Raw genomic sequence first — 57,179 nt, 5'->3', positions numbered from 1 at the left:
TCCGAGCGTGACCGGCGGGTTCCATCGACGGTCGACGATCCGGTCGAGGTCGTCGTCGGTCACGGTGCGCAGGAACTCCGCGGTCCGCGCGTGTACGGCGTCGTAGTACCCGAGCAGCTGATCCGCGGAGAGCTTCACGAGCCCGACCTGGTCGGACGTGTGCGCATACCCGGTGTCGGCCGCGTCGAGCGGCAGCCCGAGCTGCTCGAACCACCCGTCGGCGGTGTAGACCTGCTCGTATCCACCCGCGTCCGCCAGGTGATCGTCCTGGACCCGGGTCAGGTGCCAGACGAGCCAAGCGATCGAGTTCGCCGTGTCGCCCGGGCGGGTCGCGAGCGTCTTGTCGTCGAGCCCGGTGACGATGTCGTGCAGCACCTCCTGGACCCGGCTGTGCGCATCGAGGAGCAGTTCACTTGTCTTCATACCCGCCACCGTAGTCTTCGCTTCAGACAGTTCGATGAGAGGGAGCCACCGTGGAATATCGCACTCTCGGCGCGAGTGGCGCCGTTGTTTCGACGTACGCGCTCGGCACGATGACGTTCGGCAACGAGACCGACGAGGCCGGGTCGCACGCGCAGCTCGACCGGTACGTCGAGGCGGGCGGCAACTTCGTCGACACCGCGGACGTCTACACGGCCGGGGTGTCCGAGGAGATCGTCGGCCGCTGGCTGGCGAAGAAGCGCGCCGACGTCGTGCTCGCGACGAAGGGCCGGTTTCCGACCGGTGACGGGCCGAACGACGTCGGTACGTCGCGCCGGCACCTCCGCAAGGCGCTGGAGGCGTCATTGCAGAGACTCGGCGTGGACCACATCGACCTCTACCAGTTGCACGCCTGGGACCCGGTCACGCCGCTCGAGGAGACGCTCAGCTTCCTCGAGGACGCCGTACGCGCCGGCAAGATCTCGTACGGCGGCCTGTCGAACTTCACCGGCTGGCAGCTGCAGAAGGCGTGTGACCTGATCGCGTACCGCGGGTGGTCGCGGCTCGTCACGCTGCAGCCGCAGTACAACCTGCTGGTGCGCGAGATCGAGTGGGAGATCGTCCCGGCCGCGCAGGAGAACGGGCTGGGCCTGCTGCCGTGGTCGCCGCTTGGTGGCGGCTGGCTGACCGGGAAGTACTCGTTCGACGAGGAGCCGGCCGGTGCGACACGGCTCGGTGAGAACCCGGACCGCGGCGTCGAGTCCTGGTACCGCCGCAGTCGCAACCAGCGGGTCCGCGACGTGGTCGACGCGGTCCGCGAGATTGCCGAGGCCCGCGGGATCTCGATGGCGCAGGTTGCGCTCGCGTGGCTGGTCGACCGGCCTGCGATCACGTCGGTGATCCTCGGCGCTCGCACCCTCGAACAGCTCGACGACAACCTCGCCGCGGCCGACCTGCACCTCACCCCGGAGGAGACCGCCAAGCTCGACGAGGCCAGCGACCCGGGTGCAGCGGACTACCCGTACGGCGGCCCCGGCGTCGCACAACGCGACCGCCCGATCAGCGGAGGACGTGCCTAGTTCTCAACAGCAGCCCGGAGAGCGGCGTACGACGCAACCAACGCACGCCGCTCCTCCGCAAGCAGCGGGTCGTCCCGATCACACCCCGCCCGAACCCACCGGTCCGAAAGGCCCATCGCCTCGACCCGCTTCCGCGCTGCCTGCCGTAAGGCGTCCCGCTCGGCGTCGTACACGTACGAGTAGAGGTCGACGAGCGCTGTCTCCAGCTGTTCCTCGGTCACGTCCTCCGAGTCCTGATGCGCTCGATGAACGTGCCACCACGAGACTTCCAGGTGGGCGGCGCGGGCCGGGTCGAAGGTCAGTTTTCTGGAGAGTGCGACGAGCTCGTAGAAGCGGCGCATGTAGGCGCGGGCCGCGTCGGGTTGGTTGTCGGGGTATGGCGCCCAGGCCTGGTTGGCGCGTAGTACATACCAGGCGCCTGCGAGCGTTCGACCTACGGACATCCCGAACCCGGCGGCGACCATGCCGACCGCGGCGACGAGGAACGCGCGCCACTCGTGGCGGTAGTACGCGGCCCAGGCGTCTGCTTCGCGGTTGCCGATGACGACTGGGTCGAAGGACAGTGGTCCTGTTCGAATGCGCATGATCCCTCCCCCTGAGGAGATCCGATGGCTGATGGTAGTCCGATCGAGGACGTTGTTGCGGGGATGCGGCTGCGGGTTGACGAGCTGCCGCCGGAGCTTACGCATCGGCGGTTCTTTCTGGAGACGTATCTGCGCACCACACAGGCCGTGGGGCGGGCGATCGGCCAGGGCCGGTTCGAGGATCCGGACTGGGTCGAGGTCTGGGACGTGCAGTTCGCGGAGCTCTACCTGCAGGCGCACGACGGGACGTCGGTGGCGCGTCCGTGGCGGCTGGCGTTCGAGGCACCGGCGAAGCTGCCGGCGTTGGCGCACGTACTGCTCGGCATCAACGCACACGTGAACTACGACCTGCCGCAGGCGCTGCTCGCGGTGATCAGCGACGACGAGTTCCTCGATCCGCGGCTGATGGATCGCCGCCGGCGCGATCACGAACGAATCGACGGTGTGCTGGCGGAACGGGTCGCGGCAGAGGACGGCGAGCTCGCCGCGACCGGTGCGCGCAGCCTGATCGATCGCGTCCTCACACCACTCAACCGGCTGGCGTCGCGACGCTTCCTGCGCGAGTCCCGGCAGAAGGTCTGGCACAACACGGTCGAGCTGCAGCAGGCGCGCGTACAAGGCGACTACGAGAAGCGGCTAGCTGAACTAGAGGTGCTGAGCGCGGCGAAGGTGGCTGATCTGCTCAGGCCAGGACAGGTGTTGCTGCGACTCGCACTGACCGGCTTCGGCGTCACGCTGCCGCCGCCCTAGCTCGGGAGTACGCCGGACCAGAGCACGCCGAGCGCAAGGCAAGCAAGCGTGACCAGCCCGAACACACCGACCCACATCAACGCCGGCACGCCGGTGAGGCGCCGGAGCTGATCCGCGTCGGAGCTGCGCCCCTGACCGTGCCGCCGCGAGCGCTGCAGCTCCAGCACGGCACGGGGCGCGGCCAGCAGCAGGAACCACGTGAGCAGGTGCGCGAAGGTGGACTGCACCGAGGGAGAACCCCACCAAGTCACGCTGAACACCAGGGCGCCGAACACCAGCACCGACCACAGCCCGAACAGGTTGCGGATCTGGAGCAGCAGAATCACCAGTGCCGCCAGCAGTCCCCACAGCAGCGCAACGGCGTACCCGCGGCTGAGGACGAACGCGGCAGCCAGGCCGAAGAGCGCGGGACCGGGGTAGCCGGCCAGCAGTACGGCGATCATTCCGCCGCCGGTCGGCTTGCCGCGCGACACCGTGACGCCGGACGTGTCCGAGTGCAGCCGGATCCCGGACAGCTTGCGGCCGACCAGCGCGGCGATCAGTCCGTGCGCTCCCTCGTGCGCGATCGTCACGACCTGCCGCGTGTGCTTCCAGATCGGTCGCCAGGCGATCAGCAGCAGCGCGGCCACGCCCGTACCGATGATCAATTGGAGCGACGGCTCCGGCTGAACCGACGTGATGTTGTCCCAGAACTCCTTCACCCGCCCATCCTTACAGGCGAGTGGTCAACTACGAGGGGAAGGGGATGTGGACGGTGACCCGTTCGCGGAGTTGCTCGCTGAGCAGCCACAGTTCACCGGTCGCGGGCCAGTACGACAGGTTCTCGGTGTTCTTCGGCGCCTTGGTCCAGACCGTTGTCGACTCGCCGCCGACGCCCCGATGCAGGCAACTCGGGTAGTCGATCCCGTCACCGATGTTCCCGGCGTACTCCGGACACACGCCGGTGATCACGAAGCTGTTGTTGTACGACGTCGCGCCCTGCATACCCCACACCGGCGAGTCGAACGCTTCCACCGCATGCACGACCCCGTCAGCCCCCGCACGGAGCAGACCGGTCGACTCGTCGAGAGGCCAGCGGACGATCCGCCCGCCGCCCCGCGTCGTGTGCTCTACCGCCACGAACGATCCCGTCCCGCCGTGGTCGATCCCGAGCGATGCGAAGCACGGCTTGGTCCCGGTCGTGTTCGCGCAGCCGCCACCGGCGTACCAGTAGGCACCGACCTGCGGCAGCGCGAAGGCGTGCCACAACGCGTGATACTTGCCATCGGCACCTAGTCCGACCTCGCCGGTGCTGGTGTCGGTGCGCCAGATGTGCCGCAGGTCGAACACCCGCAGGACCGATCCGCCGGTCGCGACCACCAGCATGTTCCCGGACCAGAACAACCCGTGCCCGTGCCCGGCGACGGCCTGGAAGTTCCCGTCCGCCGTTGGCTCGACGAGCAGCACGTGCCGGTACTTGTTCGTCGCCAGGTCCAGGAACGACACCCGGATCGCCGTGTCGTCGCTGTTGTGCCAGCTCGCCACCACGACCCGGCGCGCCCCGCCGGCCGGCTGCGCGTCTCCGGACCCGCTGACGCCTTGCGGGATCCAGACGTTCTCGTCGTCGTCCTCGCCGTCCTGCCAGCAGAACCCCTGCGGATTCAGTGAGGCGTTGAGGTACGTCTCATGGCACAGCGGCCGCCCGGTCCGGTTGGACGCGGCGAGCACCTCGGTGACGCCGACCGGCGCGAGCGGCGGCTTGGTCTCCAGCTGCGCGACGCGGGCGCCGTACGTCGCGAACGTGTCACCCGACACGAGCTGGAAGCCGCTCGCGTCGATGCGTGGGAAGGTTGCCGCCGCCTGCGCGGGCGTCGGGACGAGCACGCCGATCAGGAGGGCGGCCGTCAGGAACAAACGGCTGATCCGCATGCTTTCGATAATGATTGACGAGGCGCTGAGATGTCCTGGTGGAACGGCGTGGCGGGCCGTTGACATCGCCTGGTGAGCGGACCACGGTGGAGGGATCGCGGCCCGGGGAGGGGCCTCCGTATTGGGGGGACGATGTCTCAACCACGCACGACCAAACGCCCAGCCAGCAAGACCACAGCCAACAAGACCACAGCCAAGAAGACCGCAGCCAAGAAGACGGCAGCGAAGAGGACGGCGGCCAGCAAGACGACCGCGCGTCGGCCCGCAGTGCGGGAAACGATCGGCACGGACGCAGCGGCTGCCGTCCCGTTGTCGGACTTCCTCGACGCGGCCGGCACGCTGACGCTCGACCAGCGGAAACTCCTGGTGGATCAGGCGCTTCTGCTCCTCAATGAGAACTACGTGCACCTGCCGTTGAAGGTCGCGATGCACGCCGTCAACCCGTTGCAGCGGCTGCGGGTGATGCGCGCGCGGATGGAGCGTTTGACGCCGGAGACGATGGAGGAGGAGTGGCTGTTCCATCGCGCGATGTCGAACATCTTCCACTCGGTCCGCGACCTGCACACCAACTACCTGCTGCCGGTGCCGTTCGCCGGGAAGATCGCGTTCCTGCCGTTCATGATCGAGAAGTGCTACGACGCGGACGGTTCTGGGCACTACTTGATCACCCGCACCGTCACCGGCTACCAGGCTCCGCAGTTCGGCCCCGGCGCGGAGGTGACGCACTGGAACGGTACGCCGATCGCCCGCGCGGTCGCGCTCAACGGCGCCGTCTTCGCCGGGAGCAACGACGCCGCCAACCTGGCCCGCGGCCTGGAGTCGCTGACGCTGCGCCCGCTGGTCATCCAGGCCCCGCCCGACGAGGACTGGGTGAGGCTGACGTACGTCGGCCTCGACGGCTCGGACCAGGAACTGCGCGAGCAGTGGAAGGTCACCACGAACCTGCCGCCGATGACGGACCTCGACGCGATCAGCGAGGCCTCAGCGTTGATGGGGCTCGATCTCGACTCCGACGAGAAGTCGCGCGCCAAGAAGGCGTTGTACGTCCGCGACGTCGTCGAACTGGAACGCGGCCAGAGCTCGGCCGAGCTGGCTGCTCCGGCCGCGGTCGCCGGTGCGGATCTGCCGACCACGATGCCCGGGGTGTTCCGGGCCCGTGAGGTCGTGACGCCGTCCGGGACTTTCGGGCAGCTGCGGATCTTCACGTTCAGTGTGCAGGACCCGGTCGCGTTCCGGGACGAGTTCGTCCGGCTGGCCGCGATGCTGCCGCAGAACGGCCTGATCGTGGACGTCCGGGACAACGGCGGCGGGCACATCTACGCGAGCGAGTTCACCCTGCAGACGATGACGCCGCGGCGGGTCGCGCCGGAGCCGGTGCAGTTCATCAGTTCGCCGCTCAACCTGCGGATCTGCCGGCGGCACCAGGACAACCCGGCAGGGATCGATCTCGGTCCGTGGTTCGACTCGCTGGACCTGGCGATCGAGACCGGGGCGCAGTACTCGGCGGCGAAACCGATCACGCCCGAGGACGGTGCGAACGACATCGGCCAGACGTACCACGGACCCGTGGTCCTGATCACCGACGCCCGGGTCTACTCGGCGACGGACATCTTCGCGGCCGGGTTCGCCGACCACGAGATCGGCACCATCCTCGGCGTCGACGACAACACCGGCGCGGGCGGCGCGAACGTCTGGACGCACGGTCTGCTCGCGGCCCTGCTGAACGAACCGCCGCCACCCGACGAGACCTCGCCGTACGTCGCGCTGCCGAACGGCGCGAACCTGCGGGTCGCGATCCGGCGTACCCTGCGGGTCGGCAAGCTCGCCGGTACGCCGGTCGAGGACCTCGGCGTCAAACCGCAGGAGACCCACCGGATGACCAGAGCCGACCTGCTCGAGGGCAACGTCGACCTGCTGAACAAGGCCGGTGCGCTGCTCTCCGCGCTCCCGGTCCGCCGGCTCGACCTGAAGACCTCGTTGAGCGGTACCACGCTCACCGTCGCGATAGATGCCCAGGGCATCGATCGGGTCGACCTCTACGTCGACGGCCGCCCGATCAGCTCCGAGGACTACACCGCCCCGCTGAACATCGACATCCTGGACGTCACACCGAGCCAACTCCTCCGCGCGGACGGCTACGACGCGGGCGAGCTCGTCGCATCCAGGCGGCAGGTGGTTTAGGCGGGCGCCCACCACTGACCAACCTCGCACGAAGCGTGCCACGGCCGACTGGACGAGCGCGCCGCGCGCCGCGTCCGGCGGGTTGGTGAGTGGCACAGGTCCGCTAGGTTCAACGCATGCCGACTCTGGACCTGACCGCCGACGAAGAGGCGATGCTCGGCGGTCGGGACGGGGGCGGGGTGGCGCTCGCGATGCGGGTGATCGTCGGGCAGGCGCGGATCTCGGACGCGCCGCGGCTGGTCGAGATCACGTCGGCGCACGTCGACTCGTGCCTGTACCACGGTCAGGTCAGCCTCGACTTCGCGCATCGCCTGGTCGACCTGGGCGCCCAGGTGCGCGTCCCGACCACTCTGAACGTGGGCTCGACGGACCTCGTCCATCCAGGCCTCGTCCGGGACCACGAGCTCGCGGCGGCGGGGCGCGAGCTGATGGCGGCGTACGTCGAACTCGGTTGTACGCCGACGTTCACCTGCGCGCCGTACCAGCTCCCGAATCGCCCGGCGTTCGGTGAGCACGTCGCGTGGGCGGAGTCGAACGCGATCGTGTTCGCGAACTCGGTCCTCGGCGCGCGCACGGATCGGTACGGCGACTTCCTCGACGTCTGCGCGGCGATCACCGGACGAGCGCCGTACGCCGGATTGCAGACTCCCGAGGCCCGGCGGGGGACCGTGGTGTTCGACTGCCGCCCGCTGGGCGAGTTCTCCGACTTGACGTACCCGTTGCTCGGTCATCACATCGGATCGGTGGTCGGGGCCGAAATCCCTGTACTGCTAGGGATTCCGTCCGAGGCGAGCGAGGACGACCTGAAGGCCCTCGGTGCGGCGGCCGCGTCGGCCGGCGGTGTCGCGTTGTTCCATGCGGTGGGCATTACGCCAGAGGCGCCGACAGCGGTGGACGGCCTGCCGGTGCGAGTGGTTGACCTCGAGACCCTGCAGCGTGTCCGACGCGAGTTGTCGACGGTCGCCTCAGAGTTGGATGCGGTGAGCATCGGCACGCCGCACGCGTCGTACGCCGAATGCGTCCGGCTGTCCGAGCTGCTGGTGGGACCGCCCTTGCAGCTGCCGTTCTACCTGTCGACCGCTCGCGCGACACGGGAGCTCTTGGCCGCGAACGGCGTACTGCAGGTGTTGGAGGGCGCGGGCGTAACGGTCATCGTCGACACCTGCACATACGTCACGGCGATCCTGTCGCCCACCTGGAAGTACGTGATGACGAACTCGGGCAAGTGGGCGCACTACGCACCCGGCAACATCAACGTCTCCGCGGTCCTCGGCTCGCTCACCGAATGCGTCGCCTCGGCCCGCGCCGGCCACGTGGTGCTCGACGCATGATCATCCACGGCCGAACCCTCCATCCTGGCACCGCTTCGGGTACGCCGATCCGTCTGACCGCGCCGCTCTCCTTCTGGGGCGGCACCGACAACGAGGGCCGCATCGTCGACGCGCATCACCCGCAGTGCGGCGAGGTCCTCACCGGCCGCATCCTCCTGATGGAATCCGGCCGCGGCTCCAGCTCCGCGTCGAGCGTCCTCGCGGAACAGATCCGCGCCGGCACCGCCCCCGCCGCTATCATCCTGTCCCGCCCCGACCCGATCATCCCGCTCGGCGCCCTCATCGCCGCCGAGCTGTACGACCTCAACCTCCCGGTCGTCGTCGCGTCGTACGACGCAATCCCCGCCGACGCCCTAGTGCAGGTCACCGACGGCAGGATCACCTGGTGACCGGCGCATCAGTACGGCGGTTGCCGCGAACAGGACCGCACACGCCGTGAGCGCGAGCGGCAATGTGGTGAGTTGTGCGATCGCGGAGATGGTCACGCCGCAGACGATCTCGCCCAGGTACTCCAGTTGCGCGAGGAACGAGTGCGTCGTCGCGCGGATGTCGGCGGTAGTGCGGGCGTTGACCCAGATCGTGCTGATCACGCGAGTGAGGGGCGTGACGATGCCGTTCAGCAGGACGACGGCGATCGCGCCGATGATCGGGTCTGCGGCGAACGCGAGCAACAGCATGGCCAGCACTCCGACGAGAGCGGCCAACGCGTAGTCGGTCGCGGCGTGTGCGCCGTTGATGCGGTGCGTGACCAGCCGGAGTACGACGGCGCCGACGATCAGACCGGTGACGCCGAGGGCGGTGAACCAGACGATTGGATCCGGCGCGCTCGGCAGCCCCAGGTCGAGAAGTTGCTTCTGGGTAAGGCGTCCGGCGGCATCGGAGGCGCCGTTCACGAGGAAGGTCGCGGCGAAGATCAGCAGGATCGCGCGGCTGCGTCGTACCAGCGTGACGCCGCGACGGAACGTGCTCCAGGACGCGGACCACCGGGCGGTCCGGGTCGGGACGAAGTTGTGTTCGGTGAAGCGGAATGCGACGTACAGCGCGAGCGCCGCCATCGCGGCGCCGGCGATCACGATGGTGAGGTCGCGCCGGGTTGCCCAGGCGAGCAGCCCGAGGAGGACGAGACCGGTCGCCGCACCGGTCAGCTGCGCGCGGGCGGCCCGCGCGAGGACGAGGTTGATCTCCTCCGGCCGATCCAGTTCGTCGGTGATCAGGGCGACGTCGGATCCGCTCGCGAAGGTCCACGAGATACCCCACAGCACCTGCGTGGCGAGCAGTGCGGGGAACGACTCGAACAGCCCGGTCGCGAGCATCGCCGTACCCATCAGCACCTGGGAGATGACCAGCGACCACTTGCGGCTGATCGTGTCGGCGATGACGCCGGCCGGTACTTCGAAGACGAGCGCGAACGCACTCTGCACGGACCCGATCAGCACGAGCTCGGCGGGGGAGAGTCCGGCGTCGACGACCAGATAGACGCTGGTGACCAGCCACCACCCGTTGTGCAGCACCGCCCGCATCCACGTCCACCGGATGAAAACCGTCACCATGCGAGCACTCTCCCGAGGCCGGCACCCTGCGTCGACCGATTTAGCCGGGGCCTTCACCCTGCCCAAATGTGAGTTGGTTCATATTATTCGCAACTATCAGCATGTTGCGATAATTTGAAAGAGTGCCAGGAATCACAAGGGAAAACGAATGACCGTTCTTGATCTGGGAGCGGGCCTGGGCGCAGGGTGGGATTTCAGAGAACGAGCGTTCGGTTTGATGTGGGGGTCGGCATGGCGCAGGTGACTCTGGAGCGGGTAGGGCAGTCGAGTCTGCCGGAGCTGGGGCGGCATCGCGGCGGGAGCTGGCGGATCGTCAAGGAGATCGCGCTGCTCGCCGGGCTGTTCGGGGTCTACAACCTCGGCCGCTTCCTGTCCGCGGAGCATGCGGGGTCGGCGTTCAGGCACGCGGACGAACTGATCCGCTGGGAGGCCTGGCTCGGGCTGCCGAGCGAGTCGACGATCCAGCACCACGCGCTGAAGGTCGACGGACTCGCCCAGCTCGCCAACGTGTTCTACGCGGGCGTGCACTTCCCGCTGACCGCGGTGGTGCTGCTCTGGTTGCTGATCCGCCGCCCGGCCGAGTACGGGAAGGCCCGCTGGGCGCTCGCGTCACTGACCGGGCTGGCGTTGATCGGGCACATGTTCTTCCCGCTCGCCCCGCCGCGGATGATGCCGGGCTGGGTGGATACGGGCGTGCTGCTCGGTCAGTCGGTCTACGGACCGAGCACGCACTCCGGGGTCGCGAACCAGTTCGCCGCGATGCCGAGTCTGCACGTCGGCTGGGCGTTCATGGTCGCGGTCTTCCTGATCCGGGCGACCCGGTCGCGCTGGCGCTGGCTGTGGATCGCACATCCGTTGCTCACGTTCACGGTCGTCGTGGTCACCGCGAACCACTACTGGCTGGACGGGTTGGTCGCGATCGCGCTCGCCGTACCGCTGCTCCTGATCTTCGACAGCTCCTCGCCGGCGCGGACCAGGAACGGCGCGCGGTCCAGGACCGAGCGCGCCGTCGCCGCGCCGATGTCGAACCAGAGCCCGATCAGCTCGAGCCGGCCATGATCCTCGGCCGCGCGGACACAGGGGAAGCTCCGCAGATTCTCCAGCTGTACGGCGACATTCGCGACGGACAGCTTGTCGGCCGGCGACAACTGCACGCCGGTCGCGGGATCCACGATGTCCGGGAGCGCGACCGCCCGCCGTACCGACGGCTCCAGGTGCCGTAACCAGTTCTGCAGCCCCGATCCTTCGGGTACGTCGGCCGCGAGCGCGGCGGCCGCGGCGCCGCAGGAGGAATGACCGCAGACCACGATCGACTTCACCCCGAGTACATCGACCGCGTACTCGATCGCGGCGTCGACCGAGTTGCTGTTCGATCCCTTCGGCGGCACAAGATTCCCGATGTTCCGCACGCAGAACTGGTCACCCGGACCGCTCGTCGTGATCATCGTCGGCACGATCCGCGAGTCCGCGCACGTGATGAACAGGTGCGCCGGCTTTTGCCCATCGGCCGCGAGCTTCGCCAGCAACGCCCGGATCGGGACGTCGTCCAACTGCTCGGCGGACCCGGCGCGGTACACCTCGACCGAACCGCCGCGCGCGATGTGCCCGCGCCGCCAGTCCTCGATCGCCTCGGACGCCGCATGGTCGAGATGATCCACCGTGAGATCGATCCGAACCGTTGCGCCGGGAGGGATCGAGCGCAGCGTCCGCACCAGCGACGAGACTCCGAGGAACACCAGCGCACCACGGATCCGTACCGTCCACACGCCATCGGCCTCGGTCGCCGTCACGGTTGCCTGCGCGAGCCGGTACAGCACGCGCGCGAGCGCGAGCACCAGACCGAGCAGGACGCCTTCGGCCAGTCCCAGTACGCCGACGCCGACCGCGGTCACGACGTACACGAGCAACTCGTCGTGCCGACGCAGCGTTCGGATGTGGGCGAGCTGCACCAGGCGCAGTCCGGTGACGAGCAGTACGCCGGCCAGCGCGGCCATCGGGATCAGTTCGAGCATCGACCCCGCCGCGAGTACGAACGCCGCGATCCACAGACCGTGCAGAATCGCCGACGCGCGGGTCCGGGCGCCGGCCGCGACGTTCGTCGACGAGCGCACGATCACGCCGGTGACCGGCATCCCGCCGAGCGCACCGGACACCGCGTTGGCGGCGCCCTGGCCGATCAGTTCGCGATCGAGATTGCTCCGCCGGCCGCGATGAAGCTTGTCGACGGCAACGGCCGACAGCAACGACTCGACACTGGCGACGAGCGCGACAGTCAGTACGGCGGTGGCGATCTCGAGCGGCGTACCCTTCGGCATCACCGGGAGGATCAGACTCTGCAACGGGTTGTCCGGCAGGTCGACCCGGGTCACGTCGGGCATGGTGACCGCGGCCAATGCCGTGACCGCCACGACGGCGACGAGTGGTGCCGGAATCACCTTTACTTTAGGGATTCGCGGCCAGGTGAGCACGATCGCGACCGTGAGTATGCCGGCCACGACCGAGTGGCCGTGGTGCGCGATCAGCTGCGCGGGGAGCGCTGTCACGTTGGAGATCAATGAGCTCTGGGCTTTGCCGCCGAGCACCACGTGCAGCTGCTGGACGGCGATCGTGACGCCGATCCCGGCGAGCATGCCGTGCACGACGGCGGGAGAGAGGGACAGCGCCAGTCGCCCGATTCGGGTGACTCCTAGCACGATCTGCAACAGGCCGGCAGCGCAGGTGATTGCGGCGGTCGCGGCCCAGCCGAACTGGGTGATGAGTCCGGCGACGACAACGGTCAGGCCGGCGGCCGGGCCGCTGACCTGGAGTGGGGAGCCGCCGAGCGCGCCGGCGATGACACCGCCGACCACAGCGGCCACCAGGCCGGCGATCAGCGGGGCGCCGGACGCTGCGGCGATTCCTAGGGAAAGCGGTACTGCGATCAGGAAGACCACCAGCGAGGCCGGTAGGTCATGGTGGAGAACAGTCTTCCAGGACAGACGTTCGCTGGAAGTGGGGGGAGAGTGGGAAGGGGTCGGCACGGGTCCTCCGGCGTCGGTGCTCAGGATTGCTCGGGCATCAGGCGTCGAAACAAAGAGTGTCGATCTGGTTACCCATCGTACTGACCCGATCAAGCCCAGAACAGCGATCCGCCGAAATCGTTGCCTCCGGCGTCGAAGGTGACGATTGCTCAGGGCATCGACTCGAACAGTGTCCGGCGCACGTGATCGGTGTCGAGATATTCGCGCACCGCGACGATCGCCCCGTCCCGGACGGTGAACACTCCGCCACAGCTGTTCCGGTACGGAGCACCCGACCGTGACGTCGCCGCCGCGGTCCACTCGGCGAACACCAGGTCGCCGTCGGCGATCACGTTCGCGAGCGTGATGGTGACCCGAGCACCTGGCGCGAACACCCGGCCGGCGACCGCGCCGAGGAACTCGTCGACGACCGTGTCCCGGCCCTTCCACTCACCGGACAACGGCAGGTCGCCCGGAAACGTCCAGACCACGTCCGGTGCGAAACTCGCGCGCATCGTCGCCCGGTCTCCTGCCGCCACGGCCTCGACGTACCGGGTGACGACGGTCCTGGGATCCAGCGGTGGGCGCTCCTGTTCGATCACGGTGAGTACGGCGTTGCCGCGGATACGGCGCCGGCGGAGGTCGTCGAGGACCTCGGGCGTCCGGGACCAGTCCTCCTGGCGGCCGATCTCGGGGTGCAGCCGGCCGGTCGCGACCAGGCGGACGAGCGTCGCCAGGTCGGCCGCGTCGTCGCCGTCGGTGTAGTGGAAGTGCTCGATCGTTGCGTTCTCGGGTCCGTCGAACAGGGTGAAGAAGTCCAGTTCGATCGGCTTCCGGCTCGCCTCGCCGAACCAGATCAGCCGCCCGCGGGGGAGCAGTTTCGACAGCGCGATCGGCAGACTGTCGCCACCGACGGACTCCAGTACGACGTCGTACCGGCCGGGTGCGTCCGCGACGTCGTACACGATGGTCTCGGCGCCGAGCTCACGCAGTCGCTCGCCTCGGGGTGGCGACGAGACGACGGCGGTGACGCAAGCGCCCGCGGCGGCCGCGAGTTCGGTGACGTAGTGGCCGACTCCGCCGGACGCCCCGGTCAGGAGGATCCGTCGCCCGATCACCGCGCCCGCCGAACGGAGCAGCCGCACTGCGGTGAGACCTGCCAACGGCAGCGCGGCTGCTTGCTGGAACGAGATCTCGTCCGGGAGTACGGCGACCTGTGCGAGCGGTGCTGCGACGCGCTCGGCCCAGCCCGAGTGCGGCACGTGCGCCAGCACACGCGACCCGATCGCCGGTCCGCCGTCGATCGTCGCGACCACACGTCCCGCGACGTCCTTCCCGGGCCGCCAATCGGCCGGTGGGTTCTCGACCTGGAACGTCTCACCGCGGTTCACGGAGTAGGCCGCGACCTCGATCACGACCTCACCCGGACCTTGCCGCACCTCGTCGACCTCGGCCGGCGCAATCGCGTTCGGTCCGACTGGCAGAAATGCCCTCATCTGTGTTGTCCTCCGTGCGTAGACTCGCCAACGACGCTACGAACCCCTCGTCGCGGTGGGAAGACAGCACTCATTACTGCCTTAGGCACCAAATGGATACCGACCAGGTCAGAGGTAAGTGGGACGCCACCAAGGGCGCCTGCCCGACACGTCAGGTGCTGGGCCGGATCGGCGACACCTGGACGATGCTCGTGATCAGCACGCTGGAGAAGCACGGCACGCTGCGGTCCGGCCAGCTCAAGTCGGTCATCGAGGGCATCACGCAGAAGATGCTCACTCAGACCTTGCGTCACCTCGAGCGGGATGGCGTCGTACGGCGTGATGTTCTTCCTACTGTGCCGGTGACGGTCAGCTATACGCTGACCCCGCTCGGCCTGAGTCTGGCCGCTGCCGTCGCGACGATGCGGACCTGGGCCTACGACCACATGGACGAGATCGCCGAGGCCCGCGACGAGTACGACGCCAACATCTGAGGAGTCACGTGGAGCTGGAACTGTCCGGGAAGACCGCGGTGGTCACCGGTGCGAGCAAGGGGATCGGGCTGGCCTGTGTCGAGGCGCTGGCGCGTGAGGGTGTGGTGGTCGTAGGCATCTCGCGGGACGCCGGCAACCTGGCGAAGGCGCAGGACGAACTCGCAGCCAAGGGCCTGAGCTTCCAGGCCGAAGCGGTCGACCTCACCGACGCCGACGCGACGCGCGCCGCCTTCGAGCGGATCGGCGTACCGGACATCCTGATCAACTGCGCCGGCGCGGCCCGCCGGACGCCGGTCGACGAGCTGGACAGTACGGCGCTGCATGCCTCGATGGACGCGAAGTACTTCACGTACATGCACGCGACCGAGGCCGTGATCCGTGGGATGGCGGAACGCGGCAGCGGCGCGGTCGTGAACGTCGTCGGCCAGGGTGGTCGCGCGGCGAACCCGTTGCACATCGGTGGCGGCGCGGCGAACGCGGCGCTGATGCTGGCGTCGGCCGGCTACGCGAAGGCGTACGCGGGGCAGGGCGTCCGGGTGAACGTGATCAACCCAGGCATGACGCGCACCTCCCGGGTCGACGAGGGGCTGGAAGCCGCGGTGCGGGCGACCGGCAAGCCGAAGGACGAGCTGCTTCAGGAGATGGTCCGCGAGATCCCGATGGGCCGAGCCGGCGAGCCGCAGGAGGTCGCCGACGTCGCGATCTTCCTCGCCTCGCCCCGGGCCAGCTATGTCACCGCCTCGATCATCACCATGGACGGCGCAACGACCGCCGGCATCTGATGCTGACCATCGGCGAGCTCGCCGAGCGCTTCGGGCTCGCCACCCATGTCCTCCGCCATTGGGAGGACGAGGGCCTGCTCACCCCGGAGCGCGTCGCTGGTCGCCGGCGGTACGACGAGTCGGACGTCGGGCGCGTGGTCATGATCCAGCGCGCGAAGGCAGCGGGCCTGAGCCTCGCGCAGATCCGCCGTATGTTCGACGCCCCGAACGGCTCCGAACGTCGCGCGGTGCTCGGCGAGCAGGACGCGCTGCTCGACGAGCAGATCCGGCAGGCTCAGGAGTCCAAGCGGCTGATCTCGCATGCACTGACCTGCGCAGAACCTGATTTCACGGCCTGCTCACATTTCCGTCAGTTGGTCGCTGGGTTGGGTTCGAGAACGGGGTGATCGGGCGTTCCTGCGGTACGCCGTCGATGGTGATGTCGACGTTCTCGTTGAAGAACGCGACGTGGCCGGCGACCGGGAGCAGCGGCGCGGTCGGGAAGTCGTAGGACCAGGCGACGTCCGGGACCGAGGGGACCGACCAGTACGCCGACGTGCGGCCTTTGTACGGGCAGGCCGTGACTTTGTCGGACGGGGTGAGGTGCTCGAGTTGGACGGACGTTCTCGGGAAGTAGTAGCGCGGTGGTAGTCCGGTCTCGAAAACGATGACGGTCGCGGTGGAGTCGGCGAGGAGCTGGCCGTCGGCGGAGACCGTGATGTGACGGGTGGACTTGATCGCGTCGACCCGGGAGTACGGGTTCCGCGGGTGGACGAAGACCTCCTCGTCCTCCTCGAACCAGCTGTCGAGCGCGTCCCACTGGAACCGCACACGGCCCTTCGCGACGCCCTCGTCGTACACCCAGGCCTTGCCGACGCCCGCGGCGTGCACCCTCGCGTCACCGTGCGCGAACGTCTTGGTTTCGCCGGTGTCGGTCAGCAGCCCGTCGGCGACGTCCGCGAGCGGGACGTAGTACTGCGGGTACGGCGGGAACTCCCAGAGGTAGATCGCGTCCGTCGTGTCGAGGACGACGCGGTCGTCGAGCATCGCGCGGATCCGCCGCGGGACCGGCGCGGTGCCGCCGGGCGGGATCAGGGGTTCGGGGTAGGCGCTCATTCGTCCAGTAAAGCTTGTGCGGGCGGGGCCGGCAGCGCAACATGAAGTCCTACTGCAAGGCGGGGGAGGAATCGTGGGGGACTTGAGCCAGCGATCGGCACGTGAGGTGCTGGACGATCATCTGAACATCGCGAACAACTGGGCCGGGACCCCGTCGCTCGAGGAGCTGCTGGCCGAAGATCTGCGCCGGAACGTGTCCGAGGACATCGTGATCTTGATGAGCCGGGGCACATTCCGGGGCCACGGCGGGGTGCGGGAGCTCGCGTTGATGCTGGCCGCCGAGCTGCCGGAGCACAAGGCGTTCGACTACACCTACGTCGCCGTCGAGGGCCGGGTCGGGCTCCTCGAGTGGACGTATCAGGACTCGCAGGTTCAGGTCCGCGACGGTGTGGACTCGTATCTGATCGAGGACGGGAAGATCGTCGGCCAGACCATCCGTTACACGGTCGAACCGCGGTGAGAAGTGCGGGGCCGGCCCTGGTGGTACCGGCCCCGCGGATCGGTGGGGTTACACAGCGATCCAGTCGATGTCGGCGATGTAGCCGTTCGGATTGCTGACCTTGATCGAGTTCGATCCGGCGGTCAGCTTCATCGGGAGGTAGGTGACCTGCGGCGTACCCCAGTCGTTGTCGCCGAGGCCGTGGTAGTTCACCCAGTAACTGTCGGTGCCGTTGACCGTCAGCATGCTCTGCCGGCTGGTGTCGCCGTCGGTGTAAGCGATCTTCACCAGGTACGTGCCCGTGGCCGGCACGGTGAGGCCGTTGAGCGTCACCGTCGACGAGTAGCCGATGTTGCCGATCTTGGAGCCGCCCGAGCAGAGCGTGCATCCGGAGACACCCGCATCGCCGGTCAGCGTGCTGGTCGGCGCCTCGGCCTCGTAACGCACCGGCCCGCCGGACTTCGACGTGTACATGGTGATCCCGGCGCTCGCGTCCGACGTACGGCCGTACTTCACACCCGTCACCGTAAACGTGTACTGCGTCTGCGGCTGCAGACCGCCCACCACGGTGCCCGGCTTCGTGCTCGTCGCAACCTGCTTGCCGTTGGCAAACACCTGGTACGACGTCGCGCCCGCGCTGGGCCGCCAGTTCAGCGACACCGTCGTACGGCTGACGTCCGTCGCGGTCAGATCGGCGGGGATGCTCACCGGCACGTACTGATTCGGCGTGATCTTGTACAGCTTCGACCCGTGTGCGGGCAGCTGAGCGCTGACCGAACCGGAGACGTTCCGGGTGTTCTGGTTCGCCCAGATGTCGCGGACCGTGGCCTGTCCGCCGATGCCGAGCTGGTCGAAGTTGCCGGTCACTGTGGCGGGGGAGTCGGCCAGGTTGAACAGTGCGACCGTCGTACTGCCGTCCGCGTTCTGGGCGTACCAGACCTGCTGCAGCTGGTCCTGGTTCAGCGGACGCGCCGGATTGCCGGACTGGTTGATCGCGATGACCTCACGGTTCGTCAGTAGCTTCAGGCCGTACGCGTCGAGCTTGGTCAGATCGTCGCCCGCGAACAGCGGCGCAGAGTTGATCGCCCAGAACGTCATGTAGGACTGGCGTTCGGCGTCCGTCAGGCCGTCCATCGCGCCGACGCCGACGTTGATCGCGTCCAGGTTGTTCCAGTGCCCCGGCCCGGCGTCGTCGATCCACTGCGCGACGTCCCACCAACGCTGCTTCACCGAGCTGTCCCATTTGACGATCGTGTCGCAGTAGCACTCGACGTCGGTGTCGATCCGCCAGCCGTTCGAGTTCTGCTTCCACACATCGGCGTACCGGTGGCTGAGCGACCACGACAGCGTGTACATCATCGGCCGGCCGGCGTTCTGCACCGCGCGCCACCAGGCCTCGACGTCCTCGGTGTTGTTGTGGTTCGGGTCGTCCGGCGCACCCTTCCAGGAGCCCGGGCCGACGCCGTCCATCTTGATGAAGTCCACGCCCCAGCTAGCAAAGAGGCGGGCGATCGAGTCGGCGTACTTCTGCGCGCAGGGGCTTTCGTAGTTGATCTTGTACGCCGCGTCCCAGCCGTTCGTCTTGCGCAGGTCCGGGTACACGATGTCGCGCGTGAAGCAGCCCGGCGCGTCGTAGATCGGGGTGTTGCCGTCGCGGTAGACGTCCATGCCGAGGCCGACGGTCGTGTAGATGCCGAACTTCAGCCCGAGCTTGTGGATGTCGTCGCCGACCGCCTTCATGCCGCGGGGGAACCGCTTCGCCATCGCGACCGGGCGGCCGTACTCGTCACCGCCGTCCTGCCAGCCGGCATCGATGTTGATGTACTCGTAGCCGTACGGCTTGAGCTTCGTGGCCAGGGCGTTCGCCTGGGTGAGGATGTTCTTCTCGTTGATGAAGCTGCCGGGGCCGTCGGGATTGACGCCCGGGTAGTTGGTCGACTGCAGACTCCAGCTGCTCCAGCCCATGTACGGCTTGGCAGCGATCTGCGGATAGGTGGGCTTCTGGTCTTGGACCGCATCAGCTGGGGCGGTCGCGGCTGCTGTCGACACCAGGGCGACGGCAGCCAGGACGATGGCGGTACGGCGTCTCAAGGACATGGAAACGTCCTCCGGGGGAGGAGTGAGCGGACGTCGTCGAGCCTAGGCAGGCTTAATTTACGCAGTCAAGTATTGAGGCTCTGTTACTTCGTGTGACAGGACCGCCATGGAACCTTGATCAACTTCGCTCCGCGCCCGGGTCGTCGTACCAGCAACGGGCCGGCTCGTGAGGATGCCGGCCGGAGGCAGGAGGGGGTTCCGTCATCGTGAACACAAGGAAACTCGGCCGGACGGCGGTCGCCGCGGCCGGGGCGGCCGGTCTGGTCGCACTCGCGGCCGCCGGCGCATCGGCGGCGTCATCGGCGTCGCCGCCAGCTTTGAAGTTGGTTGCTGGAGGCACCGAGGTGACTCTGGACAGCGTCGTGGACTACGGCGTCGACCTGGATCTCGGTACGCATGTGGTGGCCGGCAACGCACCGATCGAGGTCCGTGCCACGCGGGCGTCGTACAGCTCGCCGGTGGTCGCGACGCAGTACGTCCACGGCAAGCCGGTCCGGCAGTTGCCGAAGGGGCTCGTCACGGGCTTCTCCGGACTGGGGAAGTTCCTGCACATCACGCTGACCGATGCTGCGGGCAAGAAGGTACTCGAGAAGGACCAGGCGGTCTGCCTGAACGGCGACGGGTCGCGGACCCGTCCGGATGCCCCGGCAACCTCGCCGTACCCGGACGGCTGTACGGCGAACCCGTTCACGCAGGGCGCGGTGTGGGGACTGCAGACCGGGTGGTCGGCGCGGACGTACGGCGACGGGGACCCGGTGCAACTTGCCGCCGGCAAGTACAAGGCGACGGTGACCGTGAACAAGGCGTACCGGGACTTCCTCAAGATTCCCGCGAAGGACTCGTCGGTGAAGTTGAACGTGACGGTGCAGAAGTCCGACACCTCCGGGGCTCAGAAGATGAGCTCGAATTCAGTGGCGCCGAAGCCGAACGCGGCTCGTCCGGCCGGCAAGGCGAGCGTGCCGAAGGGTCCGAAGCCGGACCTGCGGCCGGTGCCGGCGTGGGGGATCGTGGTAGCGCCGGGCGACGAAGGTACGCCGGACGCGAACAAGGACTTCCTGCAGTTCTCGGCGACCGTGTGGAACGCGGGCCCGTCACCGCTGGTGCTGGACGGGTTCCGGCGGCAGGGCAAGGACCTGATGGACGCGTACCAGTACTTCTACAACGCGCAGGGCAAGCAGGTCGGGTACCAGAACACCGGGACGCTGGAGTGGGACGGCCGGGACGGCCACAACCATTGGCATTTCACCGACTTCGCCCGCTACAGCCTGCTGAACGCCAAGCAGACCGAGGTGGTGCGCAGCCAGAAAGAGGCGTTCTGCCTGGCCGCGACGGACTCCATCGACTACACGGTGAAGAACGCGAACTGGCACCCGGACAACACTGACCTGCACACCGCCTGCGGCGACCACGGCTCGCTGTCGGTCCGTGAGGTCCTCGACGTCGGCTCCGGCGACACCTACGTGCAGTCGCTGCCCGGCCAGTCCTTCGACATCACGAACCTGGCGAACGGCACCTACTACGTCCAGGTGACGGCCAACCCGGAGAACCGGCTGTTCGAGTCCAGCACGAAGAACAACGTCGCCCTCCGCAAGGTGGTCCTCGGCGGCACCAAGCACCACCGCACCGTCCAGGTGCCCCCAGTCGGCGTCATCAACGCTCCCTGATGCCGCCTCGCCGGCCCGCCCGCCGGCACCTCGCGCCCCGGCCTGATCCAGCCGGGGCGCGAGCCTTGCCAGAACGACTTTGAGCACCCACCAACCATGCAGCGCGTCCAGAAATGGTTGGTGGGTGCTCAAAGTGGCCCGGGGCAGGGCTGGGAAGGCAGCTCGGCCCTGCCCCGGGAGTTCAGTGGTGCTGGGGGCGGCGGCGGGGGCGGAGTGGGCGTAGGTGCGGGTCGGTGCGGGCGTGCTGCCGGCGGCCGAGTGCGAACGGGCGGGACGTGCGGCTCGGCAGTGGGGTGCTCTTCGGGGCCGACAGGTGGATCTCGGTCTGCTGCAGGTTCACGCGGATCGGGACCTGGTGCCACGGGGAGCGTGTCCGGACGAGTACCAGCCGGAGCCGGCCGTCGCGCCGGAGCCGGAGTCCGATCGCGACCGTCGCCACCGCCGGGACCAGGCCCGCGATCATCAGCGCCGAGCGGGCGCCGAAGTGCTGGGCCAGGAACCCGACCAACGGCCCGCCGATCGCGCCGCCCCCGATGAAGACCAGGTTGTAGATCCCGGACACCCGGCCGCGCAGGCCGTCCGGCGTGGTCAGCTGGACCATCGACTGCGCCGCGGTCAGGAACATCAGCGTCGCCATGCCCATCGACGCCAGCACCGGGATGAACGTCCACAGGGAGGGCTGGATCGCGGCCAGTACTTCGGTGATCGTGAGCAGGCACGCGATGCCGATCAGGTTCCGCAGACGAGTCGGGCGGACGCGGCGGGCCGAGAGCAGTGCGCCCGCCAGGGCCCCGAACGCGACGACCGAGTTCAGTACGCCGTACCCCGAAGCGCCGGTGTGGAAGACCCGGTCGGCGAACGCGGTCAGCGTCACCGGCAGGCTGATGCAGAACATGCCGTAGATACCCACCAGCGCGATCGCCCAGCGGACGGCCGGCTCGTGGAACGCGTACCGGACGCCGTCGCGCAGGCCGTCCCGGATCCGCATCCCGGCACTCGCCTTGCGCGCCGCGTGGAACCCGGGCATCTCGCTCTCGCGCATCCGCAGCAGCGCGCTGATCGACGCGAAGAACGTCAGCCCGTTGAGCGCGAACGCCCAGCCGGCGCCGATCGTGCCGAGCAGCACACCGCCGAGCGCGGGCCCGATCAGGCTGCCGAGCTGGAACGTCGACGACACCATGCTGATCGCGTTCCGGACCGTGTCGCGCGGGACGAGTTCGGTGACGAACGACTGCCGGGTCGGGTTGTCGACCGCGGTCGCGAGACCGAGGACGAAAGCCATCGTGTAGACGTGCCAGACCTGGACGTGACCGGTGAAGGCGGTCAGGGCGAGGACGCCGGCACAGGTGCCCATCGTGATCTGCGTGACCAGCAGGATCTTCCGCTTCGGGAACCGGTCCGCGATCACGCCGCCGAACAGACCGAGCGTGAGGGTCGGGAGGAACTGCAGCGCGGTCGTGATGCCGACCGCGGTGGCACTGCCGGTGAGCGTGAGCACCAGCCAGTCCTGGGCGATGCGCTGGATCCAGCCGCCCGTCGAGCTGATCAGCAACCCGCTGACCAGGAGGCGGAAGTTGCGGACCCGCAGTGCGCTGAAGGTGTCCTTGAAGCCCGGCCGGCGCGCTTGCGTCTCCCGGAGCTGGGTGGAGTCGGTGTTGCGGTGGAGATGGAAGTCGGTGGACGGGACAGTACCGGTGGCCCGGGTGGTCAAGAGCGATCCCTACACGAGTGGACTGGTCAGGGGAGGACATGTCCATCCTCAGGGTTGGGTACTGAATTCCCCCAGCGAATTACTCCTATTAGTCTTATTGCGTCACGTAATGGGAGGTCTATCGATGTACGACCCGGACCAGTTGCGCACGTTCCTGGCGGTGGCGCAGTCGCTCAGCTTCACCCAGGCGGCCGAGCGGCTGGGCATCCGGCAGCCGACGGTCAGCCAACACGTCCGCAAACTCGAGACGGCGGTCGGGCGGCCGCTGTTCGTCCGTGACACCCGCACTGTCACGCTGACCGCGGACGGCGAGGCGATGGCCGGTTTCGCCCGGACCATCCTGGCCGCCCACGAGGAGGCCGCCGGGTACTTCACCGGCTCGGAGCTGCGCGGCCGGCTGCGGTTCGGCGTGACCGACGACCTGGCGCTCACGCCGCTGCCGAAGATCCTCCGCGACTTCCGCCAGCTGTACCCGCGGATCGACCTGGAGCTGACCGTTGCCCAGAGCCCGAACCTGCTCCGCCGGGTCGAGTCCGGCCACCTCGATCTGGCCTACGTGAAGCACGGCGCCGGCGGCGGCTACGAGCCGAACGGCCGGCTGGTACGGCGGGACCCGATGGTCTGGGCCGGGATCGCCGGGACCCGGATCGCGCCCGACGTCCCGGTCCCGCTGGTCGCGTACCAGGCGCCCTCGCTGAGCCGGTCGCTCGGTGTGCAGTCGCTCGAGCAGGCCGGTCGAACCTGCCGGATCACGTGCATCGTCCGCGGCGTCAACGGCGTACTCGCCGCCGTCCGCGCCGGTCTCGGGATCGCGATCTTCGCCCGGTCCCTGATGCCGGCCGACCTGGTGGAGCCCCCGCCGAGCGCCGGCCTGCCCGAACTCCCCTCCATCGACCTCGTCCTGATCACCAACCCCCGCGCCGCGAAGGAACCCGCCGAGGCACTGACCGCCGCCATTCTCGGCAGCAACGCCCCACTGAAGCCGGACGCGGGCTAGACGAGCGCGTCGCCGCGGAGCACGAGGGAGATGATGCTGACCGCGGCGATGGCGATCGTGATGAGGAAGGGGGCGTTGCGCCACAGGAGGATCGTGGTCAGAAGAGCGGCGACGACCGCGAGGGCGATCCAGCCGATGACGCCGATCGCTCCGGGTGGCGCGATGACCAGGAGACCGGTTGCTGTCGCCAACGGGAGCGGTGCGACGAGGCGGGCGTAACGGCCGAGGCGTTGGGGCCAGCCGCGGACGCCGGTGGCCAGGTCGTCGGCGAGGTCGGGTACGACGTTTGCCAGATGGGCACCGATCCCCAGGAGAGCACCCGCCGCGGTCGCCCACCACGGGGCCCAGACGTGCGCGGTGCCGAGCGTCACGAACGAGGGCAGTCCGCCGAACGCGACGGCGTACGGGAGCCAGGAGATCACGGTCGATTTGAGGCCCAGGTTGTACGCCCAGGCGCAGGCGACGAACAGCAGGTGCATCAACCCGGACGCGACGCCGTTGGCGAGGGAGACCGGAACGGTGACGACCAGCATCACGCCCGCACCGACCGCGAGTGTCCGGCGACTCACCAGTCCACGCACCACGGGCTTGTCCCGGCGGTTCACAATGGTGTCGCGGGCGGCATCTATCGCGTCATTGCTCCAGCCGATCGAGAGGTGGCCGGTGAGGATCGTTGCTGCGACGAGAAGACACCCGGCCGGACTGCGCCCGGCCGACCACGCGACGGCGGTGACCAGGGCGGTGACGGCGACGGTCGGGCCCGGATGGCACGCGAGAGCCAGACCCTTGACGGTCCGCAGCGTTCTCACCGACGTAACGATGCCACGATGACGCGGATCGCCGCGGTCCGGCCCGCGCTCCCGCCGTACCGGTATCCGCAGTCCGAGCTGACCGCCGCGTTCGAGTCGATCTGTCTCCCGGACGGTCGCGGTACGGCGTTGCTCCGCCGGCTGCACGCGAACGCGGGAGTGTCGTACCGGCATCTCGCGCTGCCGTTGGAGCAGTACGCCGTACTCAAGGACTTCGGCGAGGCGAACGACGCGTGGATCGCGGCGGCCGTGGACCTCGGGTCCGAGGCGGTCGCGGGGGCGGTGCAGGACGCGGGGCTGACGCTCGAGGACGTCGACGTACTGATGTTCACGACGGTGACCGGGGTGGCAGCGCCGTCGATCGATGCCCGGGTGGCGATGCGGCTGGGGATGCGGGAGGACGTGAAGCGGCTGCCGCTGTTCGGTTTGGGGTGTGTCGGGGGAGCGGCGGGGATCGCCCGGTTGCATGACTACTTGAAGGCGTGGCCCACGCACGTCGCCGTACTGCTGTCGGTGGAGTTGTGTTCGTTGACACTGCAGCGGGACGACTCGTCGTTGCCGAACTTGGTGGGTGGTGCGTTGTTCGGCGACGGAGCGGCAGCGGTGGTGCTGACCGGGTCGGATCATCCGGCGGCGTCGGGGCCTTCGGTGGTGGCGACGCGTTCGCGGCTCTACCCGGACTCAGAGCGGGTGATGGGGTGGGACGTCGGATCGGGCGGGTTCCGGATCGTGCTCGGCGCGGACGTGCCGGAGGTCGTGCGGACGTACTTGGGCGAGGACGTTCGCGGGTTCCTCGGCGATCACGGCCTGACCGTTCCGGACATCGGGACGTGGGTCAGTCATCCGGGCGGACCGAAGGTGCTGGAGGCGGTGGCGGAGACGCTGTCGTTGCGGCCGGGGGCATTGGAGCTGACCTGGAAGTCGCTCGATGCAGTCGGCAACCTGTCGTCGTCCTCGGTCCTGCACGTCCTCGGTGACACCCTGAGGCTGGATCCTGCAGGTCCGGGGTTGTTGCTGGCGATGGGTCCTGGTTTCTGTTCCGAGCTCGTTCTGCTGGAGTGGTGATGTACGGCTGGTATCTGGGGTTGGTGCTCCTGGTCGCGGCTGAGCGCGTGGCCGAGCTCGTGGTGTCGCTGCGCAACGCGCGCTGGAGCTTCGCGCAGGGCGGGGTGGAGTCGGGGCGGGGCCATTACCCGTTCATGGTCGCTCTGCACACGTTGTTGCTGGCGGCGTGCATGGTGGAGGCGCTACACCGGCCGTTCATTCCGTGGCTGGGCTGGACGATGTTCGCGGTGGTGCTGCTGGCGCAGGGGCTGCGGTGGTGGTGCATCAGCGTCCTCGGCCATCAGTGGAACACCCGCGTCATCGTCGTACCGGGTCTCCGGCTGGTTGCACGTGGCCCCTACCGGTGGATCCGGCACCCGAACTACGTGGCGGTCGTGGCGGAGGGGATCGCCCTGCCGTTGGTGCACACCGCCTGGGTGACGGCGCTGGTGTTCACCCTCTTGAACATCCCGATCCTCGCCATCCGGATCCGGTCCGAAGAGGCGGCGCTGAAGTCCGCCCTGGTGACGTGATCGACCTTCTGGTAGCTGGTAGCGGTCCAGCAGGCGCAGCCACAGCGATCCGAGCAGCGTTGGCGGGACTGTCTGTTGCGGTCGTCGAGCCGCGCTCCGCTCCGATCGACAAGGCGTGCGGCGAAGGCATCGCCCACAGCGCGGTCTCATACCTCTCCCGCCTGGGTGTGGAACTCACGGGCCGCGAGTTCCACGGCATCCGCTACCTCGACGAAAGTCACAGCGTCGACGCCCGCTTCACCGCCGGACCAGGCCTCGGAGTACGTCGTACCACCCTGCACGCCGCTCTGATGTCGCGGCTAGCGGCGCTAGATATCCCGGTTCTCCACACCCGAGTCGGCCCCATCACCCAGAACACCACGTCCGTCACCGCGGCCGGCATCACCGCCCGCTACCTGGCCGCCGCCGACGGCCTCCACTCACCCATCCGCCGCCAACTGGATTTGTGTGGTGAGAATTCCGGTGAGGTACGTCGTGGACTCCGCCAGCACTTCGCTGTCTCGCCCTGGACCGACCTCGTCGAGGTGTACTGGTCAAAGCTTGGCGAGGCCTACGTGACTCCGGTCGCCGACGACATGGTCGGCGTCGCCGTCCTCACCTCCGCGCGCGGCACGTTCGACTCACACCTCGACGCTTTCCCTCTCCTGAAGCGCCGGCTGCGTGGTGCGGTGGCGGCGAGTGCCGTGATGGGCGCCGGTCCGCTCCGCCAACGCGTCCGCGCCCGCACCTCCGGCCGGGTCCTGCTCGTCGGCGACGCCGCCGGGTACGTCGACGCGCTCACCGGCGAAGGCATCGCGGTCGCGTTGCGTACCTCCGCCGAACTGGTCGACTGCGTCCGTGCCGACCGCCCGCAGGACTACGAGGCGGCCTGGCGACGCGTCTCCTGGGAATGCCGCCTGCTCACCGCATCGTTGCTGTGGGCCCGCAACCGCCCACTCCTCGCGCCACGGATCGTCCCCGCCGCGGCCGCACTCCCGGGTGTCTACCGCACCATCGTGAACCGGTTGTCCTAGGCAAGCTCCTGGTTCGGGCAACGTTGTAGGGCCCGGCGATCGCTCAGACAATCGCCGGGCCCCACGGGTGGCCCGAGCTTCCTGGTGAAAAGCTCGGACCTGCAGCCTTTCCGGCTCCCTGGTGAAGAGTCGGACCTGCTGACAAGGAAGACTCTGTCAGGCGGATGTTGCCCAGCAGTTGCCGGAATATGAAGCCTTGTTACATGGGGCTGTGGCGTAGATCTCAGTGCCCGGTTCTCAGTGCTCGGTGCGTACTGCAGCAATCTGCAGCTGCAGCGCCAACCGTTCGCGCGGATCCGATAGATCGAGCTCCGCGATCTCCCCGATCCGTTTCATCCGGTGCCGCAACGTGTTCGTGTGCAGGTGCAGTTCCCGCGCCGCCCGCTGCGGCTGCCCCGGAAAGTTCAGCCAGGCCTGCAACGTTTCCACGTACCCCGTGTCGTGCTCGATGTCGTGCCGCAGCAGCACCGCAAGCGGACCATCCATCTTGGTGGTATCAAGCGACGTGACTGCCCGGTGCACCGTCAGCACGTGCCACGCCTCTTCGACCCGCAGCGCCGGCCCCGGCGCGACACCTCGCCGTACCAGTCCCAACAGCTCGACCGCCTCGGCGCGTGAGCTCGGCAGGTCGGCCGGACCGCGCGCGGGACCGCCGGCAGCGGCGTACGTACCAGCCGACTGCTCGAGGACCAGTTTCTGCAGCCAGGTCCATGACCCAGGTCCGTCAGTGTCTGTAACAACAGCCAGCACCGTGCCGTCGAGGTCAGCCAGCTGCGGCTCGCTCCAGCCGTGCCGGCGTCCGGTCGACTCCCACAGGTCGAGTTGCTGCGGTACGTCGTACCCGTCGGGCGACCCGAGTGCCACAACCCGCCACGGCTGCCGCGGGAGCCGTACGTCGACCGGGTTGTCCGGGGAGAACTGCCGCAGGATCGTCCGCAGCCGGTCGATCGCACTCCGCCGCGCTACGTCGGCCTGAGCCCGCAGCCGCAACAGGTGCAAGGCGAGAACGGAGGCGGCGTTGCTGAGCTCCGCAGTGACCGCATTACTCACCGGACCGTCGACAACGGCCCAGATGGACCCCAGCCACTCACCACCGGCGCGGACCGGTACGACGAGACGCGGACGGATGCCGTTCGGTCCGTCAGGTACCAGGAACGGCTCGCTGGATCGCGCCAGCCGTCGGAAGATGCCACGGGCCCGGAAGTGTGCGATCACCTCGGGCGGCACCCGGCGTCCGACGATGGTCGACACACGTGTCGGGTCGGTGAAGTCCTGGCCGGAGGAGTACGCCAGGACCCTGGACTGGTTGTCCTCGATCGTCACGGGTGCGTCGACGATCGCAGCGGCGGCGTCTGCCAGTGCGAACAGCTCCTGGTGCACGCCGGCGTCGCCAGCGGCGGGGGAGTCCGGTGCGGCCGCTCGGTCGAGTACACCGCGGAGGAGCCAGACCACGTGGGCCCACGTCACGCTCGGCTGCAGTGCGACGAGGGTCATGGCCTCTCGCTCCGCTGCGGCCACCACGGTCGGCTTGTGCGCTAGCGCCGTACGGAGAACCACCCCTGAGGCATTGCCGGCCGCACAGCGCTCCACCAGCTCGACGGCGTCCTCTGCGTCGCGTAGACCGAGTCCGAGCACCAGGTCGCCCGGCTGACCCGTCGCAGGTTCCTGCGGGTCGGCCAGGAAGACGTCCCGGACCTCGCGGTCGCCCTTACCGGGTACCACGACCTCGAACAGCGCCGGACCGACGGCGACGATCAGATCGGACGAGGAGATCATGAGGCCATTGTGCGGGTTATTGTGCGATGAGCACAGTCATTCGTCCCCGCAATGGTGTGATCGCACCATGACAGCCGCTGATGGCGGCCTCACCATCGATACATGACCACTACTGGTTCCGCTGGTAGCAACCACATCGTTCCCGACCGCGTCGCCGTCGTCGGCGCGGGCATGGTCGGCCTGGCCACCGCCTGGTTCCTCCAGGAAGCCGGTGTCGAGGTGACCGTGCTCGACCGTGAGGGCGTCGCCGCCGGCGCGTCCTGGGGCAACGCCGGCTGGCTGACCCCCGGCCTGGCCACTCCGCTCCCGGAACCAGCGGTCCTCAAGTACGGCGTCCGTGCGGTGCTGAGCCCTGCCTCACCGGTGTACGTTCCACCGACCGCGAGCCCGCGGCTCCTCAAGTTCCTCACCCGCTTCGCTCGCAACAGCACCGCCGGACGCTGGAAGACCGCCATGGACGCGCTGGTCCCGATCAACCGGCAGGCCCTGCCCGCGTTCGACTTCCTGGCCAAGGCCGGGGTCGAGGCGCAGACCTACGAGGCCAAGTCGTTCCTGGCCGCCTACCGGACCGTCGAGGAGCGCAAGGTGCTGCTCGAGGAGATCGAGCAGATCCACGCCGCCGGTCAGGGCATCGAGTTCGAGGCGATCAGCGGTGACGACGCCCGCGCGATCGAGCCGTCGCTGTCCGACGAGATCGGCGCGGCGATCCGGCTGCACGGGCAGCGGTTCATCAACCCGGGCGAGTACGTCCGGCTGCTCGCCGATTCGGTGATCGCTCGCGGCGGCCAGATCATCAGTGGCGTGGTTGTGAAGGACATCGTCGACGAGATCCGCGGCGTCCGGCTCGTCACCGGCGACGGCGAGACCGATCCGTTCGACGCGGTCGTGATGGCGACCGGTGCGTGGCTGGGTGACCTGGCGCGGCAGTTCGGCGTGAAGACCGTCGTACAGGCCGGTCGCGGGTACAGCTTCAGCGTGCCGATGGCGCACGTACCGGCCGGCCCGGTGTACTTCCCGGCGCAGCGGATCGCCTGCACGCCGCTGGGCGACCGGCTGCGGGTCGCCGGGATGATGGAGTTCCGCAAGCCCGAGGCGAAGCTCGACCCGCGCCGGATCGACGCGATCGTCGAGGCCGCCCGACCGCTTCTGCGGGACGCCGACCTGGACGCGCGGACCTTCGAGTGGGTCGGGCCGCGGCCCTGCACCCCGGACGGTCTGCCGATCATCGGCGCGACCGCGTCTCCGCGGGTGTTCGCCGCCGGCGGGCACGGCATGTGGGGCATCACGCTCGGCCCGATCACCGGACAGCTGCTGGCCGAGACCATCACCACCGGCCGTGCGCCGGCGGAACTGCGTCCCTTCAACCCACTGCGCTGACGACTCTTCCGGCTTGGAGGGACCCCAACGACGTGGTCCCTCCATCCCGCTGACCGTCTCTTCGAGCAGCCCCTTCGGTGACCCTCCCCGGGCAGCACCTCACCTGCCCGCACCTCCTCAGGCCACCCTGTCGCCGCTCCGGTCAGCCCTGAGAGCGGGCCCTGGCGTCTTTCTCCTGCCCAGGGCCCGCTCTTTTCTGTCGGTGGGCTGTGCGACGGTGATCTTCAGACTCCTGGGAGGGCACGTCATGGTGCTTCGCTGGTACACCGTCGTGATCGACTGCCACGACGTCCGCAAGCAGGCGGCCTGGTGGGCCGAGGCGTTCGGCTGGAAGACGATCATCGAGACCGACGACGAATGCGTGAACGTGCCCGGCTGGGTCGAGCCGGACCGCATCCATGACGTCCCGTGGGAGCAGATCGGCCCCGGCATGGTGTTCGTCCCGGTGTCGGAGGACAAGACCCTGAAGAACCGCCTGCACCTCGACTTCGCGCCACACACGAGCCAGGACCGCGACGCCGAGATTGCCCGTCTCGAAGCTCTCGGCGCCCAACGCGTAAACGTCGGCCAACCCGATGGGACCAACTGGACAGTCCTGGCCGACCCAGAAGGCAACGAATTCTGCGTCCTCAGCTCCCGCGACTTCTGAGACTGCCGAGTGCATGCTCACGACTGAGTCCACGGTGCCCGCGCACCGCATCCCAGAGCTCACCGACCTCATGCGTACGGCGTGGTGGATGACCGACCGCACTCCCGCGGACGTCCACCATCTGCTCGACCACTCGGACCTGGTCATCGCCGTCACCCACGACCCGACGGACCAACTGGTCGGCTTCGCCCGAGTCCTGACCGACTACGCGTACGTCGCCCTCATCCTCGACGTCATCGTTGCCGAATCCCACCGCGGCTCCGGCGTAGGCGCCGTACTACTGGACGCCGTCGTCGACCACCCCGCACTGACCGACGTCCGCAGCCTCGAACTCGTCTGCCAACCCGCCCTGATCCCCTTCTACCACCGCTGGGGCTTCACCACCGAAGTCGGCACCTCCCACCTGATGCGCCGCACCACCGACCCGCGTCTAACCGCCCAGCCTGTTGCCGACCACTGACAGGAAAGGCACGATCAGCGGAATCACCAGCGACGTACGGAGGCCGTGCCCGATGTCCGACGTGAACGGATCCCCAGCGCCCGCCCTGCCCATCGATGCACCCGCCTGGACGGTGAAGGCCAGGCCGGTCGTGGACCTGTCGTCCCGCATCCTCTGCCTGGTGATCGGAGGCGGGTTGCTGGTCGGCGGCCTTGTCGGGCTGTTCACCGACGTCGGCGAAGGCCAGCTGGTCACAGTCCTCGCCGCCGGCCTCCTACTTCTCGTCATGCCATCGATCGTCGACTGGCTCGGAAGCCTGAAGCTCGGGCCCTTCGAAGTACATCTGGTCCGCGAGATCGCCGCCACCGCCCGTGGAACGGCGAACACCCTGCGGCGGATGGGCATGGAGAGAGAACTCGACGCCTATGCGACGGTCTACACCGAGCTACGTGGCTCAGACCTCAAGGCGCTGCGTGGGGCGATCCTCGATCGGATCGTCCAGCGGGTGTCGAATGCCTCCGCCGTGCAGAAGTTCGACAAAGGCGAAGTCAAAGACCTGTTCAAGCGCGGCTCGCCCATCGTCCGCGTACTCGCGCTGGGCCTGATGGAAGGCGACCCCTCGCTCATCGACAGCGGGGTACTCCTCGAAGCCGTCAACAAGTCGCTCACGGGCAACGAGCAGTTCCACGCGCTCAAGGTGATCCGCGACGGCTGGGGTCAGCTGTCGCAGGCCGAACGGACCGAGCTCCTCGACGCCATCAGCTCGAACCCTCAGATCGAGAATGGAACCGCCAGACGTGCGGTAGCAAGAGAAATCCAGGGACTCCGCGAGAGCCCCTGGATTCCGTCAAATACTTGATTCAGTGCGTGTGCGGCTCGGTGCCGTGTTCGGCTTCGTGGGCGGCGATCTGGGCCTTGACCTCTTCCATGTCGACCGCGCGCAGCTGGCCGATCAGGTCTTCCAGGCTCGCGGCCGGGAGCGCGCCGGCCTGGGAGTAGAGGACGACGCCGTCGCGGACCGCCATCAGGGTCGGGATGGACCGGATCTGGAAGGCCTGCGCGAGCTCGCCCTGTGCCTCGGTGTCGACCTTGCCGAAGGTGATGTCACCGTGCTGCTCGGACGACTTCTCGAACACCGGCCCGAACATCTTGCACGGGCCACACCACTCGGCCCAGAAATCAACCAGCACGAGACCGTCGCTACCGACCACGTCGTTGAAGTTGTCCTGGGTCAGCTCGACCGTTGCCACTACGACCTCCGAAAGTAGATGAGTACGCATTAGTCAACACCGATCGGCAGCCGAGTTGTTCCCGCACCCCGGGCAGGTACGCCGGCCGATCTCGTACGCCGTACGACCTGACCGGAATGCGGAGTCTCGTATGTGACCTGGGCCACGTTGTCAGATGGGCATGTCCACGAAGGGTGATGCGTAGTCCTGGACCTCGCCGAGGATCGAGGCGGCGGCCTCCGGGGTGAGGTCGGCGCGCTCGCGCTCTGCAACGATCATTTGTTGCAGCAGCCGGGTCTCACCCGCGGTAGCGAGACCGGTGATCTCGGGATGCCCGTTCAGCAGCCAGGCGGTCGCGGCGGTGATGTAGCGCTGCTCGTCGAACGGCCGGTACCACGTGTCGTACGACTTCTGCTCGCCTTCCTGCCAGTTCCGCCGGGCGATCATCTTGATCGTCATCAGCGCGGCATCCGACGCCTTCACGGCCTCGACCAGGGCTGCGTAGTCATCGGCGTACTGCGGATCCGTGGACAGCTTGTAGTTCAGCGGCGTCAGCACGCTGTCGAAGTCGAACCTGCGCAGCCCCTCGGTGTGCACCGACGGCGCCTGCGCGGTGTGGCCGGTGATGCCGATCGCGCGGACCATGCCCTCGTCCTTGGCCCGGATCGCGGCCTCCAGCGAACCGCCCTTGCCGGTCACGAGATCGAGGTTCTCCAGGTCGCACACGGCGTGCATCTGGATCAGGTCGACGTGGTCGGTCTGCAACCGCTCCAGCGACCGGTTGATCTCGCTCCACGCCTCCTCGAACGTCCGGCGGCCGGTCTTGGTGGCGAGGAAGATACGGTCCCGGATCTCCGGCATCCGGGGTCCGAGGCGGAGTTCGGCGTCGCCGTAGTCGGCGGCCACGTCGAAGTGGTTGAGACCGGCGTCGAGAGCTTCCTGGATCGACGCGTCGGCGCGGTCCTGGTCGACGCCGCCGAGCGATGCGGCGCCGTAGATCAGCACCGAGCTCTGGTGGCCGAGTCTGCCCAGTCGGCGAGTTTCCATCCTGGTCCTCCAGGGGTAGCAGGGATCACTCCGACCTTATGCCCGGAACCGCTCTCGGCAAGCGGTTGTCCACAGGCGATTTTGACCCCTCGCCACGGGAGAGTTTTCCACAGGCCGATCGGCCGATCGGTTACTATGAGTGATCAGTTGGTGCGTTCTCTTACCATGTTGTTCGCACGGATCTTCGAATCTGTCCGCGGCGTGTGGCATGGTTTGCGCTGCCCGCCCGACCTGAGCGGGCATGAGAGAGGAGCTATGACGACGGTACCGAAGGTGTCACGCTTGGCCGGTAACAGTGACGGCGAGGGTGACACTGCCCGCGAGTGGGGTAACAGTATGGCAGCGGGGAGCGATGGACCATCCGGATCCTGGGCTCAGGTCTCCCGGAGTGCGGTCGCTTGCCGTATTCTCCCGGCTACTGTCCGCGTAACTGCTGTCTGAGGGGCGGGTAGGGATGAGTTGGTGGCGAACGTTGCTGAATCTGCCGCCAAAAGGTGAGCACTGGTCGGACCAGCAGCGGCGGAAAAAGGCGGGCAAAGGACGCCCGCAGAGCACCGCGCCGGAGTGGTGGGCCCACCCCGGCGGGCCGGTGTCACCTACCCCTCGCCAGGCGCAGGGCGTAGCCGCGCAGTACGCCGCTCCGCAGGGCCAGCCTCCGCAGAATCCGGCGCCACCGCCCGGAGGCGTGATGGCGCCACCCCGTCGTCCGGGAGCGCGTCCTCCGGAGGAACAGCAGAAGGACCCGGGACATCGCACACCCGAACGCTTGAAACAGCGTTCGCCCCACGGCGCGCACGCGGCGCCAGGCCCGGTCCGCGAGGTGCTGGAGCCCGGGCAGACGCCGTGGTCGACCGAACCGGAGTCCTCTTTCTCCACATGGGCCCGGCGGTTCTTCCGTGGCCTCGTGGTCGTCGTACTGCTGCTGGCTGCAATCAGCGGCATCCGCTCGTGGATCGCGCCGAACAAGACACCGGAGACGGTTGTCAGCGGTCAGAGCAGCTTCCCGTCCGCGGAGGCGAGCGCGGTCGCGACGCGGTACGCCATGTCGTACCTGACCTGGGACGAGAGCAATCCCAACGCACGTCCGGTGCAGATCGGTCTGGACCTCGCCGCGGGCCTGGACAGCAGCGCCGGCTGGAACGGTCGCGGCAAGCAGACCGCCGACGTCGCGTACCCGGGGGAGGTCACGGCCGACTCCAACGGCATCACGGCCGTCGTGGACGTCCGGGTCCGCGTGTACACGTTCACCAAGCAGGGCAGCAGCTGGGCCGCCGGCCCGATCGCCTGGCAGCGCATCTCGGTCCCGGTTGCGCGGACAGCGTCGCGGGTGGTGGTCAGCGGACCGCCGACGTTCGTACCGGACGAGCGGGCGCCGCTGCCGAGCAACATGCCGGAGGCCGGCAAGCCCGATGACGACCTGACTGCGGCGACCGAGACGGATGCGGAGGCCTTCTTCGCGGCGTACGCCGAGTCCGACAAGAAGGTGTCCGCGGTGACCGCGCCCGGTTCGACCATCCGCAGCCTGAACGGTGCGGTGAAGTTCAGTGAACTCAAGGACTGGCAGGTGTACACCGGCAACGACGACGAGCGGCGGGCGACCGCGGCCGTCACCTGGGACGGCGTGGGTGACACCACGCTGAGCCAGACCTACACGCTCACGCTGAGGCGTACTGTCGCCACGGACGGAGCACAGCGATGGCAAGTGGCTGCCGTCGGATGAATCCAGCTACTGGCCATCGGATGACCGAGGCAACAAGGGAGACACCGCAATGACGACTCACGAACTGGCTGCGAGCGTGCTTCAGCTTGCCGTGCCCATGGCCGACCCCAATGTGCCGACGGGCGCGGACTTCAAGGACTGGGTCCTGGTCATCGCGGGGAACATCTTCATCGCGATCCTCGTGTTGCGTGCCATCGGCCACTACTTCAAGCGCGAGTGGGGCGAGCTGTTCGGCCACATCGCGGCCGGGGTGCTGGTCGGCGGGCTGATCTACGCCAACAACCAGACCATCAACGTGCTCAAGGGCTTTTGGGGATTGCTGTCCGGAGGTAATTGATGCGAGTCGGCCGTACCCTGACCCACCACTTCGAGATCGAGACCCGGCAGTACGACCTGCTCGGGATCGACCTCGGGGAAGGCGCCCGGCGCCGGATGATCATCTTCGGAGCTGTGATCGTCCTGCTCTGGATCGCGTTGCTGTTCCCGTTCATCGGCGTACCGAAGAAACCCACGGTCAGCCTGTACGTCGTGCCGCCGTTCGTGATCACAGCGTTCGGCTGGCGGGCCGGCAAGTTCCACGAACGTCGCCGGCGGGTGACCGAGTGGGCGCTCGCCGTCCGGTACGCGTTGCGGGCGCACCGCCCGATCATCGGCCTGGGCGCGCGCGCCGCCGACAAATCGGAGTACCTGCCCTGGCGGGAGCGCATCTCGACCCGGAAGGTGGCCGACCTGGCCAAGGCCCGGGTCACGCCGGAGTGGGAACGCGAGGTCGTGGTGGAGGTCGACCCGATGGTCCGCGCGGGCGCGGACATCAACGTCAGCCAACGGGCCCGTCTGCTGGGCTCGGATCATGTGCAACGGGTGAGTCGCAGGACATCGTCAGGAAGAGGCCTGAATGAAGATCGCTGACAAGCTCCTGAACCTGGTGGGGGTCGGTCGCGAGCGCGGCCTGCCACCACCGCGTCTGGTGGCCATCGCCGACGGTCTGCTGGTGACCGAGCGCAGTGCCGAGGCGTGGTTCTTGATCTCGGTGGCGAACACCGACCTGGCCACCGAGGCCGAGCAGGACGCGGCCCTGGACGCCGCGGTCAGCGCCGCCGCGACGATCCTCGGCGACCGGCTCAGCCACCTCAAGGTGGTGTGGGGCCGCTCGACCGGTCAGGACTACATCGACTCGATGGCCGGCCACTACCGGCTCGGCGACCACGAGGCGTGGGCGCAGACCCGGGCCGACCGGATCGACGAGATGCGGATGCCGGAGCGGTACGTCGCGCTCGGCGTACACCTGTCCGACCGCGACCCGCGGGCAACCGCGCAGGTCCGCGGCTCGATCAGCGACGCACTCGGTACGACGTCGTGGCGGGTGAGCGCGCGCGAGCTTGCGCACCTGGACGAGCGGGTGCGCAAGCTCGCTCGTCAGCTCGGCTCGACCGTGTGGCGGGCCCACACCGCGCCGGCCGAGGTGATCTCCTGGCTGATCAGCCGCGAGATGCACCGCGGTGCGGTCGCGGCGCCGCGACGCGGTCTGATCACCGGTGCCTCGCTGGCCCGGCTGACGTCCGGTCGCGTAGTGCCGTACACCGACCATCTGCGGATCTACGACACGCGTGGCCAGATCGCGGCGTACACGACTGTCCTCGCGATGACGGACTTCCCCGAAGAGCTCGAGACACCGGGCGCGGGAGAGTGGCTGCGGACGCTGTCGGAGATCAAGGCGATCGACGACGACGGCGACGAGATCGACGTCACCGTCGAGGCCTCGGTCCGGTTTCGCGTCCTGACGAAGAAGACCGCGCGCCACCTGGTCGACGAGACCCGGAAGAGCGCGAAGGAGCAGCGCCGCTCGGCCGCGAAGGGCACCGCGGAGGAGACCGCCGACGAGATCGTCGAGACCGAGCGCGTCATGCGTGAGGTCAAGCGCGACATCAACCGCAGCGGTCTGACACTGGTCGAGGACCACCCCCGGTTGCTGGTCAGCGCGGACACCCGCGAGGACCTCGAGGCGTACGTCGACGCGGTGATCGCGCACTACGCGGACCGCGGCATCACCGTTGCCGCCGGCGCGGACGAGCAGCGCGACCTGTGGCTGGAGTCCTTGCCGGGCGACCAGCTCCGCGTGCCGGACCTCGGCCACGTGCGTGAGTCGACCGCGTTCTTCGGGTCCTGGTTTTGGGGCGGCGCGTCGATCGGTGACGCTACTGGTCCGGCTATCGGGTACCTGACCGGCTCCACACCCGGTCTGGTGCGTTTCGACGCCGCAGCTGGTTCCGCTCTTGGCGATGCGACCACGACGCTGTTCCTGGGCCGGTCCGGTCGAGGGAAGACGACTGCCGCGATGCTGGGCGGTCTGGACTCCGCGTTCGCCGGTGCGTGGGTGCCGCTGCTGGACCTGAAGGGCGACGCTGCCGGCGTGTCCGCAGTCGCCGCGGAGTACGGCGTACCCACTGCTCTCATTGAGATCACGGCGCAGTTCTCCGGCGCTGCCGACCTGCTGCGGGTGCTGCCCGTTGACGACGCACTGCTGCAGGCTCCCTCGCAGCTGATGCTGTTGCTGCCGCCGCACCTGCGTGGTGCGGCCGAGGCGCCGGTCATGGCTGCCACCCGCGCCGAGATCCAGTCGCCCGATCCGTCGTCGTGGGGTGTCATCCAGCGGCTCTGCGCCTCCGACTCGGAGACGGTGCGGACCGTCGGCTTCGCGCTGCGAGACCTGGTCGAGACAGGTCTCGGCTCCGTCGTCGCCGGCCCGCCGTCCGGCCTCTCCTCCCTGACCACGAACCCTGGCCTCTGGGTCGTCCAGATGCCCGGCCTGACCCTGCCGTCGCCCGAGTCGGCCCCCGAGTCCTGGTCCCCGATCGAACGCGTCGGCATGGCCTGCCTCCGCGGCTGCCTGGCCTGGATGGTCCGTACGACGGGCCGCCGCGAGTTCCGCGGCCGCTCCAAGGTCGTCATCGTCCCTGAGGTCCACCTGCTGACGAAGACCCCCGACGGCGCCTCCTTCCTGGACTACATCGCCCGTGTCGGCCGTGCCCTGGGCGCCTCCCTCGTCCTGGACACGCAGGACCCGGCCTCGATCCTGAAGCTCCCCGGCCTCGTCGAGCAGATCACCACCCTGTTCGCCTTCAGCCTCCGCTCCCGCGAACAGGTCGACTCCCTGCTCGAACTCCTGGGCCGCCCGCAAACCGCGCCGTACCAAACCCTGGTCCGCGGCATCAACACCGCCGCCAACGGCAAGTCCATCCGCCACGGCCACTGCATCATGCGCGACCGCTGGGACGAGGTAGCCACAGTCCAGATCGACATCCCCAGCCAACAGGTAGCAGCCCTGCTCCGAACCACTCCCGAATCCGAACACGCAACGACTTCCAGCGCTCCGGTCCAGGCCATCGCTGTCCCAGAAGACCCCTTCGCCGATGACGAGGAATCGGCCTTCGAACCAGCGCTCGCACAGGCCGGCCCCGACCACCAGGCTGCCGGTCCGCGCGTCCAGGACGAGCTCCGCGGCCAGGCGCTACCTCCCCAAACCCAGATGCAGGCCCAACCCCAGGCACCCGCCCCGGCTCAACCCAACGGATCTGCTCCGGCTCAATCCAATGGATCTGCTCCGGCTCAATCCAATGGATCTGCTCCGGCTCAATCCAATGGATCTGCTCCGGCTCAATCCAATGGATCTGCTCCGGCTCAATCCAATGGATCTGCTCCGGCTCAATCCAATGGATCTGCTCCGGCTCAATCCAATGGATCTGCTCCGGCTCAATCCAATGGATCTGCTCCGGCTCAGCCCAATGGATCTGCTCCGGCTCAATCCAATGGATCCGCTCCGGCTCAGCCGCTGGCTCAACCTCAGGCACCGGCCCAGGCTGCCCCGGCTGAGGCCGCCTCAGTACCGTTTCAGGCCGCGGCGCCCGAGCGCCCGCAGCCTGCGCCGGCCGCGGCGCCCCCCGGGCCGGACTCGTACGCACCCCAACCCGCGACTCCTGCTGCCGAGCAGCAGCGGCTCGCGGCTGGCAACGGGGTACCGCAAGGCGACCCGGCCCAGCCGAGCCCGCCGCCCAACGCGACCCCCGAGCCCTCACCGGCCCCTGCTGCACAGGCAACCTCCGCCGTCGCCCAGCAGAACGGCCACCCACCAACGCCCTCCAGCGAAGAGCACCACCACCATGCGCTCCGCTACGAATCACCGATCGGCCCCGACGAGGTCTACGACCAGGAGGCAGACGAGGCCGCCTACAACGAGGCGATGTACCCCGCCTACGACACCACCGACCCCACCCCCAACGGCTCCGACCAACCCACCAAGTCCGCCGGCGGCAAGGAGCACGTCGCATGAGATGGCAGCGCCGCACCCGAACGGCGCTCACCGTCCTAGCCATCTCCCTGATCGTCACCTCACAGGTCGCCCTAGCCGCCGACCCCAACCAAGGCCCCACCAACCCTGCGGGCTTCGGCGATCTCCTGCCGGCTCCGGACTTGACCCACGGCGACACCAAGACCCTGTTCGAGGAGTACAGCCCGATGGTGTATGGGCTGGATTTCGAGACCAGCCTCAGGGATCCGATGCAGGGCGTGTTCAACGGTTATGCGCACATGACGATGATGTTCATCGTCGCGATAACTCGAGGCGCGATCGCGGTCGGATGGTGGTTGTTCTCGTTCACCGACATCAAGTCGTTGACAGACACAGCATCGGCTGCGATCGGCAACGTCAACATGGAGCTGGTCGGATGGCTGTTGCCGTCGGCTCTGGCGCTTGGTGCGATCGCGGCATACGCCCAGCGGCGGGCGAGCGGTAGCGCGATGGGCCAACTGGTCTGGGTTCTTGTTGCCGGCGTAGTCGCCACCAGTTTCGCGATGGCACCGAAAACCTGGCTGTCGGGAGTCGATGGTGCCCGCCAGGTCGGTGCAGATGCCGTTGTCTCCACGTCGACCGATGCGCTCGGCGGGAGTATGAGTACACCGATCGCGTGGCCCCAGCCGAGCTTCGCCGGTGCCAAGAAGGACACCTTGCTGCGCAAATCCGGCGATGCTACATGGCGTGCGTTCGCGGCCACCCCTTGGTGCGTCGCCGAATTCGGCTCGATCGCCGCCTGCCAGAGGTACGGCAAGGCGATCCTCGACAAGGGAACAGACGGCGACGCACGGAACAGCTACATCGACAATGAAATCAGCAAGGCGGAGGGCGGCGGCGACGCAGCGACCGTTAAGTGGGCGAAGGGTAAGAACCCTTTCGGTCGAATCGGCGTGTTGACGCTCGGCGCTATTGCCGCATCTCTGTTCGCGTTCTTGACTATCGCGTTGGCTCTCACAGCGCTGATGGCGTTCGTCGGGTGCATGATGCTTCTGGTGGTCGGTGTCCTCTTTGCATGTCTCTGGGCGATCCCCGGGAGACCGCGCCAGTGGGCTATGAACTGGTTTGAAGCCCTTCTGGGGCTCGTGTTGCAGTCGGTCCTTGCCCTCCTCGTGTTCTCGACCACACTCGCACTCGTTACAGCGGTCTTTGGACTGACAGACACGTTGGGATGGCTCCCTGTCAGTGGCCTGGCTATCGCTGTTCTGGTCGCGGGATTCCGCCTACGCAGACTCTTCGAGAGCATGAGCACCATGATGAGGCCCGGCATGGGCAGCCTGATGATGGGCGGGCTGGCGCGCCGCGGTGCGATGGGTGCGGTTCGGCGGGTGATGGGTGCGCTTGGAAGCCGAGCCGCTAGCCCCACTATCGGTGACCGCGCAACGACCAGAGAACGGGATAGGCAATCCCCGGCGCAGCGGGTATCGGCGGTCAGGATCTTTCGGCAGGCACCTGCCCTCGGGGCGGTCGGCGAGAGCGCTGGCGCTCGGCGTTCGCCTGCGCATGCATTAGGCGCAACTCCATTGCAGCGCGCACTCGCGAGTGGTCCCGAGGGGAGCGCGAGAGCTGCCGCGAACGGACGCAGTGACGTGCATGGAGCTTCGGGACGCAAGTCCGCCGACGGAGCCACGCCCGCGACCCTTCAGGTTGCATCGGATAAGAAGAAGGACCGACTTGCAGGTCGAGCGTCCGGCAGAGGCGTTGTCGTTGCTTCGGTGCAACAACCTTCTTCTGGATCGGCATCTGCCGTACGCGGTTCGAGCAGCGAGTCGAAGCGTGGCAGGCACGTTCGTGAGCGCCGTCCGGATCGGCCACTCGTCACGCCGTACGAGTCTCGCTCCCGAGTGCACTCAGCGAGTCTGAGGGACGGGCCGCCAAGAATGCGTCGAGACGCCAGACGAGTACCTACAACCCCCGCGTCGCGTCGCTACCGGGACTACACGATGGCAACCAAGGACGGCGCCAGGCTCACCTCGACCACACCCCGGTGACACGGGATGACAAGCCGCGACCGTCGTAGCGACAACCATCAGGAAGTCTCATCATCCCGTCCGCAGGAGCCGGAGAGTTGGCGTGACGTTGTCCGGGGTGACTACAACTATCCCGACGAGCTGGATGACCTGGATCGCCGCAGTCGGCGCCGTGCGAAGAAGTCATGGCGTCGAGACGACTATGCCCAACGCATGGCGTGGATGCGTCGGCAGCGCCAGGCCGAGCCAACGAGTCCGCTCGCCATCGTCGTCGTTGTGCTCCTGCTCGCCATCATCGTCCTCGGTTTTGGTGGCGGACTGCCGAGCCTGCTAGGTCGTGACGAGCCGAAGAGCGGAGGAGTGGGACTTCTGACCCCGTCTGCGCCGGCGGCACCCGCCGCCGGCGAGACGCAAGCGTCGACGACCAGCGCCGGAACCGCCGGAACCCCCACTGTGATCGCGCCGCCGCCGCTGACGGAGCGTCCATCGCCTGCTGCTACCGCTGCGGCGGACAGCTCGGCGCGAAGCTGGGCCCAGATGTTCTACACCCGGAATCCTGCTGCTGAGTCGTATGACGCTCTTGTCACCAAGGCTTCGAGGTTTACGACCAGTGACGTCAGCGACAGCCTGCGACGTGCCGGAGACTCCACCTATGACGCGTTGAAAACCAGTCAGGGAATGTCACGGGTAAGCAGCATCGACGTCAAGCCACCAAAGGCGGACAGCGCGCCCGTGGACACCCCAAGTCGCATCACCCGATTGGTGACAGTGACGATCGACGTCACCGGAAAGCAGCCGCAGCGGATCGTACTTCCCCTCCTACTCACCTTGGCCTTCGACGGCAACGCTTGGGTAGTCAGTGATATCGACGGCGGCACCGGTCCATGAGCGTGAGGTGACGAGTGATGTTCATGGCCATACGTGCGGGGCAGGCACTCGGGGTGAAGGTTGCCGGCGTGGCCGGATTGGTCGCCCTGCTTGGATTCGTGATGCTCATGCCATTTGGAGTCGGCGGCGAGACAAACCTTGCAAGCTGTCCCGCTGGAGACGCCGGTCGGGGCGGCGAGCCGGTCCCGGATTCAACTGCCCGGGTACGTCAGGTGGCATTCGCGAAGATCATCGACAGCGTCGCTGTTACACGCGGTCTCCCCGGACAGGCGACACTGGTTGCACTGATGACCGCGCTGCAGGAGTCGCAACTCGACAACATTGCCTATGGCGACCGAGATTCCGTTGGCCTGTTTCAGCAACGACCGTCGGCTGGTTGGGGGACGGTCGAGCAGATCATGGATCCGGTCTATGCAACAGAGGCGTTCTTTGGTGGCTCCAGGCCGCCGACCCCTCCGGGGCTGGTCGACATCAATGGCTGGCCTGCGATGACGTACACCGAAGCTGCGCAGGCTGTACAGGTGTCAGCATTCCCCGATGCCTACGCGAAGCAGGAGCAACGGGCCCGAGACATCGCCGCTGAGGCCGGAATCAACCTCGACAGATCAGGCGATCCGTACGCTGGTCGCGCGGGACCGAAGCCGGCCGGAACCACGGGAGTGCCGCTGACGCTGGACCAGTGCGACGATGGCGGCGGGTTGATAGATGGCAAGCCCATCAATGGAGTCTGGCCGCCTCAGGAAGCCACCGTGTCTGATCCCACCGGTACCGGTGGCATGGTGACACAGCGCACCGCGGCCTGGGTCGCGCAGGCCCGTGCAGCTCTGTCCAGTCCGCCCATGAGTTGCTGGGATGCGCATGCTTGGAATCCCACGAGCGATCATCCGAAGGGCAGGGCCTGTGACGTGTTCGTCGGTGGCGATGCTCGACGCTCGGCTCCGATGCGCGCCAAGGGCGACAGCATTGCGAATTGGACGATACAGACGGCGGCGAAGACCGGCGTCCGGTACGTCATCTGGTATGGCAAGATCTGGAGCGCCCGAACGGGGCAGTGGAAGCCTTACAACGGCGGGGGTGTGTACGATCCGACCGATGCGACGGGCGGACACTACGACCATGTTCATGTGTCTCTCTACTAGTGTCCTGGGAAGCTGATGACTGGGGATGAGCGCGAGGGCGAGCGTCCGGACGATGCCGGCCGGACCGCACCGCGACCCGGCACGCCCGGAGGTCCTCCCGGCTCCCAACCGCCGTTGCCCGAACCGCGGCCCAACGCAGGCGGCGGTCCTCCTGTGCAACCCGGCGGAGTTGGCCTTCTGCTTGCTCAGATGGTCAATACGATCAGCCGTGTGCTGCTTGGCTACCTGATTATCTTCTGGCTCTCACAGTTCCTCGGTCTCGAGAACGGCAGTTGGGTCGTGCTCGCGCTTTGGACACTGTCGGGCCTCCTCGTCCTCTGGCCCGGGGCCGACGATCTGTTGGCCCGTTACCTGTTCGGCCTACGGCGGCCAACGCTCGTCGAGAGCCAGCGACTGGCGCCGAGCTGGTTTGGGGTCGGCCATCGGGCCGGCATCGACCCGCGCCCGTTCAGCATGTGGATTCAGATGGGCGAGGTGCCGACAGCGGGTGTCGCGGGCGGTCGGACGGTGGCTGTAACAAGTTGGGCTGTGAACGGGTTGCCGCCAGGTCACTTGGAGGCGGTGCTGGCCTTCGACTACGCAACCCATTTGCATGGAAACAGTTGGATCGGACGCTTGCTGCATTGGTACTCGGCGCCGGCTCGCCTCGTGGGTGCTGGGGTCAGGAGGCTGCTCCGCCTGAGCCGAACTATCCCCGCCGTGGGCTGCACGATCGTTGGCTTCTTGATCCTTGCGTACATTGGACTATTTCTGTTCGTGCTCGTCTTCTACGACGGATGGACGATCCCACTCCTGTACCTCTCGCCTTTGCTGCTCCCCGCGATCTTCGCTGGACTGGGCAAATGGAACGAGCGAATGGCGGACCAGGCCGTCGTGGACCTCGGGCTCGGTCGGAAACTCCTGGAGGTTCTTTATGGCTGGCAAGCCCAGCACCAGCAGGCCACCCGAAAGATCGGACTCACGCAGCCCGACTGGCTGAGTGGCCAGCCCGTGGTAGCCGAGCGAATCCGGGCGCTCGAGCTGTATCTGCAACGGTTCTGACCACACTCAACGTCGCTCGCATCAGGTCAAGCAGCGCCGCACGATGCAGTGTGGGAGACCGCGGCGCACGGAGCTGGATCCCATGATGCGCCGCGGTCTCATCGGCATCACCGGTGTTAGCACACCTCCGCCGACGACTGGACCTGGCAGTTTACGGCTGAGATTTGGGCGCTCGTGGCTCCGTTGGCGGTCTGTTGTGGCGGGGTCTTGGTGTTAGCGGGTGTGGCAGGTGACAGTTCGGCGCTTGGGTGGGTTGTTGTTCAGGCGTTGATGCGTTTGATCTCGGGGGTGGCGGTTGGGTTGGTGAAGGTTAGGAGGGTTTGGGCTTCGGCTTCTATGGAGGTCCAGGCTTGGGGGGTCAGGGGGGTGAAGGGGGAGATTTCGAGGATGGCTTGGGTTTTGGTGTTTTTGGTTAGTTTCCAGAGGGCTTTGGGGTGGCCGTCGTGGAGGACTGAGCCTTTGGTGAGGACTTCGTGGAGGGTCAGGCGCTGGCGGGTCGGGGTGTCCAGGAAGCGGGTTCGGTCGGCGTGGGATAGGAGGAGGTTGTCGTATTCGGGGAGGAAGCGGGTGGGGGCTTCGGTGTCTTCGTGGGGGAGGGGTTGGTGGGGGAGGTCGTACAGGGTTCGGTTGGTGGTGGCGTCGGTGTAGGTGCGGAGGTCGAGGCGGTCGAAGACTTCGGACAGGCGGGTGAGGCCGGACCAGGTTTGGGCGTCGGCTACTGAGGCGGGGCCGTAGGCGGCGAGGTAGCGGAGGATCATCGCCTCGACGGTCGGAGTCGCGTCGGCGGCGGAGGCGATCGAGTCGTCGGCGGAGGTGGCGGCCGCGGCTGAGGTGGACGCGGGGGCGGCTGAGTTGCGGCCTGGGGTGGGGGTGTTGGGGAGCCACAGGTTGGCGGTGGTGAGGGTGGGTTGGCCTGGCTTGTTCCAGAGGCCTCGGGGTGGGGTTTGGATGGTGGGGAGGAGGCAGCGGACGGCGTGGGCCAGGGCGGCGGGGTCTCGGTCGGGGTAGAGCGGGGCGAGGTGGTCGCGGAGTTGGGCGGCGGTGGCGGGGCTTTCGGTCATGCGGGCGATGCCTTCGGCGAGGACGGCGTCCATGTCGAGGCCTTCGAGGCGGTGCCGGCCGTAGGTCTGGTTCTGGTAGACCTCGCGTTCCAGGCGGGGCTGGATGAGCGGGCGGAAGGCGAGGAAGTCGCGGCTGGAGACCAGGTGGATGGTTGCTCGCATCATCGATCCGCGGACGGTCTGGCGGGTTTCCAGGAGGGTGGAGAGGTCGGCGGGATCGAAGTTCGTGAGCCGGGTCCAGAGGCCGACGTACGGCGCTTGCGGGGATTGGGCCTGCATGCCGACGAGGTGTTCGATCGCGTCCAGGGCGGTCGCGTCGTGGCGTTCGAGGAGCCACTGGCGGTCCAGGGTGGCGCGGTTCAGGGCCTGCAGGCTCAGCTTGGTCATGGCGGGATCCTCTCCGATCGGCGGATCCAACGGTAGTCAGAGAAGCGGTCAGGTTCGGTCCGCTATTTCCGCGCGCGGGATCGCGCGAAGGCCGCAACGCGCTCGACGTAGTCCGCACGTGCCGCCGGATCGGCCGCGATCCGGATCCTCGTCGGCGGCTGAGCCACGCTGCAGGGTTTTCCCTTGCACGGCGCGAATCCGGTGACGATCTGCTTCCCAGCGGGTACTGCGCGGAACTAGGGTTCGACGGACCGTAGTGGTTGCGTTACGCAACCTGGACGTGGGAGGGAAACGGATGAGGAAACGCCGTAAGGCGCTCGTGGCCGTCACCGCAGGACTGGCCACTGTCTCGCTCGGGTTGTCGTTCACCAGCGCCGCGGGGGCCGCGCCGGAAGCAGCGACGGCCAATCCGAACGGGCTGAAGCTGATCAAGACCAAGACGTCGCTGCTCGGCAAGCACTATTGGTACCAGCAGACCTTCAAGGGCCTGCCGGTGATCGACGGGTACTACGCCAAGCATGTGGCCAAGGACGGCGCGGTGCAGATCGCGGACGGCCGGGACGCCGTACCGGCGAACCTGGACGTCAGCGCGGCGCTCACGCCGGCGTCCGCCACGCAGACCGCCAACGCCGCGGTGACGGCGCGCGCGAACCGTGCCCGGAGCGCCGAGCCGAACAAGAACCTCGTGCCGCAGCCGGCCGCGACCAGCGGCGCCGCGCAGCTCGCCGTGATTGGTGGACCGAACGCGCGCCTGGTCTGGAACGTCACCAGCCGCTCGGCCGAGGGCGTCAGCCGCTCGCTCGTCGACGCGGACAGCGGCACGGTCGTTGAGTCGAAAGTGATCAGCGACAACGTCGACGGCCGCGGTTCGGTGTTCGACCCGAACCCGGTGGTCAGTGAGCAGAACGAGAAGCTGACCGACCAGAACGACAAGAACCAGGACGCGTTGTTCCTGGCGCAGAAGAACGTCATCCTGCGCAACCTGGACGGCTCCGGCAAGCTCAACGGCCCCTACGTCAACATCGCCGAGGCGAAGGGCGGCCTGGCCCAGAGCAAGACCAACACCTTCGTCTACCAGCGCGCGAACAACAAGTTCGAGCAGGTGATGGTCTACTACCAGATCAACCAGACGCAGGAGTACATCCACCAGCTCGGGTTCACCGACGTCAACAACGAGTCGCAGGACTTCTCGGTCGATACCGTCCCCGACGACAACTCGTGGTACGACCCGTCGACCGACATGATCACCACCGGTGAAGGCGGTGTCGACGACGCCGAGGACGCCGAGGTGATCTGGCACGAGTACGGGCACGCGATCCAGGACGACGTCGTACCGGACTTCGGCGAGTCGGAGGAGGCCGGCGCGATCGGCGAGGGCTTCGGCGATTACTGGGCCGTCACCATGTCGGTGCCGGTCAGCAAGGGCTTCGACCTGCCGTGCGTGATGGACTGGGACGCCACGTCGTACACGAGCGACGAGCCGCACTGCCTGCGACGGACGGACACCGGCAAGACGGTCGACGACAAGACCGGTGAGGTGCACGACGACGGCGAGATCTGGTCGAACGCGCTGTGGGACATCCACCAGGCGCTCGGCCGGACGAAGGCGAACAAGCTGGTCCTCGAGTCGACGTTCTTCTACGACCCCGACACGTCGTTCGCCGCCGCGGCCCAGGACACCGTCCAGGCTGCCCGGCTGCTCTACGGAAAGCCGACGGCCGCCCAGGTCACGAAGGCCTTCCAGGACCGCAAGATCCTCCCGTAACAACACCAGGTCGTGCGCCCACGACTACTGTGGGCACATGACTGTATTGATGCCACTCCTCCGGAGCGGCGGGTCATGGGGCTGTGCCTCCCGGCCTTCCCTCGTCGCTCCGGTCGCTTCGCTCCCTGCGCTCCTCAGTCCAGGCTGGGAGGCCCCATGACCTGGAGTACGGCGGATGTTCCCGACCTGACCGGACGACTGGCGCTCGTGACGGGTGCCACCAGTGGACTCGGGTACGAGACCGCGTTCGAACTGCTCAGACACGGCGCGGACGTGCTGGTCGCGGCGCGGAATCCGGAGAAGGCTGCGCAGGCGGCAGAAACGCTGACGCAGAAGGCCGGACGCGCGCCGACGGTTCTCGAGCTGGACCTGGCCGATCTGGCGAGTGTCCAGCGGGCGGCCGAGGAGGTCGTCAAGTCGTACGACAGGCTGGATCTGCTGATCAACAACGCCGGCGTGATGGCACCGCCGTACCGGCAGACGCTTGACGGGTTCGAGCTGCAACTCGGCACCAACCATCTGGGTCACTTCGCGTTGACCGGCCGGCTGTTTCCGCTGTTGGTCAAGGGCAGCCGGGTGGTCACGGTGAGCTCGTTCATGCACAAGACCGTGCGCGGCATCAGCGAGGACGACCTGCGCCGGCCGGCGGGCAGCTACCGGAAGTGGGAGTCGTACGGGAAGTCGAAGCTCGCCAACCTGCTCTTCATGCTGGAGCTCGACCGTCGCGCCCGCGCAGCCGGGGCCGGTCTGTTGAGTGTGGGCGCGCATCCCGGGTACGCGTCGACCCACCTGCAGGCAGCCGGTCCTGAGCTCGCCGGGCGTGCCCTCCAGGCGCGCTTGTGGGGCGCCGCGACGCGCGCGGTCGCACAGTCCGCGGCGGCCGGCGCCTGGCCGAGTCTGTACGCCGCGACATACCCGGATCTCCGTCCTGGATCGTTCGTCGGCCCGAGCTTCTTCGAGTACCGCGGTACGCCGAAGGTCGTGCTGCCGACCCGCACCGCGCAGGACCCCGAGCTGGCGAAGCGTCTGTGGGCGTGGTCGGTCGAGGCAACCGGAGTCGATCCGGCACTCACCGTGCCGAAGTAGTGACATAGCGGCACCTTTCTGGTTACCCTCCGGTAATTCCAGTTGCCGGAGGTCCTCCAGTGCGCAAGTTTGCTGCCGCCCTAGCAGTAACCCTGACCCTGATCGCCACGACCCTGATCGCGATCGGTCCGCGCGCGGACGCGAGCCAAACCGCGGCCGGATTCAGTACGTCGTACCAGCGCATCCCCGGCGCCGACGGGATCGAGATCGGCGCCGTCGTACTCACGCCGACCGGGCAGGGCGATGGGCCCTTCCCACTCGTGGTGATGCCGTCGAGTTGGGGTGTGCCGAACGTCGAGTACGTCGGTCAGGGCGCGAAGCTGGCCACGGCCGGGTTCCAGGTGATCTCGTACTCGAGCCGCGGCTTCTGGGACACCGGCGGCGGCATCGACATCGCCGGTCCGCCGACCGTCGCCGATGTCAGCAAGGTGATCGACTGGGCCGACGTGCACACGCCCGCGGACACCGGCCGGGTTGCCGCGGTGGGGATCTCGTATGGCGCCGGTACGTCGCTGCTCGCCGCGGTGAAGGACCCGCGGATCAAGGCGGTCGGCGCGATGAGCGGTTGGGCGGATCTGATCAGCTCGCTGGATCCGAACGACACGGTCGCGCTCCAGGCCGTCGCCGGTCTGCTTGCCCTGGGCAACGTCACCGGCCGGCCGGGGCCGGAGATGGCGTCGTTGCAGACGAAGTTCGTCACCGGTGACTTCGACGGTGCGATCGCGGAGGCGAAGCAGCTGTCGCCGGTTCGCTCGGCGGCGACGATGGTAGACCAGATCAATGCGCGGAAACCGGCGGTGTTCCTCGCGAACGCGTTCGAGGACTCCATCTTCCCGCCGTCGCAGTACACGGACTTCTTCACCGCGCTGACCGGCCCGAAGCGGCTGCTGCTGGCGCATGGTGATCACGCCACGCCGGAGGCGAGCGGGGCGGTTGGTCTACCAAATGAGACGTGGGACGAGTTGGCCGGCTGGTTGCGGCATTACCTCACCGGCGCGGACAACGGCGCCGACACGGAAGCGCCGGTGCAGCTGAAGTCGCAGCGTGGCGTGTGGCGTGGGTACGCCAACTGGGCAGCGGTCGGCCAGGAGCGTACGTCGTACCTGACAAAGGCCGGTGCTCTGCAGGGGAACGAGTCGACCGGGTGGAGCCGGGCGATCGGGGCCGGCGTACCAACCGTTGCCGACAGTGGGGTCGCGCTCGTATCGGGTGCTCTGCAAGGGCTGTTGTCGATTCCTACCGGGGTTGCGACGCCGCTGGTGGACAGGACGTTCGCGGGTGTGTGGTCCGCTCCGGCGTTCGATCGTGCGGCCGTGGTCAACGGGTCGCCGAAGGTGCATCTCACCGTGAAGCCGTCGGCGGCGAGTACGTCGCTGTTCGCCTACCTGTACGACGTCGACGCGCTCGGCGTCGGCTCCTTGATCTCGCACAAGCCGTACACGTTGCGCGGGGCGACGCCGGGCAAGGCCGTTCCACTCGACGTCCGGTTGGAGGCGACGAGCTGGGAGGTGCCGGCGGGGCATCATCTCGTGCTCGTGGTGGACACGGTCGATCCGCGGTACCTCGGGCGGAGTGTGATCGGGTCGACGGTGACGTTCAGTTCGCCGGCGGGCGATCCGTCGTGGGTCAGCGTTCCGGTGGCGGCGTGAACCTCAGCCGCCGGGGATTCCTCGGCTTCACCGCTGCCCTCGTCCCGATCCACCAGGCCGCAACTTGGGAGGCGCCAGGCGGCGAACGCCTGTCCCACGGGGAAGCGATCGGTCGGAGAGCAAGCCGCGAGGCCGGAGGCACGCTGTATCTCGGCACGTACGGCGCCGGCGTCGGCATCGCGACGTACGACGCCGAAGGCAAGATCACCAAGACCGGGACGATCGACGGTATACCGAACCCGTCGTTCGTCATCCGGGAAGGCAACTTCCTGTACGCCGTGAACGAGCAGAACCCCGGCGCGGTGACGGCGATCGACATCTCCGCCACACCGAAGGTCCTGAATCGCCAACCCAACAACGGATCCGGACCGTGTCACCTGGCCAAGGTCGGTGACTACCTGCTCAGTGCGAACTACGGATCCGGCGACATCGCGGTCCATCCGATCGCAGCAGATGGGAGCCTTGAGCAACAAACTGACCTGGTCCGGCACGACGGGCCGGAACCGCACGCGCACCAGGTGGTGCAAGTCGGTGAGTACGTGCTGGCCGTTGACCTGGGCACCGACTCGATCTACACCTACACGCTCGCTGCCGGGCGGCTCACGCTGCAGCATCAGGTGAAGGTCAAGACCGGCGCCGGGCCGCGGCATCTGGTATTCCATCCGTCGGGCAAGTACGCCTACGTCGCCGACGAGCTCGACAGCACCGTGACGATCTGCGGCTACGACAACGGCGTACTCACGGTGCTCGACTCGATCCCGACCGGTGCGGGGGAGAACTACCCGGGTGAGGTGGTGATCTCTGCCGACGGCAGCTTCGTCTACGTGACCAACCGCGGTCACAACAGCGTCTCCATCTTCCGCACCAACGAGGCCGGCCTCGAGCTGGTCGGTACGCCGAGCTGTGGAGGGAACTGGCCGCGGCATGCCGCGTTCGACCCGACCGGACGCCTGCTGTTCGTCGCCAACCAGAAGTCGAACAACGTCGTGACGTTTGCGGTAGACGAAACGGCCGGCACGTTGACGCAGACCGGCGACTTCAGCATGCCCTCCCCGGTCTGCGTCAATGTTTGATCATGCGCGAGCACTTGCGCTTTTGTGGTGAGAGCGTTGTCATGGGTTTGCCTTTCTCCGCCCCGAAAGGACGACACCCGTGCTCAAAGTCCTCACCGCAGCAGTCCTCGTGGCCTCAGCTGTCCTGGTCCCAACGGCTCAGGCGACACCCGACTGGCACGTTGGCACACCGCCCCTCACCACACCGTGGACCGACGACGTCTCGCCAACGAACGCTCTCCCCGAGTACCCGCGCCCGCAGTTGACCCGCCCCGAATGGCGCAACCTCAACGGCCTGTGGGAGTGGGCGCCCGCCGCAATCGACGAGCAGCTGCCATTCGGGCGCACGCTCGACGAGAAGGTGCTCGTCCCGTACCCGATCGAGTCCGCCCTCTCCGGTCTGCAGAAGCACGAGGACCGCATGTGGTACCGCCGTACCTTCCAGGTCCCCGACAACTGGAAGGGCCAGCGGCTCGTGCTGCACTTCGGCGCGGTCGACTACGACGCGAAGGTCTGGGTCAACGGGCGTCAGGTCGCCACGCACCGCGGCGGGTACGACGGCTTCGACGTCGATGTCACCAACGCCTTGCACGCGAAGGGCCCGCAGGAGCTGATCGTCTGGGCGGAGGACCTCACCGACGAGACGTACCAGCCGATCGGCAAGCAGCGTGAGGTCGGCGACCACGGCATCTTCTACCAGGGCAGCTCCGGCATCTGGCGGACCGTCTGGATGGAGCCGGTGAACGCCGCCTCGATCAGCCGCCTCCAGATCACGCCGGACCTGCCGAACCAGACCCTTAAGGTCACCGCAGACACCTCCGGACCGACGGGGCTCGACGTCGAAGTCACGGCGTACGACGGACGCCGGCAGGTCGGCCAGGTGAAAGGCAAGGCGGACGCCGAACTCCGGCTGAAGATCCCGAACCCGAAGACCTGGTCGCCCGCCAACCCGTTCCTCTACGACCTCAAGGTCAAGCTGTTCGACCGCGGCAAAATGGTGGACCAGATCGGTTCGTACGCCGGGATGCGCTCGGTCGGACTGCAGAAAGGTGCTGACGGCAAACTTCGGATGGCGCTGAACGGGAGGATCCTGTTCAACCTGTCCACCCTCGACCAGGGCTTCTGGCCGGACGGACTGAACACCGCACCGACCGACGCGGCCCTTCGCTTCGATCTCGAACAACACAAGCGACTCGGCTTCAACACGGTCCGCAAACACATCAAGGTCGAGCCGGACCGCTGGTACTACTGGGCCGACAAGCTCGGCCTGATGGTCTGGCAGGACATGCCGGCGTCGAAGACCGACGCGATGCCCGAGCCGTGGCGCACCCAGTTCAGGTCCGAGCTGCACGAGATGGTCGAGGAACACAAGAGCTTCACCTCGATCACCGTCTGGGTGCCGTTCAACGAGGGCTGGGGCGAGTGGGACCGGACTGAGACCGGCGCGATCGCCGACTCGGTCAAGGCGCAGGACCCGTCCCGCCTGGTCAACGCCCACAGCGGGGTGAACTGCTGCAACTCGCACGGCGACTCCGGCCGCGGCGACCTGCTCGACTATCACGCCTACCTCGGCCCGGCGACCACGGCGCCGACGAGCGACCGTGCGGCGGTCGACGGTGAGCACGGCGGGTTCGGCCTGAAGGTGCCCGACCACATGTGGTTCGGCGACGGGTCGGCGTACGAGATGGAGCCGGACTCGGCGACGCTCACCCGTAGGTACGTCGAGAACCAGACCGATGTGCTCAGATCCGCCCAACAGTGTGGGATCAGCGGCTCGGTCTACACCCAGATCACCGACGTCGAGGGGGAGCTGAACGGCTTCTTCACCTACGACCGCCGGGTGCCGAAGATGGACTTCGCCCAGGTCCGCACGATCAACCAGCGGATCATCGACAAGGCCGACGGAAGCGGCACCGGAGCCCCGGATCCCGGCCCAGGCACGCCCGGCGCCGACGGCATCCACTTCTACCCGCTGGACGGATCCGGAGAAGATGCCGTCGGCAACAACGACGCGACGCTGCAAGGTGGCGCCGGTTACGGACCGGGCAAGAACGGCCAAGGCCTCGCGCTGAACGGATCCGGCCAGCACGCCGACACCGGTGCGGCGTTGCTCGACACCAGCAAGAACTACACCGCCAGCGCCTGGGTGAAGCTGAACAAGGCCGACGGCTCGTTCCAGACGTTCGTCAGCCAGGACGGCGATCGAGACAGTGCGTTCTTCCTGCAGTACTCCGGTCAGGACCAACGGTTCGCAATGAGCTTCCCGGGCATCCGGGCGCTGTCGCCGACGAAGCCGAACCCGGGGCAGTGGTACCACGTCACCGGCGTGCGTGACGTGGTCAAGGGTGAGCTCAAGCTGTACGTCGACGGTCAGCTCGTCGCCGCCAAGTCCGCCTGCACGCTGGATTCCAGCTCGACCGGCAACACCGTGATCGGCCGGGCGAAGTTCGGCGGCAACCCGGTCGACTTCCTGGACGGGACGATCGACCAGGTGCACCTGTACGACCGAGCCTTGACCGACGCGGAGGTGCAGTCCCTGTACGAATCCGGTCGCTAGTTCGAGATGCGCAGAAGCAGCTGAGCCCTGATCCTGGTAGGTAACCGACCAGGGGAGGTGAGTGCTATGGCTGCACCTAGCCAGGTGCTCGCACCCCGCTCCACGGCCCGGTTCCGGCCGCCACGGTTCGGGCTCGGCGGTTCACATCTCGGCGACCAAGACGCGGACCCAGGAGACGGGACCGCAGACGAGACGGCAGTCGCGACGGTCGACGCGGCGTACCAGGCCGGCATCAGGTTCTTCGACACGTCCCCGGCGTACGGCGACTCCGAGCGACGACTCGGTACGGCGCTGCAGCGGCGGCCACGTGGTGAGTTCCTGGTGTCGACGAAGGTGGTCGGCGCCGACCCGGAGGACTCGATCCGGGCGAGCAGCGAGCGACTCGGTCTCGCCGTCGATCTGGTGTTCGCGCAGGACGACGCGGCGTACCCGGTGCTCGATCGGCTGCGGCGCGACGGCGTGATCAAAGCACTCGGGGCGGTGTCGGACGACTGGCGCGAGCTCGATCGGCTGGTTCGGGACGTCGAACTGGACTGCGTGCTGCTCACCGCGCAATACGAGCTGCTCGACCAGTCGGCCAGGCCGCTGCTGGATCGTTGCCTCGCGCGCGGAGTGTCTGCGGTCGTGTCCGGCGTACTCACGCCACAGGTGCTGCAGGTGGAGACCATCCAGGCGCGCCGGCTCTCGGCGGTCTGCGAGCGGTACGGCGTCTCGCTGCCGCAGGCGGCGCTCGCCTTCCCCAGCAGGCATTCAGCGGTCACGTCGGTGCTGATCGCGGCGTCGTCGCCCGCGGAGATCCGGGCCGACGCCGCGCTCGTCCGGCAGCCGGTGCCGGAGCAGCTCTGGAAGGACCCGGAGTTCCTGCGCTTGCTATCCTGGGAGTAGGAGTTCGCGTTTCAGCGGCTCCCCGGACGAGCGGCGCCGTACCCGGTCTGTGACGACGACGCCTTGCCCCTCAGGGAGGGGGTCGTCCCATGCATGCGATCGATGTCGTCGAAATTGTTGGTGCGCTCACCGTTCTGGCCGCGTTCGCGGCCGCCCAGGCAGGCAAGCTGCAGCAGCGCACGATCACGTACCAACTCCTGAACCTGATCGGATCGGGGGTGCTGGCAACGATCGCGGCCGTGCAGTTGTCCTGGGGCTTCCTGCTGCTGGAGGGCAGCTGGGCCGTCATCAGCCTGCTCGGCCTACTGAATCTGCTGAGGCGCGAGGACGCGAACTAGAACTTGTCGCCCGGGTTCGTCGCCGTACCGGGCGAACCCGACGGCGCCACCGTCGGGATGCCGGTGCTCGGTGTGGCCGTCGTCGGGCTGGCGGTCGGCGGCGTGGCGGAACCTGTCCCGGTCCCCGGCGGCGGTGTGGTCGGGGTCACCGTGACCGTCGTGGTCCCGCTCGGGGTCGGGATGACGGGCTCCGGCTCCAGCGGCGCCGCGTGCCGGAACAGCAGCCACGCCAGGAACACCGCGAGCGCCATGATCACGGCCATCGTCAGCAGCGCGAGCGCCAGCGCCCACCGCGACGCCGGGCGCAGCACGTTCGGCCACGGCAGCGGCCAGATCCGGAACAGACCGGGACGCCGACGGTTCTCCCAGTAGTGCCGGAAGTCCGGTCCGCGGAGCTTCCCGGGCTGCGGGATCCTGTCCATCAGTACCGCGGACAGGACCTCCTCGCCCCGGCGCTCCGCGATCAGCCGCTCGTCGGACGCCGCGCTGGACCCGTCGTCGGTCCGGATCGGCCCGATCGCGACCCAGAGCGCCAGATCGTCGTCGTCGGAGTCGTTGTGCGCGAGTACGGCGTCCTCGGGCAGGTCGTCGACGGCGTTCACGAACCGCTCGCGGGCGGCGGCGTCGTCGGCCGATCCCTCGGTCATCATCGCGACGATCGCGTCCCGGCCGTCCTCGGAGCTGGCCGTGTACAGGTAGCCGGCCGCGTTGGCGCCGAGCCGCCCGCGGAGCCAGAACTCGCCGACCCGCGGCGGATCCTCCGGCTGCAGCGGGAGGGCGTCCGGAATCTCCAGCGCAGGCCGGTCCTCCGGCTGCACCTTCGGCTGGGATTCGGTCGCAGTCATCACCCCAATCCCACCACATCCCCGGTAGCACTGTCGCCGAACCCACCTTGAGCACCCACCAACCGTTTCCGGACCGGACATTTGGTTGGTGGGTGCTCAAGGTGAGGCGGGGCGGGATTTGGGGCGGCGGGGGAGGATGGGACGGGGCGTAGCGGCGCTGGCCCCGGTGATCTGATGGAATGGGCTGGCGTTGCGAGCGGTGGAGACAGTGGGGAATGACATGGTCCGCGTGCGGGCCCCGGAAGGACAGGCATGACCGAAACGACGGTGCCGGCAGGAACGGTGGCCCAGCAGTCCCGGCTGATCGGCGAGGCTGTCGGCGAGGTCAAGCGGGTGATCGTCGGCCAGGAGCACATGGTCGAGACCCTGATGGTGTCGCTGCTGGCCAAGGGGCACTGCCTGCTCGAGGGCGTTCCGGGCGTTGCCAAGACGCTCGCCGTCCGGACCTTCGCCAGTGTGGTCGGGGGCACCTTCGCCCGGATCCAGTTCACCCCGGACCTGGTCCCGTCCGACATCGTCGGCACCCGGATCTACCGGCAGACCCGCGAGACCTTCGACATCGAGCTCGGCCCGACGTTCGTGAACTTCGTGCTGGCCGACGAGGTCAACCGCGCGCCGGCCAAGGTGCAGTCCGCGATGCTGGAGCTGATGGCCGAGCGGCAGGTGTCGATCGGCGGCCAGACGTTCCCGATGCCGAAGCCGTTCATCGTGATCGCGACCCAGAACCCGATCGAGTCCGAGGGCGTGTACCCGCTGCCCGAGGCGCAGCGGGACCGGTTCCTGGTGAAGATCGACGTACCGCATCCGCGCGGTCACGAGGAGTTCGAGATCCTTCGCCGGATGAGCGTCGACCCGCCGGAGCCCCGGCAGGTGCTGAAGCCGGAGACGATCCTCGAGCTGCAGCGGTCCGCGGAGCAGGTCTTCGTCCACAACCTGGTCGCGGAGTACGCCGTCCGCCTGGTGATGGCGACCCGGACGC

Annotated in this window: 50 protein-coding genes, 1 pseudogene and 1 riboswitch (2 of these 52 only partly in view); of the genes and pseudogenes, 35 read left to right on the top strand and 16 right to left on the bottom strand. The window is 67.8% G+C overall.

The features are described 5' to 3' along the window. Positions 1-423: the 5' portion of a mycothiol transferase gene (locus E0H45_RS27940; protein WP_131342751.1), read on the bottom strand. It extends 78 nt beyond the left edge of the window; 423 of the gene's 501 nt are visible here — the first part of the coding sequence; the start codon lies at positions 421-423; its stop codon lies beyond the left edge, outside the window. A gap of 50 nt (positions 424-473) precedes the next feature. On the opposite strand from E0H45_RS27940, the gene E0H45_RS27935 reads away from it, so the two are divergent. Then, the gene (locus E0H45_RS27935; protein WP_131342749.1) at positions 474-1,499 is read left to right on the top strand and encodes an aldo/keto reductase; all 1,026 of its coding nucleotides are present in this window, start codon (positions 474-476) and stop codon (positions 1,497-1,499) included. Here E0H45_RS27935 and E0H45_RS27930 read toward each other — a convergent pair. Then, the gene (locus tag E0H45_RS27930; RefSeq protein WP_131342747.1) at positions 1,496-2,083 is read right to left on the bottom strand and encodes a hypothetical protein; all 588 of its coding nucleotides are present in this window, start codon (positions 2,081-2,083) and stop codon (positions 1,496-1,498) included. The two genes, E0H45_RS27935 and E0H45_RS27930, sit on opposite strands and share 4 nt — an antisense overlap. Before the next feature lie 24 nt (positions 2,084-2,107). On the opposite strand from E0H45_RS27930, the gene E0H45_RS27925 reads away from it, so the two are divergent. Beyond that, positions 2,108-2,833 carry a DUF5995 family protein gene (locus E0H45_RS27925; RefSeq protein ID WP_131342745.1) on the top strand — a complete coding sequence of 242 codons (726 nt, stop codon included), beginning with the start codon at positions 2,108-2,110 and terminating at the stop codon, positions 2,831-2,833. Here the strand turns inward: E0H45_RS27925 and E0H45_RS27920 are convergent. Then, the gene (locus tag E0H45_RS27920; protein WP_131342743.1) at positions 2,830-3,534 is read right to left on the bottom strand and encodes a M50 family metallopeptidase; all 705 of its coding nucleotides are present in this window, start codon (positions 3,532-3,534) and stop codon (positions 2,830-2,832) included. The two genes, E0H45_RS27925 and E0H45_RS27920, sit on opposite strands and share 4 nt — an antisense overlap. A 28-nt stretch (positions 3,535-3,562) precedes the next feature. Continuing rightward, the gene (locus E0H45_RS27915; protein WP_131342741.1) at positions 3,563-4,741 is read right to left on the bottom strand and encodes a hypothetical protein; all 1,179 of its coding nucleotides are present in this window, start codon (positions 4,739-4,741) and stop codon (positions 3,563-3,565) included. 132 nt (positions 4,742-4,873) lie between these two features. Between E0H45_RS27915 and E0H45_RS27910 the strand changes: the two genes are divergently transcribed. From E0H45_RS27910 to E0H45_RS27900, 3 genes are all read left to right on the top strand, one after another. After that, positions 4,874-6,922, top strand: coding sequence for a S41 family peptidase (locus E0H45_RS27910; RefSeq protein WP_131342739.1), 2,049 nt, complete (start codon positions 4,874-4,876; stop codon positions 6,920-6,922). Positions 6,923-7,038: 116 nt separating this feature from the next. Then, positions 7,039-8,253 carry an aconitase X gene (locus tag E0H45_RS27905; protein WP_131342737.1) on the top strand — a complete coding sequence of 405 codons (1,215 nt, stop codon included), beginning with the start codon at positions 7,039-7,041 and terminating at the stop codon, positions 8,251-8,253. Further along, positions 8,250-8,642, top strand: a complete 393-nt coding sequence (locus tag E0H45_RS27900) for an aconitase X swivel domain-containing protein (protein WP_131342735.1) — start codon at positions 8,250-8,252, stop codon at positions 8,640-8,642. The genes E0H45_RS27905 and E0H45_RS27900 overlap by 4 nt, the downstream gene beginning before the upstream one ends. Here the strand turns inward: E0H45_RS27900 and E0H45_RS27895 are convergent. Beyond that, positions 8,607-9,803 carry an MFS transporter gene (locus E0H45_RS27895; RefSeq protein WP_131342733.1) on the bottom strand — a complete coding sequence of 399 codons (1,197 nt, stop codon included), beginning with the start codon at positions 9,801-9,803 and terminating at the stop codon, positions 8,607-8,609. The two genes, E0H45_RS27900 and E0H45_RS27895, sit on opposite strands and share 36 nt — an antisense overlap. Before the next feature lie 231 nt (positions 9,804-10,034). Between E0H45_RS27895 and E0H45_RS27890 the strand changes: the two genes are divergently transcribed. Next, on the top strand, positions 10,035-10,862 hold the full coding sequence (locus tag E0H45_RS27890) for a phosphatase PAP2 family protein (protein WP_202872534.1): 828 nt from the start codon (positions 10,035-10,037) through the stop codon (positions 10,860-10,862). A 14-nt stretch (positions 10,863-10,876) separates the two neighbouring features. Here the strand turns inward: E0H45_RS27890 and E0H45_RS27885 are convergent. After that, a pseudogene (locus tag E0H45_RS27885) lies at positions 10,877-12,823 on the bottom strand (bifunctional SulP family inorganic anion transporter/carbonic anhydrase); the annotation flags it as partial. 149 nt (positions 12,824-12,972) lie between these two features. Then, positions 12,973-14,298 (bottom strand): nuclear transport factor 2 family protein, encoded by a 1,326-nt coding sequence (locus tag E0H45_RS27880; RefSeq protein WP_202872533.1) that lies wholly within the window; start codon positions 14,296-14,298, stop codon positions 12,973-12,975. A gap of 92 nt (positions 14,299-14,390) precedes the next feature. On the opposite strand from E0H45_RS27880, the gene E0H45_RS27875 reads away from it, so the two are divergent. The 3 genes from E0H45_RS27875 to E0H45_RS27865 are packed head-to-tail and all read left to right on the top strand — an operon-like array spanning position 14,391 to position 15,939. Further along, positions 14,391-14,771 carry a winged helix-turn-helix transcriptional regulator gene (locus tag E0H45_RS27875; protein WP_131342729.1) on the top strand — a complete coding sequence of 127 codons (381 nt, stop codon included), beginning with the start codon at positions 14,391-14,393 and terminating at the stop codon, positions 14,769-14,771. A gap of 8 nt (positions 14,772-14,779) precedes the next feature. Continuing rightward, on the top strand, positions 14,780-15,553 hold the full coding sequence (locus E0H45_RS27870) for an SDR family NAD(P)-dependent oxidoreductase (RefSeq protein WP_131342727.1): 774 nt from the start codon (positions 14,780-14,782) through the stop codon (positions 15,551-15,553). Beyond that, a complete protein-coding gene (locus E0H45_RS27865; RefSeq protein WP_131342725.1) occupies positions 15,553-15,939 on the top strand; it encodes a helix-turn-helix domain-containing protein in 387 nt (128 codons plus the stop codon). Before E0H45_RS27870 ends, E0H45_RS27865 begins: the two co-directional genes overlap by 1 nt. On the opposite strand, the gene E0H45_RS27860 is transcribed toward E0H45_RS27865, so the two are convergent. After that, complete coding sequence (locus E0H45_RS27860; protein ID WP_131342723.1) at positions 15,881-16,648, bottom strand: DUF427 domain-containing protein; 768 nt, start codon at positions 16,646-16,648, stop codon at positions 15,881-15,883. The genes E0H45_RS27865 and E0H45_RS27860 overlap by 59 nt on opposite strands. Before the next feature lie 73 nt (positions 16,649-16,721). On the opposite strand from E0H45_RS27860, the gene E0H45_RS27855 reads away from it, so the two are divergent. Beyond that, positions 16,722-17,108 (top strand): nuclear transport factor 2 family protein, encoded by a 387-nt coding sequence (locus tag E0H45_RS27855; RefSeq protein ID WP_202872532.1) that lies wholly within the window; start codon positions 16,722-16,724, stop codon positions 17,106-17,108. A 48-nt stretch (positions 17,109-17,156) separates the two neighbouring features. Here the strand turns inward: E0H45_RS27855 and E0H45_RS27850 are convergent, their stop codons facing one another. Then, positions 17,157-19,184, bottom strand: a complete 2,028-nt coding sequence (locus tag E0H45_RS27850) for a fibronectin type III domain-containing protein (protein WP_131342721.1) — start codon at positions 19,182-19,184, stop codon at positions 17,157-17,159. Positions 19,185-19,390: 206 nt separating this feature from the next. Here E0H45_RS27850 and E0H45_RS27845 point away from each other — a divergent pair, with 206 nt between their 5' ends. Further along, positions 19,391-20,848: a lysyl oxidase family protein gene (locus E0H45_RS27845; protein WP_238155321.1), complete on the top strand. Its 1,458-nt coding sequence runs from the start codon at positions 19,391-19,393 to the stop codon at positions 20,846-20,848. Between the two features lie 181 nt (positions 20,849-21,029). On the opposite strand, the gene E0H45_RS27840 is transcribed toward E0H45_RS27845, so the two are convergent. Continuing rightward, positions 21,030-22,559 (bottom strand): MFS transporter, encoded by a 1,530-nt coding sequence (locus E0H45_RS27840; RefSeq protein WP_131342717.1) that lies wholly within the window; start codon positions 22,557-22,559, stop codon positions 21,030-21,032. Positions 22,560-22,683: 124 nt separating this feature from the next. Here E0H45_RS27840 and E0H45_RS27835 point away from each other — a divergent pair, with 124 nt between their 5' ends. Then, positions 22,684-23,556 (top strand): LysR substrate-binding domain-containing protein, encoded by an 873-nt coding sequence (locus tag E0H45_RS27835; protein ID WP_130380615.1) that lies wholly within the window; start codon positions 22,684-22,686, stop codon positions 23,554-23,556. On the opposite strand, the gene E0H45_RS27830 is transcribed toward E0H45_RS27835, so the two are convergent. Next, a complete protein-coding gene (locus E0H45_RS27830) occupies positions 23,553-24,365 on the bottom strand; it encodes a UbiA family prenyltransferase (RefSeq protein WP_131342715.1) in 813 nt (270 codons plus the stop codon). The two genes, E0H45_RS27835 and E0H45_RS27830, sit on opposite strands and share 4 nt — an antisense overlap. An 18-nt stretch (positions 24,366-24,383) precedes the next feature. Between E0H45_RS27830 and E0H45_RS27825 the strand changes: the two genes are divergently transcribed. Genes E0H45_RS27825 through E0H45_RS27815 form a run of 3 tightly spaced genes read left to right on the top strand, consistent with a single transcriptional unit; the run spans position 24,384 to position 26,955 of the window. Next, a complete protein-coding gene (locus E0H45_RS27825; RefSeq protein WP_131342713.1) occupies positions 24,384-25,430 on the top strand; it encodes a type III polyketide synthase in 1,047 nt (348 codons plus the stop codon). After that, positions 25,430-25,942 carry an isoprenylcysteine carboxyl methyltransferase family protein gene (locus E0H45_RS27820; RefSeq protein WP_131342711.1) on the top strand — a complete coding sequence of 171 codons (513 nt, stop codon included), beginning with the start codon at positions 25,430-25,432 and terminating at the stop codon, positions 25,940-25,942. The genes E0H45_RS27825 and E0H45_RS27820 overlap by 1 nt, the downstream gene beginning before the upstream one ends. Beyond that, on the top strand, positions 25,939-26,955 hold the full coding sequence (locus E0H45_RS27815) for an NAD(P)/FAD-dependent oxidoreductase (protein WP_131342709.1): 1,017 nt from the start codon (positions 25,939-25,941) through the stop codon (positions 26,953-26,955). The genes E0H45_RS27820 and E0H45_RS27815 overlap by 4 nt, the downstream gene beginning before the upstream one ends. A 237-nt stretch (positions 26,956-27,192) precedes the next feature. On the opposite strand, the gene E0H45_RS27810 is transcribed toward E0H45_RS27815, so the two are convergent. Beyond that, positions 27,193-28,731 (bottom strand): PucR family transcriptional regulator, encoded by a 1,539-nt coding sequence (locus tag E0H45_RS27810; RefSeq protein ID WP_131342707.1) that lies wholly within the window; start codon positions 28,729-28,731, stop codon positions 27,193-27,195. A gap of 102 nt (positions 28,732-28,833) precedes the next feature. Between E0H45_RS27810 and E0H45_RS27805 the strand changes: the two genes are divergently transcribed. The 4 genes from E0H45_RS27805 (at position 28,834) to E0H45_RS27790 (ending at position 32,055) form a co-directional block, all read left to right on the top strand. After that, on the top strand, positions 28,834-30,108 hold the full coding sequence (locus E0H45_RS27805; protein WP_131342705.1) for an NAD(P)/FAD-dependent oxidoreductase: 1,275 nt from the start codon (positions 28,834-28,836) through the stop codon (positions 30,106-30,108). 247 nt (positions 30,109-30,355) lie between these two features. Then, the gene (locus E0H45_RS27800) at positions 30,356-30,757 is read left to right on the top strand and encodes a VOC family protein (protein ID WP_131342703.1); all 402 of its coding nucleotides are present in this window, start codon (positions 30,356-30,358) and stop codon (positions 30,755-30,757) included. Between the two features lie 13 nt (positions 30,758-30,770). After that, a complete protein-coding gene (locus E0H45_RS27795) occupies positions 30,771-31,217 on the top strand; it encodes a GNAT family N-acetyltransferase (RefSeq protein WP_165546611.1) in 447 nt (148 codons plus the stop codon). Between the two features lie 52 nt (positions 31,218-31,269). Next, complete coding sequence (locus E0H45_RS27790) at positions 31,270-32,055, top strand: hypothetical protein (RefSeq protein ID WP_131342699.1); 786 nt, start codon at positions 31,270-31,272, stop codon at positions 32,053-32,055. A gap of 1 nt (position 32,056) precedes the next feature. Here E0H45_RS27790 and trxA read toward each other — a convergent pair whose 3' ends face one another. Together trxA and E0H45_RS27780 are read right to left on the bottom strand one after the other, a co-directional pair. Next, complete coding sequence (gene trxA, locus E0H45_RS27785) at positions 32,057-32,446, bottom strand: thioredoxin (RefSeq protein ID WP_131342697.1); 390 nt, start codon at positions 32,444-32,446, stop codon at positions 32,057-32,059. A gap of 150 nt (positions 32,447-32,596) precedes the next feature. Beyond that, positions 32,597-33,472, bottom strand: a complete 876-nt coding sequence (locus tag E0H45_RS27780) for an aldo/keto reductase (protein WP_131342695.1) — start codon at positions 33,470-33,472, stop codon at positions 32,597-32,599. Positions 33,473-34,238: 766 nt separating this feature from the next. Between E0H45_RS27780 and E0H45_RS27775 the strand changes: the two genes are divergently transcribed. From E0H45_RS27775 to E0H45_RS27740, 8 genes are all read left to right on the top strand, one after another. Continuing rightward, entirely contained in the window at positions 34,239-35,192 is a 954-nt protein-coding gene (locus tag E0H45_RS27775; RefSeq protein ID WP_165546610.1) for a conjugal transfer protein, read from the top strand. A 49-nt stretch (positions 35,193-35,241) separates the two neighbouring features. Further along, positions 35,242-35,529 (top strand): hypothetical protein, encoded by a 288-nt coding sequence (locus E0H45_RS27770; RefSeq protein ID WP_130380595.1) that lies wholly within the window; start codon positions 35,242-35,244, stop codon positions 35,527-35,529. Next, on the top strand, positions 35,529-36,101 hold the full coding sequence (locus E0H45_RS27765; protein ID WP_131342691.1) for a hypothetical protein: 573 nt from the start codon (positions 35,529-35,531) through the stop codon (positions 36,099-36,101). The genes E0H45_RS27770 and E0H45_RS27765 overlap by 1 nt, the downstream gene beginning before the upstream one ends. Next, entirely contained in the window at positions 36,088-39,519 is a 3,432-nt protein-coding gene (locus E0H45_RS27760; RefSeq protein ID WP_131342689.1) for an ATP-binding protein, read from the top strand. Before E0H45_RS27765 ends, E0H45_RS27760 begins: the two co-directional genes overlap by 14 nt. Then, positions 39,516-41,528, top strand: a complete 2,013-nt coding sequence (locus E0H45_RS27755) for a hypothetical protein (RefSeq protein WP_131342687.1) — start codon at positions 39,516-39,518, stop codon at positions 41,526-41,528. The genes E0H45_RS27760 and E0H45_RS27755 overlap by 4 nt, the downstream gene beginning before the upstream one ends. Positions 41,529-41,534: 6 nt before the next feature. Then, a complete protein-coding gene (locus tag E0H45_RS27750; RefSeq protein ID WP_131342685.1) occupies positions 41,535-42,395 on the top strand; it encodes a hypothetical protein in 861 nt (286 codons plus the stop codon). A 17-nt stretch (positions 42,396-42,412) separates the two neighbouring features. After that, positions 42,413-43,534, top strand: a complete 1,122-nt coding sequence (locus E0H45_RS27745) for a VldE C-terminal domain-containing protein (RefSeq protein WP_131342683.1) — start codon at positions 42,413-42,415, stop codon at positions 43,532-43,534. Between the two features lie 189 nt (positions 43,535-43,723). Beyond that, complete coding sequence (locus E0H45_RS27740) at positions 43,724-44,575, top strand: hypothetical protein (RefSeq protein WP_131342681.1); 852 nt, start codon at positions 43,724-43,726, stop codon at positions 44,573-44,575. 260 nt (positions 44,576-44,835) lie between these two features. On the opposite strand, the gene E0H45_RS27735 is transcribed toward E0H45_RS27740, so the two are convergent. Then, entirely contained in the window at positions 44,836-46,023 is a 1,188-nt protein-coding gene (locus E0H45_RS27735; RefSeq protein WP_131342679.1) for a winged helix DNA-binding domain-containing protein, read from the bottom strand. Between the two features lie 295 nt (positions 46,024-46,318). Here E0H45_RS27735 and E0H45_RS27730 point away from each other — a divergent pair, with 295 nt between their 5' ends. The 7 genes from E0H45_RS27730 (at position 46,319) to E0H45_RS27700 (ending at position 55,355) form a co-directional block, all read left to right on the top strand. Continuing rightward, a complete protein-coding gene (locus tag E0H45_RS27730) occupies positions 46,319-47,788 on the top strand; it encodes a M36 family metallopeptidase (protein ID WP_131342677.1) in 1,470 nt (489 codons plus the stop codon). 156 nt (positions 47,789-47,944) lie between these two features. Then, the gene (locus E0H45_RS27725) at positions 47,945-48,874 is read left to right on the top strand and encodes an oxidoreductase (protein WP_131342675.1); all 930 of its coding nucleotides are present in this window, start codon (positions 47,945-47,947) and stop codon (positions 48,872-48,874) included. A gap of 59 nt (positions 48,875-48,933) precedes the next feature. Beyond that, complete coding sequence (locus tag E0H45_RS27720) at positions 48,934-50,523, top strand: CocE/NonD family hydrolase (RefSeq protein WP_131342673.1); 1,590 nt, start codon at positions 48,934-48,936, stop codon at positions 50,521-50,523. Then, positions 50,520-51,596: a lactonase family protein gene (locus tag E0H45_RS27715; RefSeq protein ID WP_238155319.1), complete on the top strand. Its 1,077-nt coding sequence runs from the start codon at positions 50,520-50,522 to the stop codon at positions 51,594-51,596. Before E0H45_RS27720 ends, E0H45_RS27715 begins: the two co-directional genes overlap by 4 nt. 79 nt (positions 51,597-51,675) lie before the next feature. Next, the gene (locus tag E0H45_RS27710) at positions 51,676-54,132 is read left to right on the top strand and encodes a LamG-like jellyroll fold domain-containing protein (protein WP_202872530.1); all 2,457 of its coding nucleotides are present in this window, start codon (positions 51,676-51,678) and stop codon (positions 54,130-54,132) included. A gap of 66 nt (positions 54,133-54,198) precedes the next feature. Then, positions 54,199-55,017, top strand: a complete 819-nt coding sequence (locus E0H45_RS27705; RefSeq protein ID WP_131342671.1) for an aldo/keto reductase — start codon at positions 54,199-54,201, stop codon at positions 55,015-55,017. Further along, a riboswitch (guanidine-III (ykkC-III) riboswitch) is annotated at positions 55,017-55,082 on the top strand. It overlaps the preceding gene by 1 nt. Positions 55,083-55,106: 24 nt before the next feature. Beyond that, positions 55,107-55,355 (top strand): CBU_0592 family membrane protein, encoded by a 249-nt coding sequence (locus E0H45_RS27700; protein WP_131342669.1) that lies wholly within the window; start codon positions 55,107-55,109, stop codon positions 55,353-55,355. Here the strand turns inward: E0H45_RS27700 and E0H45_RS27695 are convergent. Next, complete coding sequence (locus tag E0H45_RS27695) at positions 55,352-56,200, bottom strand: hypothetical protein (protein ID WP_131342667.1); 849 nt, start codon at positions 56,198-56,200, stop codon at positions 55,352-55,354. The genes E0H45_RS27700 and E0H45_RS27695 overlap by 4 nt on opposite strands. Positions 56,201-56,452: 252 nt before the next feature. On the opposite strand from E0H45_RS27695, the gene E0H45_RS27690 reads away from it, so the two are divergent. After that, a protein-coding gene (locus tag E0H45_RS27690) for an AAA family ATPase (RefSeq protein ID WP_131342665.1) crosses the window boundary here: on the top strand, positions 56,453-57,179 show its 5' portion. It continues 308 nt past the right edge of the window; the window shows 727 of its 1,035 coding nt (coding positions 1-727); it begins with the start codon at positions 56,453-56,455; the stop codon falls past the right edge of the window.

It is taken from the genome of Kribbella soli (assembly GCF_004331345.1).
GTDB lineage: Bacteria > Actinomycetota > Actinomycetes > Propionibacteriales > Kribbellaceae > Kribbella > Kribbella soli.
This window is presented reverse-complemented; position numbering and strand designations above follow the sequence as displayed.

Excerpts from the sequence above, each read along its gene's own strand:
- E0H45_RS27930 (WP_131342747.1), bottom strand. The coding sequence starts at position 2,083 with ATGCGCATTCGAACAGGACCACTGTCCTTCGACCCAGTCGTCATCGGC.
- E0H45_RS27925 (WP_131342745.1), top strand. The coding sequence starts at position 2,108 with ATGGCTGATGGTAGTCCGATCGAGGACGTTGTTGCGGGGATGCGGCTG.
- E0H45_RS27915 (WP_131342741.1), bottom strand. The coding sequence starts at position 4,741 with ATGCGGATCAGCCGTTTGTTCCTGACGGCCGCCCTCCTGATCGGCGTG.
- E0H45_RS27910 (WP_131342739.1), top strand. The coding sequence starts at position 4,874 with ATGTCTCAACCACGCACGACCAAACGCCCAGCCAGCAAGACCACAGCC.
- E0H45_RS27905 (WP_131342737.1), top strand. The coding sequence starts at position 7,039 with ATGCCGACTCTGGACCTGACCGCCGACGAAGAGGCGATGCTCGGCGGT.
- E0H45_RS27900 (WP_131342735.1), top strand. The coding sequence starts at position 8,250 with ATGATCATCCACGGCCGAACCCTCCATCCTGGCACCGCTTCGGGTACG.
- E0H45_RS27895 (WP_131342733.1), bottom strand. The coding sequence starts at position 9,803 with ATGGTGACGGTTTTCATCCGGTGGACGTGGATGCGGGCGGTGCTGCAC.
- E0H45_RS27890 (WP_202872534.1), top strand. The coding sequence starts at position 10,035 with ATGGCGCAGGTGACTCTGGAGCGGGTAGGGCAGTCGAGTCTGCCGGAG.
- E0H45_RS27880 (WP_202872533.1), bottom strand. The coding sequence starts at position 14,298 with ATGAGGGCATTTCTGCCAGTCGGACCGAACGCGATTGCGCCGGCCGAG.
- E0H45_RS27875 (WP_131342729.1), top strand. The coding sequence starts at position 14,391 with ATGGATACCGACCAGGTCAGAGGTAAGTGGGACGCCACCAAGGGCGCC.
- E0H45_RS27865 (WP_131342725.1), top strand. The coding sequence starts at position 15,553 with ATGCTGACCATCGGCGAGCTCGCCGAGCGCTTCGGGCTCGCCACCCAT.
- E0H45_RS27860 (WP_131342723.1), bottom strand. The coding sequence starts at position 16,648 with ATGAGCGCCTACCCCGAACCCCTGATCCCGCCCGGCGGCACCGCGCCG.
- E0H45_RS27850 (WP_131342721.1), bottom strand. The coding sequence starts at position 19,184 with ATGTCCTTGAGACGCCGTACCGCCATCGTCCTGGCTGCCGTCGCCCTG.
- E0H45_RS27835 (WP_130380615.1), top strand. The coding sequence starts at position 22,684 with ATGTACGACCCGGACCAGTTGCGCACGTTCCTGGCGGTGGCGCAGTCG.
- E0H45_RS27825 (WP_131342713.1), top strand. The coding sequence starts at position 24,384 with ATGACGCGGATCGCCGCGGTCCGGCCCGCGCTCCCGCCGTACCGGTAT.
- E0H45_RS27820 (WP_131342711.1), top strand. The coding sequence starts at position 25,430 with ATGTACGGCTGGTATCTGGGGTTGGTGCTCCTGGTCGCGGCTGAGCGC.
- E0H45_RS27810 (WP_131342707.1), bottom strand. The coding sequence starts at position 28,731 with ATGATCTCCTCGTCCGATCTGATCGTCGCCGTCGGTCCGGCGCTGTTC.
- E0H45_RS27805 (WP_131342705.1), top strand. The coding sequence starts at position 28,834 with ATGACCACTACTGGTTCCGCTGGTAGCAACCACATCGTTCCCGACCGC.
- E0H45_RS27800 (WP_131342703.1), top strand. The coding sequence starts at position 30,356 with ATGGTGCTTCGCTGGTACACCGTCGTGATCGACTGCCACGACGTCCGC.
- E0H45_RS27795 (WP_165546611.1), top strand. The coding sequence starts at position 30,771 with ATGCTCACGACTGAGTCCACGGTGCCCGCGCACCGCATCCCAGAGCTC.
- E0H45_RS27790 (WP_131342699.1), top strand. The coding sequence starts at position 31,270 with ATGTCCGACGTGAACGGATCCCCAGCGCCCGCCCTGCCCATCGATGCA.
- E0H45_RS27780 (WP_131342695.1), bottom strand. The coding sequence starts at position 33,472 with ATGGAAACTCGCCGACTGGGCAGACTCGGCCACCAGAGCTCGGTGCTG.
- E0H45_RS27770 (WP_130380595.1), top strand. The coding sequence starts at position 35,242 with ATGACGACTCACGAACTGGCTGCGAGCGTGCTTCAGCTTGCCGTGCCC.
- E0H45_RS27765 (WP_131342691.1), top strand. The coding sequence starts at position 35,529 with ATGCGAGTCGGCCGTACCCTGACCCACCACTTCGAGATCGAGACCCGG.
- E0H45_RS27760 (WP_131342689.1), top strand. The coding sequence starts at position 36,088 with ATGAAGATCGCTGACAAGCTCCTGAACCTGGTGGGGGTCGGTCGCGAG.
- E0H45_RS27755 (WP_131342687.1), top strand. The coding sequence starts at position 39,516 with ATGAGATGGCAGCGCCGCACCCGAACGGCGCTCACCGTCCTAGCCATC.
- E0H45_RS27750 (WP_131342685.1), top strand. The coding sequence starts at position 41,535 with ATGACAAGCCGCGACCGTCGTAGCGACAACCATCAGGAAGTCTCATCA.
- E0H45_RS27745 (WP_131342683.1), top strand. The coding sequence starts at position 42,413 with ATGTTCATGGCCATACGTGCGGGGCAGGCACTCGGGGTGAAGGTTGCC.
- E0H45_RS27740 (WP_131342681.1), top strand. The coding sequence starts at position 43,724 with ATGGTCAATACGATCAGCCGTGTGCTGCTTGGCTACCTGATTATCTTC.
- E0H45_RS27735 (WP_131342679.1), bottom strand. The coding sequence starts at position 46,023 with ATGACCAAGCTGAGCCTGCAGGCCCTGAACCGCGCCACCCTGGACCGC.
- E0H45_RS27730 (WP_131342677.1), top strand. The coding sequence starts at position 46,319 with ATGAGGAAACGCCGTAAGGCGCTCGTGGCCGTCACCGCAGGACTGGCC.
- E0H45_RS27725 (WP_131342675.1), top strand. The coding sequence starts at position 47,945 with ATGACCTGGAGTACGGCGGATGTTCCCGACCTGACCGGACGACTGGCG.
- E0H45_RS27705 (WP_131342671.1), top strand. The coding sequence starts at position 54,199 with ATGGCTGCACCTAGCCAGGTGCTCGCACCCCGCTCCACGGCCCGGTTC.
- E0H45_RS27700 (WP_131342669.1), top strand. The coding sequence starts at position 55,107 with ATGCATGCGATCGATGTCGTCGAAATTGTTGGTGCGCTCACCGTTCTG.
- E0H45_RS27695 (WP_131342667.1), bottom strand. The coding sequence starts at position 56,200 with ATGACTGCGACCGAATCCCAGCCGAAGGTGCAGCCGGAGGACCGGCCT.